General features: G+C 70.4%; 48 protein-coding genes. 32 read left to right on the forward strand and 16 right to left on the reverse strand.

What is annotated here, in order from left to right; translation table 11 throughout:
* Both WH85_RS47655 and WH85_RS50925 read left to right on the forward strand, forming a co-directional pair.
* On the forward strand, positions 1 to 664 hold a 664-nt coding region (locus WH85_RS47655), incomplete at its 5' end, for a hypothetical protein (protein WP_211275536.1).
* A gap of 49 nt (positions 665 to 713) precedes the next feature.
* Positions 714 to 887, forward strand: coding sequence for a hypothetical protein (locus WH85_RS50925; RefSeq protein WP_157411389.1), 174 nt, complete (start codon positions 714 to 716; stop codon positions 885 to 887).
* 73 nt (positions 888 to 960) lie between these two features.
* Here WH85_RS50925 and WH85_RS34310 read toward each other — a convergent pair whose 3' ends face one another.
* Positions 961 to 1,590 (reverse strand): DUF4360 domain-containing protein, encoded by a 630-nt coding sequence (locus WH85_RS34310; protein WP_045746257.1) that lies wholly within the window; start codon positions 1,588 to 1,590, stop codon positions 961 to 963.
* Positions 1,591 to 1,851: 261 nt separating this feature from the next.
* On the opposite strand from WH85_RS34310, the gene WH85_RS34315 reads away from it, so the two are divergent.
* The 4 genes from WH85_RS34315 to WH85_RS34330 all read left to right on the forward strand — a co-directional run bounded on the left by WH85_RS34315 (position 1,852) and on the right by WH85_RS34330 (position 6,639).
* The gene (locus tag WH85_RS34315) at positions 1,852 to 2,196 is read left to right on the forward strand and encodes a nuclear transport factor 2 family protein (protein ID WP_052721007.1); all 345 of its coding nucleotides are present in this window, start codon (positions 1,852 to 1,854) and stop codon (positions 2,194 to 2,196) included.
* Between the two features lie 87 nt (positions 2,197 to 2,283).
* Entirely contained in the window at positions 2,284 to 4,494 is a 2,211-nt protein-coding gene (locus tag WH85_RS34320; protein ID WP_045746258.1) for a family 43 glycosylhydrolase, read from the forward strand.
* Between the two features lie 335 nt (positions 4,495 to 4,829).
* Positions 4,830 to 5,402: a redoxin domain-containing protein gene (locus WH85_RS34325; RefSeq protein WP_045746259.1), complete on the forward strand. Its 573-nt coding sequence runs from the start codon at positions 4,830 to 4,832 to the stop codon at positions 5,400 to 5,402.
* Positions 5,403 to 5,472: 70 nt separating this feature from the next.
* Positions 5,473 to 6,639, forward strand: a complete 1,167-nt coding sequence (locus WH85_RS34330; RefSeq protein ID WP_045746260.1) for a beta-1,3-glucanase family protein — start codon at positions 5,473 to 5,475, stop codon at positions 6,637 to 6,639.
* On the opposite strand, the gene WH85_RS34335 is transcribed toward WH85_RS34330, so the two are convergent.
* A complete protein-coding gene (locus WH85_RS34335) occupies positions 6,620 to 7,207 on the reverse strand; it encodes a 3'-5' exoribonuclease domain-containing protein (RefSeq protein WP_045746261.1) in 588 nt (195 codons plus the stop codon). The genes WH85_RS34330 and WH85_RS34335 overlap by 20 nt on opposite strands.
* Here WH85_RS34335 and WH85_RS50930 point away from each other — a divergent pair.
* The 3 genes from WH85_RS50930 (at position 7,206) to WH85_RS34345 (ending at position 9,706) form a co-directional block, all read left to right on the forward strand.
* Entirely contained in the window at positions 7,206 to 7,364 is a 159-nt protein-coding gene (locus tag WH85_RS50930; RefSeq protein ID WP_157411390.1) for a hypothetical protein, read from the forward strand. The two genes, WH85_RS34335 and WH85_RS50930, sit on opposite strands and share 2 nt — an antisense overlap.
* A 255-nt stretch (positions 7,365 to 7,619) precedes the next feature.
* Entirely contained in the window at positions 7,620 to 8,810 is a 1,191-nt protein-coding gene (gene tuf, locus WH85_RS34340) for an elongation factor Tu (RefSeq protein ID WP_045746262.1), read from the forward strand.
* Positions 8,811 to 8,953: 143 nt separating this feature from the next.
* The gene (locus WH85_RS34345; RefSeq protein ID WP_045746263.1) at positions 8,954 to 9,706 is read left to right on the forward strand and encodes a DUF2382 domain-containing protein; all 753 of its coding nucleotides are present in this window, start codon (positions 8,954 to 8,956) and stop codon (positions 9,704 to 9,706) included.
* A gap of 171 nt (positions 9,707 to 9,877) precedes the next feature.
* On the opposite strand, the gene WH85_RS34350 is transcribed toward WH85_RS34345, so the two are convergent.
* Genes WH85_RS34350 through WH85_RS34360 form a run of 3 tightly spaced genes read right to left on the reverse strand, consistent with a single transcriptional unit; the run spans position 9,878 to position 13,216 of the window.
* Positions 9,878 to 12,082 carry a heavy metal translocating P-type ATPase gene (locus WH85_RS34350; protein ID WP_045746264.1) on the reverse strand — a complete coding sequence of 735 codons (2,205 nt, stop codon included), beginning with the start codon at positions 12,080 to 12,082 and terminating at the stop codon, positions 9,878 to 9,880.
* A gap of 10 nt (positions 12,083 to 12,092) precedes the next feature.
* Positions 12,093 to 13,007: a hypothetical protein gene (locus WH85_RS34355; RefSeq protein WP_045746265.1), complete on the reverse strand. Its 915-nt coding sequence runs from the start codon at positions 13,005 to 13,007 to the stop codon at positions 12,093 to 12,095.
* The gene (locus tag WH85_RS34360) at positions 13,004 to 13,216 is read right to left on the reverse strand and encodes a heavy-metal-associated domain-containing protein (RefSeq protein ID WP_045746266.1); all 213 of its coding nucleotides are present in this window, start codon (positions 13,214 to 13,216) and stop codon (positions 13,004 to 13,006) included. The genes WH85_RS34355 and WH85_RS34360 overlap by 4 nt, the downstream gene beginning before the upstream one ends.
* An 88-nt stretch (positions 13,217 to 13,304) precedes the next feature.
* Here WH85_RS34360 and WH85_RS34365 point away from each other — a divergent pair, with 88 nt between their 5' ends.
* Positions 13,305 to 13,601 (forward strand): metal-sensitive transcriptional regulator, encoded by a 297-nt coding sequence (locus WH85_RS34365; RefSeq protein WP_045746267.1) that lies wholly within the window; start codon positions 13,305 to 13,307, stop codon positions 13,599 to 13,601.
* A gap of 1 nt (position 13,602) precedes the next feature.
* Here the strand turns inward: WH85_RS34365 and WH85_RS34370 are convergent, their stop codons facing one another.
* Positions 13,603 to 14,655, reverse strand: a complete 1,053-nt coding sequence (locus WH85_RS34370) for an XdhC family protein (RefSeq protein ID WP_045746268.1) — start codon at positions 14,653 to 14,655, stop codon at positions 13,603 to 13,605.
* Between the two features lie 76 nt (positions 14,656 to 14,731).
* On the opposite strand from WH85_RS34370, the gene WH85_RS34375 reads away from it, so the two are divergent.
* Genes WH85_RS34375 through WH85_RS34410 form a run of 8 tightly spaced genes read left to right on the forward strand, consistent with a single transcriptional unit; the run spans position 14,732 to position 22,892 of the window.
* A complete protein-coding gene (locus WH85_RS34375; protein ID WP_281179114.1) occupies positions 14,732 to 15,652 on the forward strand; it encodes an FAD binding domain-containing protein in 921 nt (306 codons plus the stop codon).
* 4 nt (positions 15,653 to 15,656) lie between these two features.
* Positions 15,657 to 16,133 carry a (2Fe-2S)-binding protein gene (locus WH85_RS34380; RefSeq protein WP_045746270.1) on the forward strand — a complete coding sequence of 159 codons (477 nt, stop codon included), beginning with the start codon at positions 15,657 to 15,659 and terminating at the stop codon, positions 16,131 to 16,133.
* Positions 16,130 to 18,502, forward strand: a complete 2,373-nt coding sequence (locus tag WH85_RS34385; protein WP_045746271.1) for an aerobic carbon-monoxide dehydrogenase large subunit — start codon at positions 16,130 to 16,132, stop codon at positions 18,500 to 18,502. The genes WH85_RS34380 and WH85_RS34385 overlap by 4 nt, the downstream gene beginning before the upstream one ends.
* The gene (locus WH85_RS34390; RefSeq protein WP_083449468.1) at positions 18,502 to 19,410 is read left to right on the forward strand and encodes an XdhC family protein; all 909 of its coding nucleotides are present in this window, start codon (positions 18,502 to 18,504) and stop codon (positions 19,408 to 19,410) included. The genes WH85_RS34385 and WH85_RS34390 overlap by 1 nt, the downstream gene beginning before the upstream one ends.
* 3 nt (positions 19,411 to 19,413) lie before the next feature.
* On the forward strand, positions 19,414 to 19,992 hold the full coding sequence (locus WH85_RS34395) for a nucleotidyltransferase family protein (RefSeq protein WP_045746272.1): 579 nt from the start codon (positions 19,414 to 19,416) through the stop codon (positions 19,990 to 19,992).
* Positions 19,989 to 20,852, forward strand: coding sequence for an AAA family ATPase (locus WH85_RS34400; RefSeq protein WP_045746273.1), 864 nt, complete (start codon positions 19,989 to 19,991; stop codon positions 20,850 to 20,852). The genes WH85_RS34395 and WH85_RS34400 overlap by 4 nt, the downstream gene beginning before the upstream one ends.
* A complete protein-coding gene (locus tag WH85_RS34405; RefSeq protein ID WP_045746274.1) occupies positions 20,849 to 21,634 on the forward strand; it encodes an SRPBCC domain-containing protein in 786 nt (261 codons plus the stop codon). The genes WH85_RS34400 and WH85_RS34405 overlap by 4 nt, the downstream gene beginning before the upstream one ends.
* A complete protein-coding gene (locus WH85_RS34410; protein ID WP_245674216.1) occupies positions 21,621 to 22,892 on the forward strand; it encodes a vWA domain-containing protein in 1,272 nt (423 codons plus the stop codon). The genes WH85_RS34405 and WH85_RS34410 overlap by 14 nt, the downstream gene beginning before the upstream one ends.
* A gap of 22 nt (positions 22,893 to 22,914) precedes the next feature.
* On the opposite strand, the gene WH85_RS34415 is transcribed toward WH85_RS34410, so the two are convergent.
* Entirely contained in the window at positions 22,915 to 23,871 is a 957-nt protein-coding gene (locus WH85_RS34415) for a LysR family transcriptional regulator (RefSeq protein ID WP_045746276.1), read from the reverse strand.
* A 150-nt stretch (positions 23,872 to 24,021) separates the two neighbouring features.
* On the opposite strand from WH85_RS34415, the gene WH85_RS34420 reads away from it, so the two are divergent.
* Together WH85_RS34420 and WH85_RS34425 are read left to right on the forward strand one after the other, a co-directional pair.
* Positions 24,022 to 24,789 carry an alpha/beta fold hydrolase gene (locus WH85_RS34420; protein WP_045746277.1) on the forward strand — a complete coding sequence of 256 codons (768 nt, stop codon included), beginning with the start codon at positions 24,022 to 24,024 and terminating at the stop codon, positions 24,787 to 24,789.
* Between the two features lie 250 nt (positions 24,790 to 25,039).
* Complete coding sequence (locus WH85_RS34425) at positions 25,040 to 25,747, forward strand: GntR family transcriptional regulator (RefSeq protein ID WP_083449471.1); 708 nt, start codon at positions 25,040 to 25,042, stop codon at positions 25,745 to 25,747.
* Positions 25,748 to 25,825: 78 nt separating this feature from the next.
* On the opposite strand, the gene WH85_RS34430 is transcribed toward WH85_RS34425, so the two are convergent.
* Genes WH85_RS34430 through WH85_RS34445 form a run of 4 tightly spaced genes read right to left on the reverse strand, consistent with a single transcriptional unit; the run spans position 25,826 to position 29,229 of the window.
* Entirely contained in the window at positions 25,826 to 26,776 is a 951-nt protein-coding gene (locus WH85_RS34430) for a VOC family protein (RefSeq protein WP_045746278.1), read from the reverse strand.
* Entirely contained in the window at positions 26,769 to 27,821 is a 1,053-nt protein-coding gene (locus WH85_RS34435; protein ID WP_045746279.1) for a 4-oxalomesaconate tautomerase, read from the reverse strand. The genes WH85_RS34430 and WH85_RS34435 overlap by 8 nt, the downstream gene beginning before the upstream one ends.
* Positions 27,818 to 28,510 carry a 4-carboxy-4-hydroxy-2-oxoadipate aldolase/oxaloacetate decarboxylase gene (locus tag WH85_RS34440; protein ID WP_083449469.1) on the reverse strand — a complete coding sequence of 231 codons (693 nt, stop codon included), beginning with the start codon at positions 28,508 to 28,510 and terminating at the stop codon, positions 27,818 to 27,820. The genes WH85_RS34435 and WH85_RS34440 overlap by 4 nt, the downstream gene beginning before the upstream one ends.
* Positions 28,507 to 29,229: a PIG-L deacetylase family protein gene (locus tag WH85_RS34445; protein ID WP_045746280.1), complete on the reverse strand. Its 723-nt coding sequence runs from the start codon at positions 29,227 to 29,229 to the stop codon at positions 28,507 to 28,509. The genes WH85_RS34440 and WH85_RS34445 overlap by 4 nt, the downstream gene beginning before the upstream one ends.
* Before the next feature lie 175 nt (positions 29,230 to 29,404).
* Here WH85_RS34445 and WH85_RS34450 point away from each other — a divergent pair, with 175 nt between their 5' ends.
* From WH85_RS34450 to WH85_RS34470, 5 genes are all read left to right on the forward strand, one after another.
* Positions 29,405 to 30,208, forward strand: a complete 804-nt coding sequence (locus tag WH85_RS34450) for a DUF1932 domain-containing protein (RefSeq protein WP_045746281.1) — start codon at positions 29,405 to 29,407, stop codon at positions 30,206 to 30,208.
* Positions 30,205 to 31,182 (forward strand): arabinan endo-1,5-alpha-L-arabinosidase, encoded by a 978-nt coding sequence (locus tag WH85_RS34455; protein WP_045746299.1) that lies wholly within the window; start codon positions 30,205 to 30,207, stop codon positions 31,180 to 31,182. The genes WH85_RS34450 and WH85_RS34455 overlap by 4 nt, the downstream gene beginning before the upstream one ends.
* A gap of 111 nt (positions 31,183 to 31,293) precedes the next feature.
* Positions 31,294 to 31,812: a SigE family RNA polymerase sigma factor gene (locus tag WH85_RS34460; protein WP_045746300.1), complete on the forward strand. Its 519-nt coding sequence runs from the start codon at positions 31,294 to 31,296 to the stop codon at positions 31,810 to 31,812.
* Positions 31,809 to 32,666: a hypothetical protein gene (locus WH85_RS34465; RefSeq protein WP_045746282.1), complete on the forward strand. Its 858-nt coding sequence runs from the start codon at positions 31,809 to 31,811 to the stop codon at positions 32,664 to 32,666. Before WH85_RS34460 ends, WH85_RS34465 begins: the two co-directional genes overlap by 4 nt.
* Positions 32,663 to 33,730 (forward strand): amidoligase family protein, encoded by a 1,068-nt coding sequence (locus tag WH85_RS34470; protein ID WP_045746283.1) that lies wholly within the window; start codon positions 32,663 to 32,665, stop codon positions 33,728 to 33,730. The genes WH85_RS34465 and WH85_RS34470 overlap by 4 nt, the downstream gene beginning before the upstream one ends.
* Positions 33,731 to 34,034: 304 nt before the next feature.
* Here the strand turns inward: WH85_RS34470 and WH85_RS34475 are convergent, their stop codons facing one another.
* Both WH85_RS34475 and WH85_RS34480 read right to left on the reverse strand, forming a co-directional pair.
* Positions 34,035 to 34,430 (reverse strand): spore germination protein GerW family protein, encoded by a 396-nt coding sequence (locus WH85_RS34475; RefSeq protein WP_045746284.1) that lies wholly within the window; start codon positions 34,428 to 34,430, stop codon positions 34,035 to 34,037.
* Positions 34,431 to 34,490: 60 nt separating this feature from the next.
* Positions 34,491 to 35,477 carry a LacI family DNA-binding transcriptional regulator gene (locus tag WH85_RS34480; protein ID WP_045746285.1) on the reverse strand — a complete coding sequence of 329 codons (987 nt, stop codon included), beginning with the start codon at positions 35,475 to 35,477 and terminating at the stop codon, positions 34,491 to 34,493.
* A 212-nt stretch (positions 35,478 to 35,689) separates the two neighbouring features.
* On the opposite strand from WH85_RS34480, the gene WH85_RS34485 reads away from it, so the two are divergent.
* Genes WH85_RS34485 through WH85_RS34500 form a run of 4 tightly spaced genes read left to right on the forward strand, consistent with a single transcriptional unit; the run spans position 35,690 to position 40,822 of the window.
* A complete protein-coding gene (locus tag WH85_RS34485; RefSeq protein ID WP_045746286.1) occupies positions 35,690 to 36,559 on the forward strand; it encodes a carbohydrate ABC transporter permease in 870 nt (289 codons plus the stop codon).
* Positions 36,556 to 37,452 carry a carbohydrate ABC transporter permease gene (locus WH85_RS34490; protein WP_045746287.1) on the forward strand — a complete coding sequence of 299 codons (897 nt, stop codon included), beginning with the start codon at positions 36,556 to 36,558 and terminating at the stop codon, positions 37,450 to 37,452. Before WH85_RS34485 ends, WH85_RS34490 begins: the two co-directional genes overlap by 4 nt.
* Positions 37,453 to 37,478: 26 nt before the next feature.
* A complete protein-coding gene (locus tag WH85_RS34495; protein ID WP_045746288.1) occupies positions 37,479 to 38,825 on the forward strand; it encodes an ABC transporter substrate-binding protein in 1,347 nt (448 codons plus the stop codon).
* A complete protein-coding gene (locus WH85_RS34500; RefSeq protein WP_045746289.1) occupies positions 38,822 to 40,822 on the forward strand; it encodes a beta-galactosidase in 2,001 nt (666 codons plus the stop codon). The genes WH85_RS34495 and WH85_RS34500 overlap by 4 nt, the downstream gene beginning before the upstream one ends.
* Before the next feature lie 51 nt (positions 40,823 to 40,873).
* Here the strand turns inward: WH85_RS34500 and WH85_RS47660 are convergent, their stop codons facing one another.
* Complete coding sequence (locus WH85_RS47660; RefSeq protein WP_052721008.1) at positions 40,874 to 41,671, reverse strand: AbfB domain-containing protein; 798 nt, start codon at positions 41,669 to 41,671, stop codon at positions 40,874 to 40,876.
* Between the two features lie 510 nt (positions 41,672 to 42,181).
* Between WH85_RS47660 and WH85_RS47665 the strand changes: the two genes are divergently transcribed.
* The 3 genes from WH85_RS47665 (at position 42,182) to WH85_RS34520 (ending at position 45,083) form a co-directional block, all read left to right on the forward strand.
* A complete protein-coding gene (locus WH85_RS47665; protein WP_052721009.1) occupies positions 42,182 to 43,210 on the forward strand; it encodes a hypothetical protein in 1,029 nt (342 codons plus the stop codon).
* A 44-nt stretch (positions 43,211 to 43,254) separates the two neighbouring features.
* Positions 43,255 to 43,857: a class I SAM-dependent methyltransferase gene (locus WH85_RS34515; protein ID WP_045746290.1), complete on the forward strand. Its 603-nt coding sequence runs from the start codon at positions 43,255 to 43,257 to the stop codon at positions 43,855 to 43,857.
* A gap of 203 nt (positions 43,858 to 44,060) precedes the next feature.
* Positions 44,061 to 45,083 carry a glycoside hydrolase family 6 protein gene (locus WH85_RS34520; RefSeq protein ID WP_045746291.1) on the forward strand — a complete coding sequence of 341 codons (1,023 nt, stop codon included), beginning with the start codon at positions 44,061 to 44,063 and terminating at the stop codon, positions 45,081 to 45,083.
* A gap of 955 nt (positions 45,084 to 46,038) precedes the next feature.
* Here the strand turns inward: WH85_RS34520 and glxA are convergent.
* Positions 46,039 to 47,988: a radical copper oxidase GlxA gene (gene glxA / locus WH85_RS34525; protein WP_045746292.1), complete on the reverse strand. Its 1,950-nt coding sequence runs from the start codon at positions 47,986 to 47,988 to the stop codon at positions 46,039 to 46,041.
* A partial coding sequence (locus tag WH85_RS34530) for a glycosyltransferase family 2 protein (protein ID WP_045746293.1) occupies positions 47,985 to 49,002 on the reverse strand: 1,018 nt, incomplete at its 5' end. The genes WH85_RS34530 and glxA, both read right to left, overlap by 4 nt.

Genomic DNA, 49,002 nt, shown 5'->3' on the forward strand with positions numbered 1-49,002 from the left:
TGAGGGCGGGGCGCATGAGAACGCGACGCCTGAGGGCGCGACGCCTGAGAACGCGACGCATGAAAGCCGCGGGGAAGACATGATCGCCCGCTGGACCCGCGCCGAGGTGATCAAACTGAGCACCCTGCCGTCGCTGCGCCTGACCGCCCTGCTCACCGTCGCCGCCACCCTGTTGCTGACCACCGCCGACGTGCCGGGGCCGGTGCTGGTGCACACCCAGGCCGGGTTCCTGGTCCTGGGGGCGCTGGCCGGCGCTCACGAGCATCAGGGCGGCCGGCAGATCGATGCGACCCTGCTGGCGATGCCGCGCCGAACGGTGCTGCCGGCGGCCCGGTCGGCGGCGCTCGCGGTGGTGACAGTGCCGGTGGCGCTGCTCGCCGCGACCGGTGACGGCCGGCCGGGTGCGTGGCTGTACCTGACCGCCACGACACTCACGGCGGCCGGCGTGGGCGCGCTGCTGCGCAATCCGGTGGCGGCGGTGGGCGCGCTGCTCACCGCGTACCACATCGGGTTTCCGATTCTGATCGCCCGCCTGCCCGCCGCCGGGGCGTGGAGCCCGGGCACCGCCCTGCTCGAACCGGGCCGGGGCGCCGCCGCGATGATCGCCGGGACGGTGCTGGCGCTGCTGGCCGCGACGGTGAGCCTGGCGCGGCGCGACGCCTAGAAGGTCACGAAAGGCTCAGGTCGCGACGGCTGCGGCCGATGTCGGCGTCGTGACCGATGTGACCGAGCCCGTGGACATCCGGCGGCTTGCGGAGCAGTTCAGCTCCCGGCACGGCTATCGGGTGCTGTGCGACGGGCCGCATCAGGTCCTGACCACCGAGCGGGTGCCCGCCCTGGCGGACGACGCGCAGACGGGCGCCGAGACACGCCCACGGGCGGCCTGAGGCCGCGGACGGACCCACCTGAGGACGCGGACGGCCCCCACCCGAGGGCGGAGGCCGTCCGGAGCCGGAACCGTCAGCACTTCAGCCAGGTGACGTGGTAGACCGTCTCCAGGCTGCCGTCCGAGGAGTCCATGGTCAGGAAACTGACCGCGTTCTTCGACGAGTTGTTCTGGTTGACGCGCAACTCGGTGTTCACGTTGAGATAGCGCTTCTCGCCGCACGGCAGATAGGACGTCGAGGTGATGGCGACCCGGTCGCTGCGCTGCCAGGACTCCTCCATCCAGCCCTTGAAATCGTATTTGCTGACGGTGGTGTGCGGTTCGCCCTGGAAGTAGTAGAACGCCGTCTCGGAACCGGTCGCGCCGGCCTCCAGGCGTGCGAAACCGCGGTAGTCGGCGCCGGCGATCGCGTAGGTGAAACCTGACGGGACCTTGACGTCGAGGGCCATCTGACAGTTCTTGCGGAAGTCGGTGGGTTTGGCGCCGGGCCCCACCTGGGCGGTGAACTGGCTGTAGGTCACGGTGAACGCCTTGTTGTCCGGGGACACCGTCACCTCGGCGGTGCCTTTGGGGCAGCCCGAGCCGTTCGCCGCCACCACCGCGATGGTCATTTCGCCGGTGGGTGGTGGGTCGGACGGCCCGCCTGGGACCGGTGCTCCCAGCGTCGCGGCGAGTAGTGCCCCGGCGGTGATCGTGGTCAGCATCTTCTGCCTCCGGATTCGGTCGTGGGAAATGCGCCGTGAATCGCGCCGCTGGAAAACGTACGTTTCGCCGGTCGGGCGGCGCAGCGGATAGCGCGAGCGCAACGCCTCCCGGTGGTGGTCCGGGGCGGTTTATGACCGTCCGGGCGCATCGCGAACGGCCGTCCGGGCAGATATTCCGGAAATGCCGGACGGGTCGGTTCGATCAATGGTAGGCAGGGGCGCCGGTCGACATGCGGGCCCGCCGATGCGACGGTGGAGGGCATGACTGATTTCGATGTCGCGGAGGAGAACAAGGCGAAGTTCCTGGATGCCTTCGGCCGGTTCGCGGCCGGTGACACCAGCGTCCTCGTGGAGATCGTCCGGGAGGACTTCGTCTCGCACACCCCGGGCGCGCCTCCCGGACGGGACGCCTGGATCGAGTTCATCAAGGCGTCGCCGATCGCCACCGCCGAACTCGAACTGCTGCACGTGATCGCCGACGCCGAGTTCGTGGTCGCCCATTACCAACTGACCCCGCAGACCGGGCCGGCCGAGGTGGTCGTCGACATCTGGCGCTTCGAGGCCGGCCTCATCGTCGAACACTGGGATGTTTCGAGACCTCTTTAAAAGCCGGAAAAATGCCGGGGCGTTGCCGGAAGAATTCGGTCAACCCTACGGTCCTGATGACAAAACGGCCGTCATCAGGAGTGCGACATGAGAGTTCGACCCCTTCTGGCCGTGGCGCTGCTGATCGTGACGGGCTTGATCCCGGTGCCCGCGCGCGCCGCGCCGACGGCCACGACCTACACCAATCCGGTCAGTGCCGGGACCGTCGACACGTTCCCCGATCCGGCGGTGATCAAGGCCAAGGACGGTCTCTGGTACGCGTACGGCACCACCAACCCCATCCACCAGAGCGCGGGCGAGACCGGCGAGCACATCCTGCCGGTCCTGTCCTCCGCCGACCTGGTTCACTGGACCCACCGTGGTGACGTCTACGCCCTGGACGCGAAACCGTCCTGGTGGCCGGCCGGCACCCGGGCGTGGGCCCCGGACATCCGGTACATCGACGGGTCGTACCACCTGACGTACTCGCTCTCGGTCGGCGGTGTCGCCCTGCTCACCGGGCCGACGCCGCTCGGGCCGTGGACCGACCACGGGCTGATCGTGCCGTCGGCCGGCAGCGGCTGCCCGACCGGCAACATCGACCAGGCGCTGTTCACCGACACCGACGGCACCCACTACCTCTACTGGGGCAGCTACGACACGATCTGCGTGCAGCGGATGAACGCGTCCGCCACCGCGCGGGTCGGCGAGATCGTCCAGGTCGGGCGGGGACGCCGGGCCGAGGGGTCGTTCGTGGTGCACCGGTACGGCTTCTACTACCTGTTCTTCTCGGATGCGGGCTGCTGCGACGGTGCGTTCAGCGGATACACCGTGAAGGTGGGCCGGTCCACCAGCCCGCTCGGCCCGTTCGTCACCCCGACCGGTGTCGACCTGATGGACCTGACCAGCAAGGACGGCATCGTCCTGACCGCGAACGGCGACCGCTGGATCGGGCCGGGTCACAACTCCGTCGCCACCGACCTGGCCGGCCAGGACTGGCTGGTCTACCACGCTATCTCCTCGGCCGACCCGGACTTCCCGCCGGTCACCGGCGCGAACGGGGCCACGCTGCGACTCACCAAGCGGCCCCTGATGATCGACCGGCTGGACTGGATCGACGGCTGGCCGGTGGTCCGCGCCGGGGCCGGGCCGTCGAACTCGCCGCAGGCCGCGCCGGTCACCGCGCCGGTGGTGAGCGTCTCCGGCGGGCCGGGTGCGTGGCCGGTGGTGGACGGCGCGCTGGTGGCGGAGGGTCCCGGGACGTCGTTGAGCCGCCGGACGGTCTCCGGGGACGTCCGGGTCGAGGCCGACCTGCGGGACGGGGCCGGGCTGGTGATCGCCTACCGGGACAGCGCCGACAACGTGACCGCGTGGCTGGACGAGAGCGCCGATCGCCTCGTGGTGGAAACGGCGGCTCACGGACGGCGTACCCGGAAAGAGGTTGATCTGCCTGATGGTTTCTCGCACCGGAACTGGCACACGGTCGCGGCGGAACGGCGCGGCCGGACCCTGACCGTCGAGGTCTCCGCGGACCGTCTGCGGGATGCGGTCGCCACGGTCACCGTCACCACAGCGCTGACCGATGGGCGTATCGGTGCCGCCGCCCGTGGGAAGGGCGCCGCGGCGGACAACATCAGCGCCGCCCCGCTCGCGGAACCGGTCACCCGCCGCGTTCCGGATCCGGAGATCGGGGCCCTTCTGCCCGGCTATTCCGACGAATTCGACGGCACCGCCGACCCGGCGTGGCAGTGGGTGCGCGGCGACGCCGCCACCGCGACGGTGCGCGGTGGCGCCCTGGTCTGGCCGACGCGGGCGGGCGAGTTGTATCTGGGCGACAACACCGCGCCGGTGCTGACCCGGCCCGCTCCCACCGGCGATTTCACCGTCGAGACGAAACTGACCTTCGACGGTACGCGGGGCAACCAGCAGGCCGGTCTGCTGCTCTATCAGAACGACGATCGCTATTTCAAACTCGTCCATTCGGTCCTGCCGCTGAGCGGGTCGAACGAGGTCTTGCACCAGACCGAGTTCGGCAAGGAGGGCGAACGGCCCACCTACAGCCCGCCGGTCGCGGTGGCGAACGCGCCGATGTTCGCCGGTCCGGCGCGGGCGACGACGTGGTTGCGGCTGCGCTACACCTTCGACGCGGTGCACGGCGAGGACGAGGTGCGGGCGGCCTCCAGCGTCGACGGGGTGACGTGGACGTGGGCCGGGGTGTGGACGCTGCCGCACACCGGTGACTACCGCATCGGGTTGATTTCGATGAATGCCACCGGGGCCACCGGAACGTTCGATTACGTTCGCAGTCACCAGATGTGACCGCCGTCGCGGGCCCGCCGGATGTCCGTCGTGAGTTCGGTCTCATCGGCGGCGTGATTTTCCCACGATCTGGCGGGCCGCGATCGAACACGGAGTGAACGGCGCCGATCCGAAAAGGAAAGATCATCGTGGCGGTCGCGGTGACGTGCCGTTTCGCGCACTCCCTGTGCCGGTAAGCGAAAGATCTTGCGATAGCGATCCCGGTCACTGATCCGACGGAGATTCGAAGGTTACGGCGAGTTCGCCGTAAGCTCTCCTCGACACAGTGCCGTACTCTAGAATTCCTATAAGTCTAGTGGGTATTATGTGGACACCCCTGACGACGGGAGACCGGGATGACGACCGTGCACGATCTGCGACGTGTCGATGATGAGGCGTTCCAACAGCTTCTCGACCGCAACGCCGTATGGCAGCGGATGGTGGCCGTCGGGGACCGGCTGCCGGACCTGCCGTTGCTCGAGGCGGACCTCGGGCCGATCCACCTCGACCGGCTGCTCGACACCGGGCCGGTGGTGCTGATGTTCGTCCGGTTCGCCGGGTCCGCCGACTGCGAGGCCGCGCTGCGCGCGTACCGGAAGAGCCTGCTGCCCGAACTGACCCGTCTCGACGCGCACCTGGTCGCGGTCAGCCCGCAGGCGCCGGCCCGGCTCGCCGCCGTCAAGCACCGCGAGGAGCTCGACTTCTTCGTCGCCTCCGACCCGCGGCACGTGCTGATCGACGCGCTCAACATCGGTTTCAGCAGCCCCGGGGCCGACCGCGTGCTCGGCACCCGCCGTTCGGTGCTGCCGTTCGCCTCGGTCGTGGTGGCCGACCGGGCGGGTGTGGTGCGGTTCGCGGACATCCGGGCCAACTGGTCCGATCCGGTGCCCGCCGCCGAGATCGTGCAGACGGTGGCATCGATGAGTTGACATTAGTTAACAATCCATACGACTCTTTGAGAGCGCTCTCCCCGCGCGCTCCTGAAGGGAGTCGTTCCCCATGTTCAAAAAAGCCGCCCTTCTCCTGCTCACCCTGCTGAGCGGCCTGCTGGTCGCACCCACCCCCGCCCAAGCCGTCGGCCCGGCCCTGCTCCCGGTGACCCTCACCAACACCACCGGACGATCCGAAGCCGTCTACCTGTACGTCCTCGGCACCAACCTGAGCACCGGCCGCCTCGGCTACGTCAACGCCGCCGGCACGTTCACCGCCTGGACCGGCGGCTCGGTGCCCCCGTCGGCGGCACCCGACGTGTCCATCGCCGGCCCGGCCAACGGCCAGAGCAAGACCATCCAGGTACCGCGCGGCATCTCCGGACGGATCTACTTCTCCGTCGGCAAGAAGATCGACTTCTACCTGGTCACCGGCGGCGCCCTCGTGCAACCGGCACCCTGGGCCGCCGGCGACACCAACCGGGACACGCTCTTCGACTGGAGCGAATTCACCTACAACGACGCCGGGCTGTGGCTCAACAGCTCCCAGGTCGACATGGTGAGCATCCTGCACAAGGTCCAGGTGACCGGCGCCAACGGCGTCACCACCAGCACCGGCACCCCGGTCTCCGGCGGCCGGAACAACATCATCAACGGCATCAAGGCGCAGCCCGACTTCGCGGGCTCGGTCTACACCCGATCCTCGGACGGCCTGGTGCTGCGCGTCCTCGCCCCCGGCAAAGCCGGCATCAGCGGGACGTTCTTCGAGCCGTACATCACCAGCGCCTGGAACGCGTACGCGAGCAAGACCCTGACCGTGGTGCCGTTCGCCGACCAGCCCGCCGTCAAATACTTCGGGCGCACCAGCGGCAGCGTCATGACGTTCACGAACACGTCCGGCGCCACCGTCGCCAGCTTCACCAAGCCGTCGGTCGCCAACGTGTGGAACTGCGACGGCAACCTGTTCGCCCCCAACGACCTGGTGGTCGGGCCGATCGCACGGACCCTCTGCGCGGCGCTCAACCGCACGACGCTCGGGACCATCGACACCCAGCCGAGCACGAACGCCGCCCAGTTCTACACCGCCACACCCACCAACCAGTACGCCAAGCTCGCCCACCAGAACCACGTGGACGGCCGCGCCTACGCCTTCGCGTTCGACGACGTCGGCGGATTCGAATCGCTGGTCTCCAGCAACGACCCGCGCGCCGCCGGAATCACGCTGAGCCCGCTCTGAGCCGATTGGTTTCCCCGGCTCTTTCGGCGAGCATCGCGCAGAACAGTTCGCCCTGCTCGATCGCGTCGTCAAGCGCCACATGAGTGTGCCGTGCCGCGCCGAACCACCGGCGCGGCATGGCCCTTTTCACGGTCGCCCGGTAATCGGTGCCGAGAAGCGCCATCGCGTACGTCTTGAGATCGAGTGCCGAATGCGCGAACGGACTCGAACCCGCGAACCGGATCAGATACCAGTACACGAACATGAAGTCGAAGGCCGCCGGATAGCCGACGAAGACCGGCCTGCCCGGAAGCTCCTCCAACCACGAGCGATAGCGGACCATCACCGATTCCGGGTGCTCGGTGTCCGCGCGGCAGGCCGCCCACGCCTCCGGCTGGGTCTCCCACCAGGCCATCGTGTCCGGGTGCCCAGCCGCGTCCGGCAGCGTCTGCAGGTTCGCCGAGAAGGTGGCGGCGAGCCTGCCGTCGGCGGTGAACGCGGCGGACCCGAAACTCAGCATCGAGTGCGGCCCGGGAATCGGGCCGTCGGTCTCGACGTCGGTGCTCACGTAGATCTCCGGTCGCCCCATGCCGCGAATCCTAAGGGGCACCGGTTCGTCCCCACGCCGCTATCGGCCGACCGCGTCGGTGGAGGAGGCCACGGTGGATCGCCGCGACATCGCCGGGGAGCAGGGCGTTTCTCCTGCGCTCTTCTCGGGGTACGCGCACAGCGCGGTCCCGCCGTAAACCGGTGGCAGGTCGGCCGTCCGGCGAGCTACTGTCCTCGGCATGTCTCTCGTACACGGTCTGCAGCTGCCCTCAGTGGTGGCTCCCGTGTGCGTGCTCAGCCTGCGCAACGGCGCTGATACCCGAGTCTGACCCTTCCCCGCCAGCAGCAGAACCCAGGGGAAGGGTGGCTGCTCCGTGCGCGGTTCTGGCGCGTCCCGTCTGGCAGCGGGACGCGTTCCGTCCATGCCTCGCATCCAGTGAGGGTGATCAATAATGGCCAAGAGCCAGTTCGTACGCAACAAGCCGCACGTCAACATCGGCACGATGGGGCACGTCGACCACGGGAAGACGACCCTGACCGCCGCGATCACCAAGGTCCTCGCCGACCGGGACCCGGCCTCCAACCGGTATGTCGCGTTCGAGGGGATCGACCGGGCGCCGGAGGAGGCGGCCCGCGGCATCACCATCACCATCGCGCACGTGGAGTACGAGACGGCGGCGCGGCACTACGCGCACGTCGACATGCCCGGCCACGCCGACTACGTGAAGAACATGATCACTGGGGCGGCGCAGGTGGACGGGGCGATCCTCGTCGTGTCGGCGCAGGACGGGTCGATGCCGCAGACACGGGAGCACGTCCTGTTGGCGCAGCGGGTCGGCGTACCCCATCTGGTCGTCGCCTTGAACAAGAGCGACATGGTGGACGACCCGGAGCTGCTCGACCTGGTCGAGTTGGAGGTTCGTGAGCTGCTGAGCGAGTACGGGTTCCCGGGCGACGAGGTGCCGGTGGTGCGGGTGTCCGCGCTGAAGGCGATCGAGGGTGACCCGCGCTGGGTGGGTTCGATCGTGGCGTTGCTCGATGCGGTCGACGACTATGTGCCGGTTCCGCCGCGGGAGTTGGCGGAGCCGTTCCTGATGCCGATCGAGAACGTGTTGTCGATCAGCGGGCGGGGGACCGTGGTCACCGGCAAGGTGGAGCGCGGCGAGTTGCGTGCCGGTGAGGCCGTGGAGGTGGTCGGTCTCGGGCCGACGATCGCCAGTGTGGCCACCGGTCTGGAGACGTTCGGCCGGGTCCTCGAGTCGGCGCAGGCGGGGGACAACGCCGCCGTGCTGCTGCGCGGGGTCAAGCGTGAGCAGGTGCAGCGTGGCCAGGTGCTCGCGGCGCCGGGTTCGGTGCGCCCGCACCGGGTCTTCCGGGCCCGGATGTACGCGTTGACGAAGGAGGAGGGCGGACGGCACACCCCGTTCGCGGCGGACTACCGGCCGCAGTTCTACTTCCACACCACCGACGTGTCCGGTGGCATGGACCTCGGCGACCGTGACCTGGTCATGCCGGGGGACACCCTGGAGGAGGTCACGGTGACCCTGGGGAAGGAGATCGCCCTGGAGGCCGGTCTCGGCTTCGCGGTCCGGGAGGGCAACCGGACGGTGGCCGCCGGGACGGTGACCGCGGTCCTGGACTGATCACCTGAGGGGCCTGGCGTGACGCGTCAGGCCCCTCAGTGATCGACAAACCCTGTTCATGAGTATCGAAATGGTGAATCTCCCTTCGCATAGGCACAAATCCGGCGGGGTATCGGAGTGGCATCCGACGAAAGGAGACCCTCATGATCACGAACGAGCAGGTGGGAGCCCTCTACGGAAGCGACGTCTACGACCGGGACGGCGATCGGATCGGTGAGATCGGCGCGGTCTGGGGCGACGCCACCGGCACGCCGACCTGGGCGAGCGTCCGCACCGGACTGTTCGGACTGGGCGAGTCGCTCTTCCCCCTGCGGGGCGCGGACCTGCGGGCCGGGCGGGTGACGGTGCCCTACGAGAAACGCCAGGTCAAGGACGCTCCGAACGTCGACGCCGACCACGACGAGCCACTGGAGGAAGACGAGGTGGAGCGCCTGTACGCGCACTACGGACTCAACAGTGGCACCGCCGGGCGTACCGACCACGACTGGGATCACGTCAACCGCGCCGACGACGCCATGACCCGTTCCGAGGAACGGCTGGAGGTCGGCACCGAACGGGAGGCGGTCGGCCGGGCCCGGCTGCGCAAATACGTGACCACCGAACAGCAGCAGGTCCGGGTGCCGGTGGCCCGGGAGGAGGTGCGGCTCGAACGTGAGCCGATCACCGCGGCCAACCGGGACCGGGCGTACTCCGGACCGGAACTCTCCGAGAGCGAACACGAGGTGACCCTGCACGCCGAACGCCCGGTCGTCGACCGGGAGACCGTGCCGGTCGAGAGGGTCCGCCTCGGCACCGAGACCGTCACCGACGAACGCACCGTCGACGGCGAGATCCGCAAGGAACACATCGAGGCCGACATCCCCGGCGACCGCCGGGGCCGGCACGCCGTCGACTGACCCCCGACCCGACCGCCCCCGGCCGTCACAGCCGGGGGCGACCCACGTCAGCGCAGGTCCGGGACGTCGACGACGATCAGTTCGGTGTCGCCGGCACGGCCCGGTCACACGGGCCGGCGACGCGGGCCGGCGAGCACCGGTACTGGCTGGACTCGCCGGACGGTGTGCCGGTCAGGTGACCGGCCGGAAGCGGCGCAGGCGCAGGCTGTTGGCGACCACGAAGACCGAGCTGAAGGCCATCGCCGCGCCCGCGATCATCGGGTTGAGCAGGCCCGCGGCGGCCAGGGGCAGGGCGGCCACGTTGTACGCGAACGCCCAGAACAGGTTGCCCTTGATCACTCGTAGGGTGCTGCGGGAGAGGCGGATCGCGTCCACCGCGGCGGTCAGGTCGCCGCGGACCAGTGTCAGGTCGGACGCCTCGATGGCCACGTCGGTGCCGGTGCCCATGGCCAGGCCCAGGTCGGCCTGGGCGAGGGCGGCCGCGTCGTTCACGCCGTCGCCGGCCATCGCCACGACCCTGCCCTCGGACTGGAGGCGCCGGACGACGGCCACCTTGTCGGCCGGCAGCACCTCGGCGATCACGTCGTCGATGCCCACGTCGGCGGCGACCGCGCGGGCGACCGTCTCGTTGTCGCCGGTCAGTAGTACCGGGTGCAGGCCGAGGCGTTTGAGGCCGGTGACGGCGTCACGGCTGGACGGTTTGACCGTGTCGGCGACGGCCAGCACACCCCGGGCCGCGCCGTCCCAGCCGGCGACGACCGCCGTCTGACCGGCCGCTTCGGCGTCGGCTACGGCCTTCTCGACCTCGGCCGGGATGGCGAGGTCTTCGCGCCGCAGCAGGGCGATCCGTCCCACGAGGACGGCCCGGTCGCCGACTCTTCCGCGTACCCCGAGGCCTTCGATGTTCTGGAAATCGGTCACCGGGGACTTGTCGGCATCAGAGAGCGCGACGGCGATGGGATGTTCCGAGCCGGCTTCGACCGAGGCGACCAGGGTGACCAGTTCGTCACGGGAGACGCCCGGGGCGGGGACGACGGCGGCGAGCGACATCGTGCCGGTGGTGACCGTGCCGGTCTTGTCAAGGACGATCGTGTCGATGCGCCGGGTCGATTCCAGCGCCTCCGGGCCCTTGATCAGGATGCCGAGCTGGGCGCCCCGGCCGGTACCGACCAGCAGGGCGGTCGGGGTGGCCAGGCCCAGGGCGCACGGGCAGGCGATGATCAGGACGGCGACCGCCGCGGTGAACGCCGTCGTCCAGCCGGCACCGGCGCCGAACCACCAGCCCTGGGTGGCCACGGCCAGGGCGATCACGATCGGGACGAAGACGCCGGAGATCCGGTCGGCGAGCCGCTGCACCTCGGCCTTGCCGGCCTGGGCGTCCTCGACGAGGCGGGCCATCTGCGACAGCTGGGTGTCGGCGCCGATCCGGGTGGCCCGGACGATCAGCCGGCCGCCGGCGTTGACGGTGCCGCCGGTGACGTCGCCGCCGGGGCCGACCTCCACCGGCACGCTCTCGCCGGTGAGTAGTGATCGGTCGATCGCCGAGGAACCCTCGTCGACGACGCCGTCGGTGGCGATCTTCTCGCCGGGGCGGACCACGAACCGGTCGCCGACCGCGAGCTGTTCGACCGGGATCCGGACCTCGGTGCCGTTGCTGAGCACCGCCACGTCCTTGGCGCCCAGTTCGAGCAGGGCGCGCAGCGCGTCACCGGCCCGCCGCTTGGAACGGGCCTCGAACCAGCGCCCGGTCAGCAGGAACATCGTCACGCCGGCGGCGGTCTCCAGGTAGATGTTGCCGGTGCCGTCACCGCGTTCGATGGTGAGGCGGAACGCGTGGGTCATGCCGGGTTCGCCGGCCGTGCCGAGGAACAGCGCCCACAGGGACCAGCCGAACGCGGCGATCGTGCCCAGCGAGATGAGGGTGTCCATGGTCGCGGCGCCGTGCCGCAGGTTGATCGCGGCGGCCCGGTGGAAGGGCCACCCGCCGTAGACGACGACCGGCGCGGCCAGCACCAGGGACGCCCACTGCCAGTAGGTGAACTGCCAGGACGGGACCATGGCGAGAGCGATCACGGGTACGGTCAGCGCGATCGTGACGAGCAGCCGGGTGAGCAACGGGTCGGATCGTTCCGGCGGCTCGGGCGTGTCGGCGACGGGGAGCGCGGCGGTGTAGCCGGTCTTCTCCACCGTCGCGATCAGGTCGGCGGCGGTGATCGCCCCGTCGACCGTGACGGTGGCCTTCTCGGTGGCGTAGTTGACCGACGCGGTCACGCCGTCCATCCGGTTGAGCTTCTTCTCGATCCGGGACGCGCAGGAGGCGCAGGTCATCCCGCCGATCGCCAGTTCGATCCGCTGGGGGGCGAATTGCAGGGCCATCGCTTGCCTCCTATTCGTGGGTGTGGCCGTCGGCGTCGTGGCCCGTGGGATCCGCGGGCGGGGCGACGCCGGAGGTGGTCGCCGTGAATGCGGCCGTGTGCACCTTGTCGCCGTGCTGGAAGTCCAGGTAGAGACGGTAGACCCCGGCGGACGGGACCTCGGCGGAGAAGGTGACGGCCGGGCCGTCGGACGGGTGCACGTGGAGGTACGCGAGATCGCCGTCCCGGAGCACGACCAGATGTCCGAGCGCTCCCAGGTAGGGCTGCAGGTCGGTGACCGGCTGCCCGTCGCGGCTCACCGTCAGGGTGAGCGGGGAGGAGGTTCCGGCGACCAGGTCGCCGGTGAGCGTCACGGTGTAGCCGTCGACCTCGGCGGTGCGGGCCGGCGCCGGGAGCGGAACCGGTTGGTAGTCGCCCGGGGCCGGCACGTCCACGCCGAGGGTGAGCGCCTCGTGGCCGCTGGGCTGGAAGTCGGCGAACACCCGGTACTGACCCGGATCGGTCACGGCGAGCGGGACACTCCAGGTGCCGTCGCCGTCGAGGGCGGGGTGCACGTGCTGGAAGCCGGTGAGGTCACGGCGGACCACGATGAGGTGCAGGTCCTTCTCGTGGTTCGGGGTGTAGGCGGTGACCGGCGCGCCGTCGGGTCCGAGGATCCGGAAGCGGAACGGCTGAGCCGCATCGAGGCCCAGGCGGGTGGTCAACGGCTCGAGACGGTAGCCGTCCTCGACGACCTGAAGGCCGCCGGGAAGAGCGGCCTGAAGGCCGCCAGGAAGAGCCGGAACGGGACTTTCGGTAGGGGCGTGACCATGCGACACCGGGGCAGGATCAGTGGAAGGCCCGACCACCCGGCCCGCGCCGGCTGCCGCACCGAAGACCATGACCAGCCCGATCGCGTACGCGGTCAGCCGGACCGGTGTGTTCACGAGGCGCTGCCCAGCTCGTATCCGGCCTCGTCGACGGCCGCCCGCACGGTCTCGAGGTCGAGGACGTCCTGCGAGGTGACGGTGACGGCGCCGGTGGGCAGGTCGACGTCGACGCCGGTGACGCCGGGGATGCCGCTGATCTCGGTGGTCACCGATCCGGCACAGTGCCCGCAGGTCATGCCGAGGACTGAATAGGTGGTGGTCTGCATGGCGGACTCCTCTTCGTCGGTGGTTCGTCTCCCACGTTACACATACCGGGTAGGGGTATCAACGTCGGCTCACGGTAGGATGACACCCATGACCAACCCGGCGCCGACCCGCGGATACACGGCCAGCAAGGACAACCTGCAGTCGCGGCTGCGCCGGATCGAGGGGCAGGTCCGGGGCATCGACCGCATGGTCGAGGACGACCGCTACTGCATCGACATCCTCACCCAGATCTCGGCGATCCAGGCCGCCCTCGACAAGGTCGCACTGGGGCTGCTCGACGGGCACGCCCGGCACTGCATGCACGAGGGCGCGCAGGAGGGCCGGGCCGACGAGATGGCCTCCGAGCTGATGGCCGCCGTCGGCCGCCTGATGAAACGCGGCTGAGCTACGACGCGTGGATCGGGTCGGACAGGTCCCGCAGGGGAGTTCCGGAGCCGCCCCAGGTCGACGCGACGATCTCGGCGGCGATGGCCACGGCGGTCTCCTCGGGAGTGCGCGCGCCCAGGTCCAGCCCGATCGGGGCGCGCAGGCGGGACAGCGCCTCCTCGGTGACGCCGAGTTCCCGGAGCCGGGCGAGACGGTCCTCGCAGGTGCGCCGGCTGCCCATCGCCCCGATGTACCGGGCGGGGGTATGCAACGCGACCTGCAGCAGCGGCACGTCGAACTTCGGGTCGTGGGTGAGCACGCACAGCACCGTGCGCTCGTCGACCACGGTCCGTTCGAGATAACGGTGCGGCCACTCGACGACGACCTCGTCGGCCTCCGGGAAACGGGCCGGGGTGGCGAACACGGCACGGGCGTCGCAGACCGTCACGTGGTAACCGAGGAACGTGCCGATCCGGGCCACCGCGGCGGCGAAGTCGATCGCCCCGAACACGATCATGCGGGGTGGAGTGGCCCAGGACTGCACGAACACCTCACGACCACAGGACTGGACCATGCCGGTACGCCCCTGGGCGAGCATTCCGGCGGCCTGCTGAGCGGCCGAACGATCCAGCTCGGCGTCACCGAGCGTGCCGGTCACGTCGCCGTCCGGGCGGATCACCAGGTGGGCGCCGGGGACCGACGCGACGGCCACCGGGCGGCCCTCGGCGAGATCGGACAGCCACGCGTCGAGACCGGGCATGGCGGTGTCCGGCTGGACCGTGATCTCGATGGTCCCGCCGCAGGTCAGCCCGGCCTCCAGGGCATCGCCGTCGCTCACCCCGTACACCTGTGTCTGCGCCTTGCGGGTTTGGATGACCTCTTGGGCGGCGGCGTAGACGGCCCCCTCGACACACCCTCCGGAGACGCTGCCGAGCACCTCGCCGTGCTCGTTGACGGCCATCGCGGCACCCGGCCGGCGGGGTGCGGAACGCCAGGTGTGCACCACCGTGGCCACCGCGAACGCGGTTCCGGCGGCGCGCCAGGCGAGGAGGCCGGGGGCGATGTCGCGCATTCCCCGCACGATCCGTGATCTTCGCGGCGGAGTCAACGACCGGTTAAGCGAACGCTTAGGTCACTGTTGACATTGGATGCCCGCGGCGGGAGGGTCGGCGCGACTTCGCGGGAGGTGCAGGGTGCAGGTGCCGGCTCCGTTCGAATACGAACGTGCCACGAGTGTGGATCACGCCATCGGTCTGCTGGAACGGCTGGGAGGCACGGCCCGTCTGGTGGCCGGCGGGCACAGCCTGCTGCCGATGATGAAGCTGCGGCTGGCGAACTTCGAGTATCTGATCGACATCAACGATCTGCACGGCGAACTGGGCTACATCCGGCTCGGCGCGGGTGAGGTGCGGATCGGGGCGATGACCCGGCACCGGGAGCTGCTGGAGTCGGACGGCCTGGCCACCGTCCTGCCGATCTTCCGGGACGCCGAGCGGGTGATCGCCGACCCGATCGTGCGCAACCGGGGCACGCTGGGCGGTTCGCTGTGCCAGGCGGATCCGTCCGAGGACCTGTCCGCGGTGTGCACGACGCTGGACGCGAGCTGTGTGATCCGCGGTCCGGGCGGCGCCGAGCGGGTGGTGTCGATGGAGGAGTTCCACGTCGGGCCGTACGAGACGGCGGTGGCGGAGAACGAGATGCTCACCGAGGTGCGGATTCCTCTCAAAGCGGGCCGGACCGGGAGCGCCTACGCCAAAGTCGAGCGGCGGGCCGGTGACTGGGCCGTCGTCTCGGCCGGCTCCGCGGTCGTCCTCGAGGACGGCAGGATCGTCGACGCGCGCGTCGGGCTGGCCGCGGTCGGGCCCAACACCACCGGCATCCCGGAGATCTCCGCGGCGCTGCGCGGCCACGAGCCCGGCGAGGACATGTACGAGCTGGCCGGCGCGATCGCGGCCCGCAGCTGCGACCCGTCGACCGACAGCCGCGGGAGCGCCGACTACAAGCGGCACCTGGCGGACGAGCTGACCCGGCGCACCCTGCGCACGGCCGTGGAACGGGCGAGGAGCTGAGCTGATGCAGGTCACCATGACCGTCAACGGGGACGAGTACACCCGGGAGATCGAGGGCCGGCTGCTGCTCGTGCACTTCCTGCGCGACGTGCTGAGCCTGACCGGTACGCACTGGGGCTGCGACACCAGCAACTGCGGCACCTGCGTGGTGTGGATGGACGGCGAGCCGGTGAAGTCGTGCACCGTGCTCGCGGCGATGGCCGGCGGGCGCGAGGTGCGCACCGTCGAGGGCCTCGCGAACGGCGCCGAGCTGGACCCGATCCAGGAGGGTTTCCGGCAGTGCCACGGCCTGCAGTGCGGGTTCTGCACGCCGGGGATGCTGATGACCTGCCGGGCGCTGCTCGACAAGAACCCGGACCCGTCCGAGGCGGAGATCCGCGAGGCGATCTCGGGGCAGATCTGCCGGTGTACGGGCTACGCATCCATTGTCCGGTCGGTGAAATGGGCGGCTTCTCAGGAGAACCAGGCGGTGACGAAGTGACTGCGGTTTTCGAGAACAACGACCTCAAACCGATCGGCTACGGCCGGATGCTGCGCAAGGAGGACCCCCGTCTGCTGCGCGGGCGCGGGAAGTTCACCGACGACGTGCAGCTGCCCGGCATGCTGCACCTGGCGATCCTGCGCTCGCCGTTCGCCCACGCGAAGATCGTCAGTATCGACACCAGTGCCGCCGAGGCCTCGCCCGGGGTCAAGGCGGTCGTCACCGGCGAGACCCTCAAAGGTCTGGGCCTGGCCTGGATGCCGACACTCTCCAACGACGTGCAGGCCGTGCTCGCCACCGACAAGGTGCGCTTCCAGGGCCAGGAGGTGGCGTTCGTCGTCGCCGAGGACCGCTACCAGGCCCGGGACGCCCTGGAGCTGATCGACGTCGAGTACGACGTGCTCGACCCGGTGATCGACGTGCGCAAGGCGCTCGCACCGGACGCCCCGCTCATCCGCGACGACCTCACCGACAAGACGGACAACCACGTCTTCGACTGGGAGACCGGCGACGAGGCCGAGACGAACCGGGTCTTCGAGCGCGCCGACGTGATCGTCAAGGAGGACATCGTCTATCCCCGGGTGCACCCGGCGCCGATGGAGACCTGCGGTTCGGTCGCCGACTTCGACCCGGTCGAGGGCCGGCTGAAGCTCTGGTCGACGACCCAGGCCCCGCACGCGCACCGCACCCTCTACGCGATCGTGGCCGGCCTGCCGGAACACAAGATCCAGGTGATCGCGCCGGACATCGGCGGCGGCTTCGGCAACAAGGTGCCGATCTATCCCGGGTACGTGTTGAGCATCGTCGGCTCCATCGTCACCGGCAAACCGGTGAAGTGGATGGAGGACCGGTCGGAGAACCTGATCAGCACCGGTTTCGCCCGCGACTACATCATGCGGGCGGAGATCGCCGCGACCCGCGAGGGCAGGATCCTGGCCATCCGTACGAACGTGCTCGCCGACCACGGCGCGTTCAACGGCACGGCAGCCCCGGTGAAATACCCGGCCGGCTTCTTCGGGGTGTTCACCGGCAGTTACGACATCGAGGCCGCGCACTGCAAGATGACCGCGGTCTACACCAACAAGGCGCCGGGCGGGGTCGCGTACGCCTGCTCGTTCCGGATCACCGAGGCGGTCTACCTGGTCGAGCGGATCGTCGACTGTCTCGCCCACGAGCTGGCGATGGACCCGGCCGAGCTGCGGCTGAAGAACTTCATCCAGCCGGAGCAGTTCCCGTACACCACCAAGACCGGCTGGGTGTACGACTCCGGCGACTACGAGCCGACCATGCGGCTGGCCATGGAGATGGCCGGCTACCAGGAGCTGCGCAAGGAGCAGGAGCTCAAGCGGGCCCGCGGCGAGCTGATGGGCATCGGCATCTCGTTCTTCACCGAGGCGGTCGGCGCCGGCCCCCGCAAGAACATGGACATCCTCGGACTGGGCATGGCCGACGGCTGCGAACTGCGGGTCCACCCGACCGGCAAGGCCGTGGTGCGACTCTCGGTGAAGACCCAGGGCCAGGGCCACGAGACGACCTTCGCGCAGATCATCGCCGAGGAACTGGGCATCCCGCCGGACGACATCGACGTGGTGCACGGCGACACCGACAACACGCCGTTCGGGCTCGGCACGTACGGCAGCCGGTCGACGCCGGTCTCCGGGGCGGCCGCCGCGCTGGTGGCCCGCAAGGTCCGCGACAAGGCGCAGCTGATCGCCTCGGCGATGCTCGAGGTGTCGGTCGCCGACCTGGACTGGGTCAAGGGCGGCTTCCAGGTCAAGGGCGACCCGGGCAAGTCCGTGACGATCCAGGACATCGCGATGCGCGCGCACGGCGCGGGCGACCTGCCGGACGGCATGGAGGGCGCGCTCGAGGCGCAGATCTGCTACAACCCGTCGAACCTGACGTACCCGCACGGGGCGTACATCTGCGTGGTCGACATCGACCCGGGCACCGCCGAGGTGAAGGTGCGCCGGTTCATCGCGGTCGACGACTGCGGCACCCGGATCAACCCGATGATCATCGAGGGGCAGGTGCACGGCGGCCTCACCGACGGCGTCGGCATGGCACTGATGGAGATGATCTCCTTCGACGAGGACGGCAACTGCCTGGGCGCCTCCCTGATGGACTACCTGATCCCGACCGCGCTCGAGGTGCCCGACTGGGAGACCGGCTACACCGTCACCCCGTCGCCGCACCACCCGATCGGCGCGAAGGGCGTGGGGGAGTCCGCCACCGTCGGCTCGCCGCCGGCGATCGTCAACGCCGTCGTCGACGCGCTCAAACCGTTCGGGGTCCGGCACGCGGACATGCCGCTCACCCCGTCCCGGGTCTGGGACGCGATGCGCGGCCGGGCCACCCCGCCGATCTGATGCTCACCGAACGCGTATCCCAGTTGACGGCGGCCCGCCGGCCGTTCGTGCACGCCACCGTGGTCCGGGCCCAGCAACCCACCTCCGCCCGGGCCGGCGACGACGCGGTGATCCTCGCCGACGGGTCCATCGAGGGCTTCGTCGGCGGGGTCTGCGCGGAGACCTCCGTGCGGGCCGCCGCACTGGACACGCTGCGCGACGGCGACTCGGTCCTGCTGCGGGTCCTGCCCGAGGACGCCGAGACCTTCCCGGATACGCCGGGCGCCCTCGTCGTGGTCAACCCCTGCCATTCCGGCGGAGCGATCGAGATCTTCCTGCAGCCGGTCCTTCCCCGGCCCCTGGTCGCGGTCGTCGGACACACCCCGATGGGTACGGCGGTCGCCGAGCTCGCCGGATACCTGGACTTCGAGGTCGCCCCGCCCGGGGAGTACTCCGGGGTGACCGCGGTCGTGGTCGCCGGACTGGGCAGGGAGGAGGAACCGGCGATCCGGGCGGCACTGGACGCCGGCGCCGGATACATCGCGCTGGTCGCCAGCCACCGGCGCGCCCAGGCGATGCTGGACGCGATGAACCTCGACCACGGCGAGCGGGCGCGGATCCGGCCGCATCCCGGGATCGACATCGGTGCCCGTACCCCCAAGGAGATCGCCCTGTCCGTCCTGGCCGAGGTCGTCCGGGAGATCCGGGTCGGTGGCCTCGCCGCCCCGGCGTCCACAGCCCGCAGCGGAGGCACCCACGCCGAGGCGATGGCCCTGACCATCGTGCCGCTGGGCAGGGCCGAGACCGCGGTCGACCCGGTCTGCGGGATGACCGTGGTGATCGGCCCGGACACGCCACACGCGACGGTCGGCGGCGAACAGCACTGGTTCTGTTGCCCCGGCTGCCGGACGAAGTTCACGGCGGCCTGATCCATGGGAGTGACCGGACTGGTGCTCGCCGCCGGGGGATCACGGCGTCTCGGCGAGGCGAAACAGCTTCTGCCGTTCCGCGGGCGCACGCTCCTGGACGCCACCCTGGGCATGGCCCGAACCTGCGGCTTCGACGAGATCCTGGTAACCCTGGGCGGTTCGGCCGAGGCCGTGCGGGCCCGGGTGGATCTCTCCGGGGTACGCGTGATCGAGAACGCCGACTTCGCCTCCGGCTGCGGATCGTCGATCAGTTCCGTGGTGCCGCACCTGAGTGACGTCGCCGACCGGCTGGTGCTCCTGCTCGGCGACCAGCCCGGCGTCCGTCCCAGCGACGTCCGCCGTCTCGCCGAGACGGACACGCCGCTGGGGGTCCTCCGGTACGCCGACGGGCTCGGCCACCCGTTCCTGTTCCGCCGTGAGGTGTTCGGCGACCTGTCCCGCCTGCACGGCGACAAGGCGGTCTGGAAACTGCTGCACTCCGGCCGCTATCCGGTGACCGAGGTGGACGCGGGCGGGACGGTGCCGATCGACGTGGACACCCGCGACGACTACGAGCGTCTGCTGGCGGGCGAGGCACAGTGAAGGATCCCGCCGACGTCGCCGGCCGGCTCGACGCCGTCGACTACCTCGTCGACGACGGCCTGGCGATGGCGTTGTTCCTGGCGTTGCGCCTGGGCAAACCGCTGCTGCTCGAGGGCGAACCGGGCGTCGGCAAGACCGCGGCCGCGAAAGCCCTGGCCCGCGCGCTGGACACCCCGTTCATCCGGCTGCAGTGCTACGAGGGCCTGACCGCCGGGGAAGCCCTGTACGAGTGGAACTACCAGCGGCAGCTGCTGCACATCCGGCTGGCCGAGGCCCGCGGGGCGACCGTCGGCGACGCCGACCTGTTCACCGCCGACTTCCTGCAGGAACGGCCGATCCTGCGTGCGGTACGGCACGACGGCCCGACCCCGCCGGTGCTGCTCATCGACGAGATCGACCGGGCCGACGACGAGTTCGAGGCGCTGCTCTTCGAATTCCTCGGCGAAGCCGCGATCACCGTCCCGGAACTGGGCACGTTCGCCGCGACCCGGCCGCCGGTCGTGGTGCTCACCTCCAACCGCAGCCGCGACCTGCACGACGCCCTGCGCCGCCGGTGCCTGTACCACTGGATCGAGTTCCCCGCGCCGGACCGGGCCGCGGCGATCGTCCGGCGGGCCGTCCCCGGCGCGGGCGAACCACTGATCCAGGACGTCACCGTGTTCATCGGCAAGGTCCGCCGGCTCGACCTGGACAAGGCGCCCGGACTCGCCGAGACCATCGACTGGGTGTCGGCGCTCGCCGCGCTCGGGGCCACCACGCTCGCCCACGAGGACGTCCTGCGCACCATCGGGACCATCGCCAAGACCCCCGACGACCGGATCCTGGTCGCCGAGGCCGTACACCGGGAGACCCGACCATGAAGATCACCAACGAGTTCGTCGTGCACACCCCGATCGACAAGGCCTGGGAGGTCCTGACCGACCTGGAGGGCATCGCGCCGTGCATGCCGGGAGCACAGCTCACCGGGGTGGAGGGCGAGGTGTACAAGGGCAAGGTGAAGGTCAAGGTCGGGCCGGTGATCTCGGACTTCGCCGGGACGGCGCAGTTCACCGCCAAGGACGACGCGGAGTACCGGGCGGTGATCGACGCCAAGGGGCGGGACGCGCGGTCGGCGGGCAACGCGGCGGCGGTCGTGACGGCGTGGCTGACGGCGGAGGGCCCGGACAGCACCAAGGTCAGCGTCGACACCGACCTGAAGATCAGCGGGAAGCTGGCCCAGTTCGGCAGCGGCATGATCAAGGAGGTGTCGGGGAAGCTGCTGACGCAGTTCGTCGCCAACCTCGAGGCGAAGCTGGCGTCCGACACGGCTGAGCCGGTTTCGCCTGCGCCGGTTTCGCCTGCGCCGGTTTCGTCCGTGCCGGACCCCTCCGCGGGAGAGGTCGACGAAGCCGCCGGGCGGGTCGCGACCGCGGCGGGCACCCCCGATCCGATCGCCCCGCTCAACGCCACCGACGGCGACGTCCAGAAAGCCGCCGACATTCCGCAGGCCGCCCCCCGGACCACCTTCACCGTCCGGGACGAGCCCGCGCCGATCGACCTGCTCGACGTGGCCGGCTCGTCCGTCTACAAGCGGGCCCTCCCGGTGATCGCCGGCGCGGCTGTGGTCGTCGCCGCGGTCGTCTGGTTCGTTGCCCGTCGCTGACCCCGCACCCGGAGGCGGCAAGGCTCTGGCACCGTCCGCGCCTTTGATGCTCCGGGGCGTCGACCGGGCCGCGTTCGCCGTCGCGTTCGCGGCCCGGCTCCGCCGCGCGGGACTCCCCGCCGGCCTGTCCGAGACCGGCGACCTGATCCGGGCGCTGGACGCCGGCCCGCCGGACTCCCGCACGACGCTGTACTGGACGGCGCGGGTCACGCTGGCCCGCCGCCACGCCGACCTGGCCGTCTTCGACCGGGTCTTCGCGGCCGTCTTCGACGACACCCCACCGTTGCCGCTGACCCGCCCGGCCGCCCCGCCGAACCGCCGCGACGACACGGTGCACGTCCCGGTCCCGGCGGGCGGCGACGACACCATCGACGGAGGCGGCCTGCCCTGGGCCACACTGCCCCCGCCGGTGGCCGCCGACGACACCGGTGCCGACTCCGGCCTCGCCGTCCCCGACCTGCGCCCCAGCGAACTGGCAGCCCTGGCGGAACGACCGTTCGAGGAACTCGACGAGACGCAGACCGCGGCGCTCGGGGCGATGCTGGCCGAGGCGCTGACCCGGTGGCCGCGACGGCGTACCCGAAAACACGCTGTCGACCCACGCGGCCGGCGCGTGTCGTTGCGCGCCACCATCGCCCGCGCCCGCCGGACCGGATGGGAAGCCGTCGACGTGGTCCGGGAGCGTCCGGTCCGCCGCCCCCGCCGGGTCGTGCTGCTCTGCGACCTCAGCGCGTCGATGAGCGCGCAGGCGGCCGCCTGTCTGCAACTCATGCGGGCGTTCGCCAGGGTCGCCGACGCGGAGGCGTTCGGGTTCGCCACGACGCTGACCCGGCTCACCCCGGCACTGCGGCACGTGTCGGCGACCGAGGCGGTGGCGCAGGCGTCCGCGGCGGTGGGGGACCGGTTCGGCGGAACACGGATCGCCGCGAACCTCGGGGCTGTTCTCGACTCCCACCACGGGAACGCCCTCCGCGGCGGCGTGGTGATCATCGCCTCGGACGGGTGGGACAGCGCGCCACCGGAGGCCATGACGGCGGTGATGCGGCGGTTGCGGCGGCGCGCGTACACCGTGATCTGGTTGAATCCCCGCGCCGGAACACCCGGCTTCGCCCCGCGGGTGGCCGCGATGGCCGCCGCCCTGCCCTTCTGCGACCTGCTCCTGCCGGCCGCGACCTTCCAAGACCTGCTGGACCTGGCCGGGCACCTGCGGGATCTCAGCTCCAGAGGGTCACGTGGCCGGGTGGTGCCCAGTTCCTGAGGGTCACGTGGCTGGGCGGTGCTCAGCTCCAGAGGGTCACGTGGACGGACGGTTTGAAGCGGGCCACGTTGACGCCGGTGCCGCGCATCATCGCCTGGATGGCGCGCGGCGTGGACGCGAACCGGGCCAGTTCGGCGGCAGCCGACGGATTCCCGGGCTCGGTCAGGATCTGCGAGTGCCAGACGTCCTCCAGGGTCGCGTGCGGGCACCCGAACTGCACCAGATGTCCCTTGCGGACGTCCTGCGCCACGGTGAACGCCAGGGCGGCGGCCACCCCGCGTCCCCGTTTCGCCTCCTCGAGCGCCGCCGTATGACTCTGGAAGATCTGTTGACGGTCGTCCGGGACACCGAGCCGGCGCAGCAGCGTGCGGATCGCCCCGGCGTCGGCCACCGCCGACGGTCCGAGCAGCCAGGTCTGGTCGCGCAACTGTCTCGCCGACGGTGACGCCCCCGCCAGCGGATGATCCGGGCCGGTCACCGTCACGATCTTGTAGTACATCACCGGTCGGCAGGTCACAGCCGGGTCCGGCACCACCGGCGGCGGTCCGATGGCGATGTCGACGGTCCGGTCCAGCAGGCCCGCCGCGAACGTCCCCGGGTTGCGGACACTCAGCTCCAGGTCGAGGTCGGCGGCCCGGCCGGCGAACAGCTCGATCAGCCCCGGCGCCGCGTGCTCGGCGAACAGGCTGGACGCGCCGACCCGCAGCAGCCGGCGCCCCTGACCGGCCGAACTGACCTCCAGCACGGTGATGTCCTGCAGCCCGAGCAGTTCGGTGGCCCGGCTGGCCAGGCGCAACCCGCCCGGTGTGAAGCTGAGACCGGCCCCGGTCCGGGAGAACAGCTGGTCGCCGAGCTCCTTACGCAACTGTCCGATGTGCAGCGACACGGCGGACTCGGAGACCTCCAGCTGGGCCGCGGCCCGCTTGACCGAGCCGCAGCGGACCACCGCGGAATAGGCGCGTAATTGGGTGGGGGTCACAGCCCGGCTCGTCCCCTCGGCAGTGATGGGAATCTCCCTGGAAATGTATCGCGATCGTGGTCCCCCGGAGGTCCTCGACGGTCGCTGATTCGGCGGGGCCGGTGATTTCGCCGATCCGTGACGTTCGATCAGGGGCTACCCTCCGCGGTTATGCCCACCTTCCAGGCCACCGACGGCGTAGAGATCTCCTACCGGAGCTGGGACGGCGACCCCGGTCTGCCGCTCGTCCTGCTGCATCACGGCTTCATCGCGAACGGACACACCAACTGGGTGCAACCCGGCGTGGTGGACGCGCTCACCGCGGCCGGCCGGCGGGTGGTCGCCGTCGACGCCCGCGGCCACGGCGAGTCCGGCAAGCCGCACGATCCGGCGTTCTACGGCGAGTCGCGGATGGCGCAGGACGTGATCACCCTGCTCGACCTGCTCGGCGAACCGGCCGTCGACCTGGCGGGATACTCGATGGGGGCGATCGTCGCCCTGCTGTCCGCGACCTGGGACACCCGGATCCGCCGCCTGGTCGTCGGCGGCGTCGGCGCGGGAGTGGTCGAACTCGGGGGTCTCGACACCCGGGTGATCGGCGGCGACGCGCTGCGCCAGGCCCTGACGGCCGAGGACCCGGCGACGATCACCGATCCGCGGGCGGTGGGTTTCCGGACGTTCATCGACGCGGTCGGCGGCGATCGGGTGGCGCTGGCGGCCCAGGCGGCGTCGGTGCACGCCGAGCCGATCCCGCTCGATGCGATCACCGTGCCGTCGCTGGTGCTGGCGGGCCGGTCCGATCCGCTGGCGACCCGTCCCGAGCTGCTGGCGAAGGCGATCCCCGGCGCCCGGCTGGCACTGATCCCGGGAGATCACCTGGGTGCCGTACGCCGGCCCGAGTTCATCACCGAGCTGGTGACGTTCTTCTCCGCCCGGTAGTTCCCCTCCGCCCGCCCGGTCCTGTCCTCTCTGCCCGGCGGCAGGCTTCTTCCCCGTCCGCCGACCGGCTCCTCCTCGTCCGGCGGCAGGCTTCTCCCCGGTCCGGCGACGGGCTCCTCTCCGGCCGGTGACCGGCCGTATCAGCCCGGCGCCGGACGGATCCGGGGGAGGGGGCGGTATCGTACCGGCACCCGGTGTGCGGCAGCCGCCGGTGGGACCGCTCGCGACGGCGCAGGCGAACAGGAAGCACATGGCTGCGGACAAGAACCTCACCGGCGTACGCCGGAGCCGCCCGCGTCGCGACGACAGGACGGCCGACAAGGGCACGACCCGCGACGCGATCCGTGCGGCGATCCTCGCCGGCGAGTTCACGCCCGGTGAACGCCTGGTCGAGGCGCTGCTGATCGAGCGGTTCGACGCGAGCCGCTTCAACGTCCGCCTCGCCCTGCAGGACCTGGCCGGTGAGGGCCTGGTCGAGATCCAGCGCAACCGCGGGGCCCAGGTCCGCAAGATCTCGCTGAGCGAGACCATCGAGATCACCCAGGTTCGGATGGTGTTGGAGGGCCTGGTCGCCGCGCAGGCCGCCGAGCGGGTCACCGACGACGGCGCCAGCGAGCTCGACGAGATCGGCCTGCTGATGCGCCGCGCCGTCGAGGCGGGGGAGTATCGCCGCTACAGCGACCTCAACCAGCGCCTGCACGGCCTGATTCGCCGGATCGCCGAGCACCACACCGCCGACCGCCTGATCAGCACGCTGCACGCCCAACTGGCCCGGCACCAGTTCATGCTGTCGCTGCTGCCCGGCCGGCCGCAGGCGTCGCTGCCGCAGCACGAGCGGATCATCGACGCGATCCGCCGCCGTGACCCGGTCGCCGCCGAACTGGCCATGCGCGAGCACATAGCCAGTGTCGTCGAGGTGCTGCGCACCCTGGACGACCAGGCCGTGCCGCACCTCTGACCCCCGGCCTCCGGTGCTCGGCCTCCGGTGCTCGGCCCCGGCCCCCGGCGCTCGGCGCCGGCCGAGGGCTCCGGTGCCCTACTCGACCGGCGGGGTGCCGTGGGTGTGGAACGACTCGATGGTCTTCAGACCCCAGGCCTGGCCCTTGGCGCGTTCCGTCTCGGTCCAGGTGACCACCTCGTGGTCCGGGGCGAGCAGCAACCGGGCCCCGGCGTTGCAGAGCTCGATGCGGTTGCCACCGGGCTCCCAGACGTACAGGAAGAAGGTCTGCTGGATGGCGTGCTTGTGCGGGCCGGTCTCGATGTGCGTGCCCGCCTCCAGGAACACGTCGGCGGCGCGCAGGATGTCCTCCCGGGTGTCCGTCGCGAACGCCACGTGGTGCAGCCGTCCCGTCGTGCCGGTCCAGTCGCGGGTGTAGACCAGGTCGTACGACTTGTCGGTGAACGTGTACCAGACGGCGGCCTTGGTGCCGTCGTTCAGCACGATCTGTTCGCTGGCCCGGCCGGTCAGCGTGCCCGCCAGGAAGTCCTCGTTCGCCGGCACGTCGCGGGCCAGGAAGTTGACGTGGTCGAGCCGCCGGACGTTGGCGCCGCGACCGGGGAAACGGGCGGCCTGGTTCTTCAGTGACGGCCGGCTCGCCGCCGTGGCGCGGTATCGCTGCGTCTCGTAGTAGATGCCGAACGGGTGCCCGTCCGGGTCGGTGAAGTGGAAGACCGGGCCGTACCCCGGCTCGTCCTTGCTCCACCCCGCGCCGAGGCCGGCCGCCTCGATGTCGCGGACCCGGCGTTCCAGCGCCTCCGGACTGCGGGCCCGTAGCCAGGTCCGGCCGATGCCGGAGGTGCCGCCGCCGGTGACCTTCACCGTGAAGCTCTCGTAGTCGTCCCACGCGTGCAGATAGGCGCTGTCGCCGCGCCGTTCGACGACCTCCATGGCCATCTGGTCGGTGAAGAACCGGACCGTGTCGTCGAGGACCGGCGTCAGCAGCTCGACCGCGGACACGTGCGCGATGTCGCGGATCTTCTCAGCCATGGGTGACGACTCCTTCCAGGGTCTGCCGGGGGAAGACCCGCCCCTGCAGGAGCAGGCGTGCGGTGCTGACGACCGCCGAGCGCCCGGCCGCGAGGTCCACGACCACGTCGGAGAACCCGCCGGGATGTTCCAGCCGGATGGTGCCGGAGGTTGCTGTGAAGGCGACGCTGCCGGGCATCGCGACCGCGGTGCCGACCGTGACCGCGGCCAGCACGCCGATCGACGTGTGCACCCGGTGTGGGATGAACATCCGGGTGCTCAGGGTGCCGCCGTGCGCGGGCGGGGCGATCAGGCACATCTTGGGGACGGTCGTGCGGCTCACGTCGCCGAGCCCCATCAGTTCGCCGGCTTTCAGGCGCAGCGTCTCGATCCGGGCGCGCAGCCGTTCGTCGTACTCCAGACGGGTGGGGGTCTCGTAGCCGGTGACCCCGACCGAGCTCGCGGCGATCAGCACCACGGGCATCCCGTTGTCGATGAGGGTGGCCGGAACGCCGTCCAGGTCGTCGGATTCCCGGCCGGTCGGCAGTAGTCCCGAGGCGACCGACCCGGCGGTGTCCCGGAACTCGACCTCGATGCGGGCCGCGGTGCCGGGCACCCCGCTGAGGGCGGTGTCGCCGGAGTATTCCGGGCGGCCGTCCGGTGTGGGCACCGAGACCACGGCGAGCGCGCCGGTGTTGACCATGCGGACCCGGACCGGTGTGACCGGGCCGGACGCGGTGACCAGCCCACTCTCCAGGGCGAACGGCCCGACACCGGCGAGGATGTTGCCGCACGGCTGCTCCGCGCTGACCCGGGCCTGCTCCACCTGCACCTGCAGGAAGAGGTAGTCGACGTCGGCCGCCGGGTCCGCCGACCGGCTCACCACGGCGACCTTGCTGGTCAGCGGATGCCCACCGCCGATGCCGTCGATCTGCCGCGGATCCGGCGATCCCATGATCGAAAGCAGCAGCCGGTCGCGGACGCCCGGCTCGGACGGCAGGTCGTCGCGCAGGAAGTAGGCGCCCTTGGAGGTGCCGCCGCGCAGGATCATGACGGGTACGCTCATGCCGGACCGTCGTCGACATAGGTGACGCCCAGCGACTCCAGCAGCGGCCGGAGCCGATAGATGTCGAGTCCCAGCTCTCCGGCGGCCAGCCGCTCCCGTTTGGCGGTCTCGGCGTCGATCCGCTTGCGGGACGCCTCCAGCACCGCAGCCGCCCGGTCGAACGGGATCACGACCACCCCGTCGTCGTCGGCGACCACGGCGTCCCCTGGCCGGACGATCGCACCGCCGAGCACGACCGGCACGTTCACCGACCCGGGGCTGGCCTTGACCGTGCCCTGGGTGCTGACCGCCCGGGACCAGACCGGGAATCCCATCTCCCGCAGCTCGGCCACGTCGCGGACCCCGGCGTCGAGCACCACCCCGATCGCGCCGTGGGCCCGCAGCGAGGTGGCGAGCAGGTCGCCCAGCATCCCGTCGGTCGACGGCGACGTGGTCGTCACCACCAGGACGTCGCCGGGCCGGACCTGCTCCACCGCCGCGTGGATCATCAGGTTGTCGCCGGGGTGGCAGGAGACGGTCACCGCCGACCCGGCGATCCGGGCGCCGGGCCAGATCGGCCGCAGGTCCGGCCCGATCGCCCCGCGGCGCCCGTCGGCCTCGTGGGCGGTCGCCGCGCCCGCCTCGGCGAGTCCGGCCAGCACGTCGCCGGGCAGCCGGCGGGTGCTGCGGACCACCACGTGCCGGGTCACGACAGCTCCCGGGTGACCTGCGGGTAGATCCGCATGTAGGCCTCCGCGAACACCTCCGACGCCAGGCCGAGGTTGGGCCCGGAGTTGCGCGACGCCTGCAGGCCACGGCGCCGGCCCAGGTCGGTGTAGTAGCCGTGCAGGTGTGCCTGGGCCGCGAGGATCTGCATGGCCTCGCGTTTGCGGTCCCACACCTCGGTGATGTCGAGCAGCACGTTCGGCAGGAAACCGCACTGTTCGGGCTGGTGCGGCTCGAAGCAGAACACCGGGGGAGCGCCGATCACCTCGCCCGGGCCCTCGACCCCGGGCGCCTGCGCGAGGATCCGCGACTTGAGCGCGATGGCGTGCGCGAACGCATGGTCGCCGTTGTAGGGGTCGGCCGCCGCGTGGGTGAGCACCACGGCAGGCTGCACCTCGCGGTAGAGGTCGATCAGGCCGTGCAGCAGCTCGCGGGTCTCGACCAGCGGGTAGTCGTCGGCGTCGAAGAAGCGGATCTCGGCGCCCAGCACCTCGGCCGCCTGCTCGGCCTCGCCCCGGCGGTGTGCCTTGACCTGGTCGAGGGAGTAGCCCTTGCGCCACAGCGAGGCCGACTCGCCGCGCTCGCCGAAACTCATGCAGCCGATCACCACCCGGCCGCCGCGCGCCGCGGCCAGGGCGATCGCGCCGCCGGCCCGCCAGACGAAGTCACCGGGATGGGCGGTGAGCACCAGGGTGTCCGTCATGGCACCCTCCCCTCAGGATCAGCGATAGCACCCTCATGATTGACGACAGGATTGTCGACAATCATCGAGACGGCCGTCTCCAGCGCTCACAGCCTAGGCTCCAGGGGTGGCCGAGGCAATTGTTGACAATCGAGAAGCGGGCCGGGAAGACTCGGCGTCAGCGAAGGGAGGCACCATGTCCGAGGTCATCGCGGTGCTCGGGTTCGGCGAGGCCGGCGGGCTGATCGCCCGCGATCTGGTGGCCGCCGGGGCGACCGTCCACGGCTACGATCCGGCGGTGCCCGCCCCGCCCGGCGTGATCGGCGCGAGCGACGAGGCGGCCGCCTGTGCGCCGGCGTCCGTGGTGCTCAGCGTCAACAGCGCCGCCGACGCCGAGCAGGCGCTGCGGTCCGCGCTGCCGGCCTGCCGGCCCGGCACCATCTGGGCCGACCTCAACACCGCGACGCCCAAGCTCAAGCAGCACCTCGTCACGGCCGCCACCGAGGGGGTCCGCGTGACCGACGTGGCCCTGATGTCCCCGGTCCCCGGCCGCGGGTTGCGCACGCCGATGGCCGCCAGCGGGCCGGCCGCCGCCGAGTTCGCCGCCGTGCTGGGTGCCCTCGGCGCGAGTGTGGAGGTGCTGGACGGCCCGGTCGGCACGGCCGCCACCCGCAAACTGCTGCGCAGCGTCTTCTACAAGGGGATGGCCGCCGCCGTCCTCGAGGCGCTGGCCGCGGCGGAGGCGGCCGGGCTCGAGGAGTGGCTGCGCGGCAACATCCGCGACGAGCTGATCCGCAGCGACGCCGCCACACTCGACCGGCTGGTCGACGGCTCGCGCAAGCACGCGGTCCGCCGCCGCGAGGAGATGGCCGCGGCCGCCGAGTTGCTGACCGACCTCGGTCTCGAGCCGCGCATCGCGACCGCCGCCCGCGACGTGCTCGACGACCTGATCCGATCCGCGGGCAACCTTTCCGGCGCCCCGGCACACAGGTGGGGGTGACCATTCGCAAACTTCTGCTGACCGCGGTGACCGGTCTCGTCGCGATCTCGGCGAGCGTCTACGGCTTCACCAGGGCGGACGCCGCGACCTACCCGAATCCGGGCGTGGTGGCCGGCTCGACCTTCGCGCACGACCCCACCATGATCAAGAAGCCGACAGGGGGCTACCTGCTGGCCTACACGGCACCCGGGATCGGGCTGAAGACGTCCACCGACCGGACCACCTTCACCGATGCGGGCAAGGCCTTCCCGAACGGGACACCGTGGGCCGACGCCTACACCGGTGGGGACACCAACCTGTGGGCGCCGGACATCTCGTACCAGGGCGGGAAGTACCTGATGTACTACTCCGCCTCCACGTTCGGCTCCAGCAAGTCCGCGATCTTCCTGGCCGGCAGCACCACCGGCGCGGCCGGCACCTGGACCGACTACGGCAAGGTGGTCGAGAGCAGCGCGACCAGTGGGTACAACGCGATCGACCCGAACCTGACCGTCACCTCCTCCGGCGAGTGGTGGCTGAGCTTCGGCTCCTTCTGGAGCGGCATCAAGATGGTCAAGCTGAACCCGTCGACCGGCAAGACCGCGAACAGCACGATCGTCGCGGTGGCGGAACGGTTCACCAACAGCAAGTCGATCGAGGCGCCGGTCATCGTCCAGCGGGGCGGCTACTACTACCTGTTCGTCGCGTTCGACCTGTGCTGCAAGGGGGCTTCCAGTACGTACCGGATCATGGTGGGCCGGGCGAAGTCGGTCACCGGGCCCTACCTCGACCGGGCCGGCACCGCGATGACCGCGGGCGGCGGCACCGAGATCCTGGCGAGCCACGACGCGATCCACGGGCCGGGACATCCGGCGGTCTTCCAGGACGGTGACCAGACCGTCCTGGCGTATCACTTCTACACCGCCGCGGGGGATGCGAAACTCGGCATCAACCTTCTCGGCTGGGACTCCTCGGCCTGGCCGTACGTGTACTGAGACCCGGGGACGAGCCACGACGGGAGCCCGGTGCGGACACTCGGTGGGATCTGTCGAAAATTTCTCGGAGTCGCAGTGCACAACGAGCGGACCGCGCGCATTCAAGAGGGTGTGACCTTCGAGCAATTCGCGATGGCCCGCCTGCCGAGCCTCCTGCGCTATGCCGTAGTCCTGACCGGGGATCGCGACCTCGCTCAAGACGTGGTGCAGGAGGTTCTGGCACGGACGCAGGTCAAATGGCGACGGATCAGCGAAACGGACTCCCCCGAGGCGTACGTTCGCCGGATGGTACTCAACGAGTACCTCTCCTGGCGGCGTAGCTGGGCGGCGCGCAACGTGCACGCCGCCGGCGAGCGTCTGGTGGAGATCGACGACGCACGAGGCGGGGTTCGTGACCACGCCGAGGGTGTGGTCGAGGCCGATGCGCTGTGGCACCGTCTGGCACTGCTGGGACGTAAACAGCGGGCGGTCCTCGTTCTGCGGTATTACGAGCAGATGGAGGACGAGGCCATCGCCGATCTGCTGGGGTGCGCCCCGGCGACGGTGCGCAGCCATGCATCGAGGGCGCTGAAGACGCTCCGGCTCAACTCCGAGCAGGAGCAGAGAGTCCATGCCGAGGAGAGGTCGTGACGGAGCACCAGGACCGGCTGCGCGAAGCCTTTGATTCGCACGAGAACCAGGTTCCCGACCCGGCGGTCGTCTACGCCAAGATCGAGGAGCTTTCCAACAAGTACCGGTGGCGGCGTCGTGGTGCCCAGGTCGCGGGTGGCGCGGCTCTGAGCATCGGGCTCATCGCCGGCGTCGCGAACCTGCCCGCGCTCTTCCCCGGCAACACCACCCCGGGCGTGTCCCAGGGCATCCCGGCAGCGGGCGAGGGGGCCCCGGCCGTCACCCCCTCCGCGGGTGTGTCGACTCCGCCGACCGAGGAGGAGACGGAGCGTTACCTGGCCGCCTACTTCAAGGCCGGTTACGACTACGACGCCGCGGTCGAGCTCGCCGAGCTGTGGAACAGCAAGGACGAGATCGGCACGGTCAAGGCCGAGGCGGGACGCCGGCTGCTGGCCGGCGAGAACCTGCCGGTCAACCCGGCGACGCCCGGTGGCGAGACCGAGGAGCCGTCGGCCGACCCGGTCGACCCGGAACTCGACAAGAAGTACGAGGCGTTCTTCTCGGCGGGTTACACCTACGACTCCGCGGTGGCCCTCGCCGAGCTCTGGAAGCTCGACGACGCGTCCGACGCCAAGATCATGGCCGGCGAGAAGCTGCTCGCGGGCGAGAAGCTGCCGGCGTCGGTCAAGCCCGACCCGGAGGCGAAGAAGGAGTACGAGGAGTCGCAGGACGCTGTCGCGTTCTGGGACGCCGGCTACGACGCCGACGACGCCGAGAAGCTCGCCGAGCTGTGGAAGCTCGACGACACGTACGAGGCCAAGGTCATGGCGGGCAAGAAGCTCCGGGCCGGCGAAACGCTGCCGATCCAGCCGTGACGCACCGACTGCGCCGGCGTATCGGCTTCGAGATCGAGCTGATGGCACCCCCGGGTGCCAGCCGGCGCACGCTGGCCGAGGATCTCGCCGGACGCTGTGGGGGCAGCGTCCGGCCGGTCTGGCACCACGACAGTGAACCGTCGCTGGTGCCGGGCCTCGGCCGGTTCCTCACCCTGACGCAGGGGTTCGAGGTGCTGCGGGCCGACGGCTCCCCGCTCTGCACCCTGGTCGACGACGTCACCCTGGTCGACGGCCTGGACCCGCGTCAGCCCCCGCCGCCCGGCTGGTTCCGCGTCCTCACCGACGACGCCCGGCTGCTCAACCTGCTCGCGGTGCACTGCGATCCGGGCGGGGAACTCGGCGAGGTCCTCGACGTGGCGGCCCGCCTCTGGGGTACCGAGGTCGGCAGGCACGGCGTGATCCGCCGGCTCGACGACCGGTCCGGCGCCACGATCGCGCTGGCCGCACCGCAGGGCAGCGGGCGGGAACGCCCCTGCGAGATCATCACCCCGCCGCTGGCCACCGGGCACCACGACGCTCTCGAGGAGCTGCTGGCGCCGGCCCGCGAACTGGGGTTCACCGTGCCGCACGAGGCCGCCGTGCACCTGCACCTCGACGGCGCGCCGTTCCGGGCGCCGGAGGCGCTGGCCAACGTGGTGCGGTTGTTCGCCTGGTGGCGGGAGCCGCTGCGGCTGCTGCTGGCCACCAACCCGGCCTGCCGCCGATTGGCACCGTTGCCGGAGCAGCTGGTCACCGCGGTGACCGGTCGGCCGACGACGGCGGATCTGCGCAAGGCCGCCGCGGCCGGTGGCCTCGGCAAGTACTTCGACGTCAACCTGACCCAGGTGCTGACCGACACCCCGCGCCGCGACACCGTCGAGATCCGGATCCTGCCGGGGGCGGTCGAGGCCGGCCCGATCGTGGACCGGGCCGCCCTGGTCGAACTGCTGCTCGAACGCTGCCTGGACCCGGAACCGGTGCCCGTGGCGCCGGCCGGCCCCGACGCCGCGATCTCCGGACTGATGGAGCTCGCCGCGGACGCGCTCGCGCGCCGTTCCTCCTGAGCCTCTTCTGCGGTACGCGGTGAGCACGCTCGACGCCGCGGCCGCCCGTAGCCGAGCAGCCGGGCACGGCCGGCCTCCTCCGCCTCGGCGCGCGGGCCGGGTCCGGCACGCTCGGGTCCGGTGGTTCTCCGGGCCGGCTTGTTGCCGGGTCCGGCACGCTCGGGTCCGGTGGTTCTCCGGGCCGGCTTGTTGCCGGGTGCGGTTCGCCCGGATCCGGCCGCTCTCCGGGTTCGCGTCGTTTCGGCGTACCCGGAGAAGGTGGTGAAGGCCGGGCTCGCCGCACGAAGCAGGCGGACCGCGGGGATCAGCGTCGGCGCCGCCGGCGCAGGACGGACCGGGCGACCAGGAACGCGACCACGGCGACCAGCTGGCCGCCCAGGACGATGCGGTTGACGTCGACCGCCGGTTTCCAGGTCGCCTCGCCGTTGCGCAGGACGTAGACGCCGGCCGGCCGGGCGGAGAAGCCGAAACCGCCGCCACCGCCCTCGCCCTCGGTGTCCGGTTTTCCGCCGTCGTCGGTGGCGTGGGCGCCGGTGCCGCTGCCACTGCCGCCGCCTCCGCCGCCGCTCACGACGGCGACCGGGATGACGAGGGCGCCGTCGCGCTCGACGGGGGTGCCGAAGACCCGGCTGACGGTGGCGTGGTCGGTGGCCTCACGAGCCTGCGCGAGGATGTCGCTGCTGTGCGTCACGGTAGCCATGCCGACAGCATCCTCCGGGACGGCCGACGGCGCTGTCCCGTGGACGACTGGACGTGGGGCTCAGGAGGCGGGCGGGGCGGTGCTGTCCCGGACCACGAGCATGGTCGGGACCAGGTCGGTGCCCGGTCCGGCCGGCTCGTCGTGGATCTGGCGCAGCAGCGACTCGACGCAGCGTTTCCCTATCCCGGCGAAGTCCTGGTGCACCGTGGTCAGCGGCGGCAGGTAGGACGCGGCGTCGGCGATGTCGTCGAAACCGACCACGCTGACGTCCTGCGGCACCCGGCGGCCGCGTTCCTGCAGGGCGCGCAGCACGCCCAGGGCCATCTGGTCGTTGGCCACGAAGATCGCGGTGCACTCCGGGCGGTCGGCCAGGCGCAGGCCGGCGTGGTAGCCGGAGTCGGCCGACCAGTCGCCGCGTTCGATCGCCGGGACGTCGCGGCCGGCCTGTTCGAGGGCGGTACGCCAGGCGCGGGCCCGGCGTTCGGCGGAGAACGACTCGGCCGGGCCGGACACGTGCCAGACGGTGCGGTGGCCGAGGTCGAGCAGGTGCTGGACGGCTTGGCGGGCGCCGTCCGCCTGGTCGGTGTCGACCACCGGGTAGCGGTCGCCGGCGTCCGAGTCGACCACCACGACGTGTACGCCGGGCGGCAGGTGCACGGTGCTGGAGTCGAGCAGCTGCACCTCGAGGATGACGACGATGCCGTCGACGGCGAGCTCGCCCATCCTGGTGAAGGCGCCGAGCACGTTGTCCTGGGTGGGGGCGCCGACCGGGATCAGCGTGATCGCGTAGCCCTCGGTGGCGGCGTGCACGGCGATGGCCTCGACGGTGCGGCTGTTGCCGGTGGAGGCGAGGCTGAACAGGATCACGCCGAGCGTGTTGAATCGGCCGTATCGCAGCGAGCGGGCCGCGCTGTTGGGACGATAACCGAGTTCGCGCATGGCCGCGAGCACGTGTTCCCGGGTGGACTCGACCACGCCGGGTTGGCCGTTGGCGACGCGGGACACGGTCTGTGACGAGACGCCGGCCAGTTTGGCGACGTCGGCCATCGAAACACGTTGTTTGCGACGACCGCCCGGCACATCCGAACCGGCACGTAACCGCTGGATCTCGATGTTTGACACCCCCGCTGGAGTCCCTTGACCGCTCTGGTGACGCGTGCCACTATACGCGAACACGTTTACGTAAACACCGTGTCATGTACCTGAAATTGTTAACGTAAACATCGGATCTTTCGGAAACATCGGACGGAGGGGGCGCATTGACTCGGCGTTCCTGGATCGGCTGGCAGTTCACCGGCCCATTCCTCGCGGTGTTCGCGCTGGTATTCCTCGCGCCGATCGGTTACTCGGCGTACCTCAGCGTGTATCGCACCCAGCTCGTCGGAGGCACCGCCTTCGTCGGAATCGACAACTACACCAAGGCCCTGAGCGATCCGCAGTTCTGGGAGGCGATCACCAGAGTCGCCCTCTTCCTGCTGGTCCAGGTTCCGGTGATGCTGATCCTGGCCCTGCTGATCGCGCTGGCGATCGACAGCGGCCGGCTCTACGGGGCGTCGTTCTTCCGCATCTCGGTCTTCCTGCCCTACGCGGTGCCCTCCGTCGTGGCCGCCCTCATGTGGGGCTTCATGTACGGCACCAACTTCGGCCTGATCGGCAACATCAACGAGGCGCTGGGGACGGCCATCCCGAACCCGTTGGCGCCCGAATGGATTCTCACGGCCATCGGCAACATCGTGACCTGGGAGTTCATCGGCTATAACATGATCATTCTGTACTCCGGCCTCAAGGTCGTGGACACCTCGCTCTACGAGGCGGCCGCGATCGACGGTGCCGGGGAGTGGCGGATCATCCGGGCGATCAAGCTGCCCGCGCTGCGCGGCCCGATCGTGGTGGCGACGATCTTCTCGATCGTGGGCAGCTTCCAGCTGTTCAACGAGCCGCAGATCCTCGACAGCCTCGCGCCGAACTCGATCACCACGTACTTCACGCCCAACATCTACGCGTATCAGCTGTCCTTCGCCGGCCAGCAGGTCAACTACTCGGCGACGATCGCCCTGATCATGGGCGTCACGACGATGGTCATCGCGTACCTCTTCCAGCGTCGCAGCATGAAGGGAGCGGGTTCATGACCGCGCCCACGATCCGCCCGGCCGCCCGTGCGCCGAAGGCCGGCAAGAAGAAGAACAGCCGCAGCCTGTCCCTGACAGCGGTCACCGCGATTGCGGTGGTCTACACGCTGCTGCCGCTGTTCTGGCTGGTGGTCAGCGCGACGAAGTCGCAGGAGAAGCTGTTCGACTCGTTCGGCCTCTGGTTCGCGAACGACTTCTCGCTCTTCGACAACATCGCCGACACCTTCGCCTACCAGGACGGCATCTTCGGCCGCTGGCTGCTGAACACCCTGGTCTACGTGGTGATCGGCGCCGGCGGGGCGACCCTGCTGGCCTCGCTGGCCGGGTACGGCCTGGCGAAGTTCGACTTCATCGGGCGCAAGGCGGTCTTCGCGATCGTCCTCGGCGGCATCGCGGTCCCCCCGACCGTGCTGGCGGTGCCGACCTTCCTGATGTTCGCCAAGCTGGGCCTCACCGACACCGCCTGGGCGATCATCATTCCCTCGCTGGTCTCGCCGTTCGGCCTGTACCTGATGTGGACCTACGCCACCGAGGCGGTGCCGAAGGAGATCCTGGAGTCGGCCCGTGTCGACGGCTCCGGCGAGTTCCGCACCTTCTTCTCGCTGGCCCTGCCGCTGCTGGCCCCCGGCGCGGTGACGGTCCTGCTCTTCAACATCGTGGCGACCTGGAACAACTTCTTCCTGCCGCTGATCATGCTGAAGGACTCGGAGCTCTACCCCCTGACGCTCGGCCTCTACACGTGGAGCCGGCAGGCGAACACCGTCGGCGGCGAGGTCGTCTTCAACCTCGTGGTCACCGGCGCGCTCATCACGATCATCCCGCTGATCACCGCGTTCCTTCTCCTCCAGCGCTACTGGCAGTCGGGTCTGTCTGCCGGCAGCGTCAAACAGTGATAATTCCGTCCTCGAAGGGAAATTCCATGGGAATCACCCGCCGGCGTGCGCTCATCGGCGCCGCCCTGTCCGTGACCCTGATGGCCGCTGGTTGCAGCTCGTCGGACTCCGACTCCGAGGGAACCGAGGCGGCAGCCACCACTGTCACCGACGCCGACGTGGAGGCCGCCCTGCAGAAGGGTGGCAGCCTCACCGTCTGGGCGTGGGACACCACCATCAAGCCGGTGTCCGAGGCGTTCATGAAGAAGTACCCGAACGTCAAGATCAACGTGGTGAACGCCGGTACCGGCAACGACCAGTACACCGCGCTGCAGAACGCGATCACCGCCGGCACCGGCATCCCGGACGTCGCGCAGATCGAGTACTTCGCCCTGCCGCAGTTCGCCCTGGCGAAGTCGGTCGTCGACCTGAACACCTTCGGCGCCAAGTCGCTCGACGGCACGTTCACCCCGGGTACCTGGAACAACGTGCACTCCGGCGAGGCGATCTACGGCTTCCCGATCGACTCGGGCCCGATGGCGCTCTTCTACAACAAGGAGGTCTTCGACAAGCACAAGATCGCTGTGCCGACGACCTGGGAGGAGTACGCCACCGCGGCCGAGACGCTGCACAAGGCGGACGCCAAGTCCTACATCACCTCGGACAGCGGTGACGCCGGCTTCACCACCAGCCTCATCTGGCAGGCCGGTGGCAAGCCGTACACCGTTGACGGCACCAACCTCACCATCAACTTCGCCGACGACGCCGGCTCGCAGAAGTTCGCCACCACCTGGCAGAAGATGATCGACGCCAAGGTGTTCTCGCCCGCCGTCGGCTGGACCGACGAGTGGTTCAAGGGCCTCGCCGACGGCAGCATCGCCTCCCTGGTGACCGGCGCCTGGATGCCCAGCAACCTCGAAGGCAGCGCCGCAGCCGGCAAGGGCAAGTGGCGCGTCGCGCCGATGCCGCAGTGGGAGACCGGCGGCAAGGCGACCGCGGAGAGCGGCGGCAGCTCGCTGGCGATCCCGGAGAAGAGCGAGAACAAGAACATCGCGTACGGCTTCCTGAAGTACGCCGCTGTCACCGAGGGCGTGCAGATGCGCATCGACAACGGCGCCTTCCCGGCCACCACCAAGGAACTGGCGGCTCCCGAGTTCCTGAACAAGGAGTTCGAGTACTTCGGCGGCCAGAAGATCAACGAGATCCTGTCGGCGTCGGCCTCCGAGGTCGTCACCGGCTGGAACTACCTGCCCTTCCAGGTCTACGCCAACAGCATCTACGGCGACACCGTCGGTAAGGCCTACCTCGGCCAGTCGACGCTCGCCGAGGGTCTCAAGGCCTGGCAGGACTCCTCGGTCAAGTACGGAACGGAACAGGGTTTCACCGTCAAATGACGATCAGTAACGGTAAGACGCACCGGCGCTGGCTTCGCCGCGCCGGTGCGGCGCGTCTGGAGTACGGCGCCGACTACAACCCCGACCAGTGGCCCCGTGAGGTGTGGGACGAGGACGTGGCGGCCATGCAGGCCGCCGGCGTCACCGTGGTCTCGCTCGCGATCTTCTCCTGGGCGCGGCTCGAGCCGAGCGAGGGCACGTACGACTTCGCCTGGCTCGACGAGGTGATGGACCTGCTGCACGCCGGTGGGATCTCGGTCGACCTCGCCACCGCGACGGCCTCCCCGCCGCCCTGGCTCACCCGCAAGCACCCGGAGATCCTTCCGGTCACCCGGGAGGGCGAGATCCTCTGGCCGGGCGCCCGGCAACACTGGCGCCCCACCTCGCCGATCTTCCGGGAGCACGCCCTGGGCCTGGTCCGCGAGCTGGCCACCCGGTACGCCGACCACCCGGCCCTGGTTGCCTGGCACGTCAGCAACGAACTGGGCTGTCACAACGTCTACGACTACTCGGACGACGCCGCGGTGGCGTTCCGGGTCTGGCTGCGGGCGCGGTACGGCACGATCGAGGCCCTGAACGACGCCTGGGGCACCGCGTTCTGGTCGCAGCGGTACGCGGACTTCGAGGAGATCCTGCCCCCGCGGCTGGCCGCCTCGCACCCGAACCCGACCCAGCAGGTCGACTTCAAGCGGTTCTCCTCGGACGCGCTGAAGGACTACCTGATCGCCGAGCGGGACCTGCTGCGCGGGATCACGCCCGAGGTGCCGATCACCACGAACTTCATGGTGATGGGCGAGACCCGCGGCATGAACTACGCCGACTGGGCGTCCGAGATCGACTTCGTCTCGAACGACCACTACGTGCTGCCCGGCCCGCAGGCCCGCGACGAGCTGTCGTTCTCGGCCAACCTGACCGGCAACATCGCCGGCGGCCGGCCGTGGTTCCTGATGGAGCACTCCACCAGCGCGGTCAACTGGCAGCCGGTGAACGTGGCGAAGAAGCCGGGCGAACTGGCCCGTGACTCACTGACCCACGTGGCGCACGGTGCCGACGCGGTCTGCTTCTTCCAGTGGCGGCAGTCGAAGGCCGGCGCGGAGAAGTACCACTCGGCGATGCTGCCGCACGCCGGCACCGACAGCGAGGTGTTCCGGGGCGTCGCCGCGCTGGGCGCGCGTCTCAAGGAACTGGCCGTGGTGGCCGGGTCGGAGCGGACGACGGCACCGGTGGGCATCGTCTTCGACTGGGAGTCGTGGTGGGTGTCCGAGCAGGACTCGCACCCGACGGACCGGCTGCGCTACCGCCAGGAGGCGCTGGACTGGTACACCGCCCTGCTCAACGTGGGCGTCCGCGCCGACGTGGTGCCGGTCGGCGGCCCGCTCGAGAACTACCGGTTCCTGATCGCCCCGGTGCTGCACGTGGTCCCGGCGGCGCTCGCCGACCGGCTGCGGGCGTACGTCGCCGACGGCGGTCACCTGGTCACCACGTACTTCTCCGGCATCGTGGACGAGAACGACCACGCGTGGCTGGGCGGGTACCCGGGCGCGTTCCGGGACCTGCTGGGTATCCGGATCGAGGAGTTCGGCCCGCTGCTCGACCACGAGAGCGTCACCCTGGACTCCGGGGCGGTCGGCACCCTCTGGACGGACCGGATCGACGTCACCGGCGACGGGGTCGAGGTGCTGGCCACGTACAAGACCGGCGACCAGGCGGACCGTCCGGCGGTCACGCGGCGTAGCGACGGTACCGGTTCGGCGTCGTACGTCTCGACCCGTCTCGGAGCCGAGGGCCTGACCGCACTGCTGCCCGCTCTCCTCGGCCCGGCCGGGGTGGTCAGCGAGCTGCCGGAGCAGTTGCGGGGCCGGGTGGAGCTCACGATCCGTGGTGAACACCGCTTTCTGATCAACCGGACCGACGAGCCGGTCGAGCTGACCGGGGTCGACGGGGCCTCCGGGATCCTGGAGCCGCGCGGCGTTCTGGTGGTTCACGAGAAGCACTGAGATATGGCTGAGTGGCCCGGCCCGAGGGGGGTGACGGCCGGGCCACTCAGGTCACAGGGGCGACCGCGGAAGGAAAGCGGTCGCCTGTTTGGCGTCGGTGTCCGTGATATAGAGGCTGCCCCGATGGGCCACCACGTGGTAGCTCGGGTAATTGACTGACCTCAGGGCCAGTGCGCTGCCGTCACGAATTGTCACCGTGCAGAAAGTCGCGTCCTTGTCGAACAGTTCAGATCCGTCTATGCGTTCCAGACGGATTTTGTAGTCCCGGTGTCGCAGGAAATAGCCGGGAAAGTTGACTGATTCCAGGGAGACGCAGTTATCGTCGGCCCGTCCCTCACGGACAGTGAAGCGGGTGTCGGCCCGATCGGCCGCACTGCTCGACGCATTGACGCTGTCCAGCCGGCCGAGGTTGTTGCGGTGACGCACCCGGTATCCGGGCTGGTCCACCGACTCCAGACCGACGGTGGCCCCGACCTTCAGTGAAGGGGCGGCCGGCTTGGCCGGTGCGGCGGTGGTGGGTTTGGCGCTCTTGCTGGTGGGAGCGCCGGTCACCGCGGGGGGCGTGGTGGTGTTCTCCTGATTCACCTCTCCGGCGGGGTTCGCAACCGGGTTGAGCGGCGCGGGGACGGTCGTGGGGGTGTAGCTCGGGCGGACCGAGACCGGCACCTGCGGTGTGAACGCTGCGGAGCCCGGCAGACTGGTGGCGGCCGCCACCGGTGCCTGACTCCGAACCTCACCGTTGTCGCGATTGAACATCACGGCGACGGCGGCGCACGCGGCGCAGCCCAGGGCCAGAGCGGCGGCCAGAATGAGCCGTGCACGGGGCGGTTGATCCCCGAGTCGGCGCACTCCGGTCAGTCGGGTACGCGGGGCGGCGTAAAGGCCCGCCCGTTCGTTCGGTCGGGCGGAGCGGTGGGGGCCCTCTCCGTCCGGCGAATACGGCGGAATCCAGCCACCTACGCGAAGCCCGTTACGGGCGTCATCATCCGGCATCAATTTCGCTTCCTGGAGAACCGTCGCATAGTTGTTTAATGATTCGATAAGGATCTACACGCTGCCGGTGCTACTGAGCAAGGGGGTGGACGTGAGCAATTCTTCTGGGAGCGATCCCATTCGAACCGAAGGGCTCGCGCGTGCGTACCCCCGTGCGGAACCACCCCGTCCGCCTCCAGCCGCGGGTGGCGACACCGAGGAGAAACCAGCGTGGACAGTCCTGCCGTTTCCGATGCCGAAGCCCCCGCCGCCTCCGGGCCCGCAGCCGCCTCCGGGCCGTCGCCGGCCGCTGAGCCCGCCGCGCCCGAAGCGCCCGCCGGGCCCGTACCGGCCGCCCCGCCTGTGACTCCCAAACCGACAGTGGTCATGGACACCGAGGGCTCACCCGACCTACCGGACATCTCCGAGTTCTGGCCGGACGCCCCGCATCGGTTCGGTCCGCCGGCCGACCACTACGAACCGCCCGGCGCCGACCCGACCCGGACCGACCCGGCCTGGCACCCCACCCCCGGCCCGAACCGCCCGACGGTCGAGCTGACGGCCGGCGTACGGGCCAACGCCGGCCGGCCCACCGTCGAGCTGCCCCGGCCGCCGAAGCCGTCGGTGGTGCGCAGCGGTGCCATCCTGCTCTCCGTCCTGGCCCTGGGGGTGGCCGCGGCCTGGCTGATCGTGCGGCCGGACGCCACCAGCCCCACCCGGCCGGTCTTCGGCGACGGCACCACCACCCCGGCCCCGCCCGCGGCTGCCCCGGCGAACCCGCCGGTCTCCATCGAACCCCGGCAGCCGAGCGCCGAAGCCGGCACGCTGCTGCCGGTGCCGTCCGGCGACACCGCCACCTTCGAACTGGCCGAGGGCATCACCGACCTGACCGTGACGATCGGCCCCCTGGACCAGGGCTGGTTCTCGGTGGTCACGCCGGACGACGCCAGCGTGGTGGCCCGTACCGACTTCGACGACGACACGGTCCGCCTGCGCTTCGACGACAGCGGCAACAAGGGCGGCCCGGCCCGCGCCGACGTGGTGCTCAGCGACAGCCTCACCTGGGACGTCCGGCTCAGCGGCGGCGTGAGGAACGCCGCCGTCGACCTCACCGGCGGCGCCGTCAGCGGGGTCCAGCTGCTCGGCGGCGCGGCCACGGTCGACCTGCGGCTGCCCGAACACGGCGAACAACTGCCGATCACCATGACCGGCGGCGTCAACCAGTGGCGGATCAGCACCGCCGGGCAGGCCCCGGCCGGCGTCGTGCTGCGCGAAGGCGCCGGAACCGTCGAACTCTACGGCGAGAAGCGCAAGGGCCTCGCCAAGGGCACCCAGCTCAGCGTGGGCGAGGGCGAGGGTGGCATCGCCATCGACGCCGAGGCCGGACTGGGCACCCTGACGGTCACCGCGCGGTAGGCCCTGCTGGCGGCGTCGATCCCGGGGTCCGGCACAATTCGGGCGTGACACGGACCGAGGGCGACGCCGCAGCACCGGAGAGCACCGTCTCTCTGGACCACTTCACCGGGCTCTACGAGGCGAAGGACGACCCCTGGGACGTCGCCACCAAGTGGCACAACCAGCGGAAGTACGCGGTCACCCTGGCGAGCCTGCCACAGGAGCGGTACCACCGCTGTTACGAGCCGGGCGCGTCGATCGGCCTGTTCACCCGGGAACTCGCGGCCCGCTGCGACGAGGTGCTCGCCACCGACAGCGTCGAGGGTGCCGTGCAGCAGGCCCTGGCGAACACCGCCGACCTGCCGAACGTGCGCGTCGTCTGCGAACAGGTCCCGGCCGCGATGCCGGACGGCGTCTTCGACCTGGTGGTGATCGGCGACCTGCTGTACTACCTGTCCGCGGACGACCTGGAGACGTTCCTGACCGGCCTGCTGGAGCGGGTGGAGACCGGCGGGGACATCGTCGCGCTGCACTTCCGCGACCGCGGCAACACCAGCTACGACGGCCACAACGTGCATGCCGCGGTGGCGGCCCGGCCCGGCCTGGAACGGATCGTGCGTCACGAGGACGAATGGTTCCTGCTGGACGTCTTCCGCCGCGTCGCCTGAGATCCCGCGGTGGTCCGGCCAGGCGGTGATCCTCCGCTTCCTCAAGGGGTACGCCTACGCATGCTCGTGGCTCGTCGTTAGGCATCGCGGGCACCCTGGTGAGCGCGGCAGCGCTCGAGCGTGTCGCTCTTTCGGTGCGAAGATCCGGATAACGCCCGTTGAGCTTAGAGTGATAATCCCTGATCAAGTACCGTTGTTCGGCGATGAGACGTCTATCCAGGGCACTGCTGAGCGTCACGACGGTGGCGACGCTCGGTGTCGCGGGCTGCTCCGACGACCCCTCCACCCCGACGACCGCGGACTCCCCACCGGCTGCGGGTTCCCCGTCGGCCGCCGTGGAGAACGCCGGTGAGTTCTACGTCGAGCCGACCGGGCCGGCGGTGGACCAGGTCGCCCAGTGGGAGGCCGCCGGCCGGACCGCCGACGCCACGGCCATCCGCCGGATAGCGGCCGCGCCGATGGCCGTGTGGTTCGCCGACGGCAACCCCGGATACGCCGACCGGGCCCGGGCCCTGGTCACTGCGGCGTCCACGGCGTCGACCACCCCGCTGCTGGTCGCGTACCACGTGCCACAGCGCGACTGCGGCGGCTACTCCGGCGGCGGCGCCTCCGACGCAGCCGCCTACCGCACCTGGATCGCCGCCCTGGCCGACGCGGTACGCGGCTCCGGCGCGATCGTGGTGCTGGAACCCGACGCGATCACCCACGTGCTCGAGGGCTGCGTCACCGGCGCGGCCGTGACCGAACGGTACGCGCTGCTCGCCGAGGCGATCCGCGAACTCAAGAAGGACGGCACGGTCCGCGTCTACCTGGACGCCGGAAACCCGAGCTGGATCAAGGACGTGGATCGGGTCGTCGACGGTCTCCAGCAGGCCGGGGTGGGCGACGCCGACGGCTTCAGCCTCAACGTGGCGAACTTCGAGACCACCGAGGCCAACATCGCGTACGGCGACGAGATCTCGAACCGTCTCGGCGGCAAGAACTACGTGATCGACACCAGCCGCAACGGCAACGGCCCCGCTGAGGTGGGCTCCGGCGACGGCCACTGGTGCAACCCGCCGGGCCGGGCCCTGGGCGCAACCCCGACCACTGCCACCGGCCACGACCGCGTCGACGCCTACCTCTGGATCAAACGCCCCGGCGAGTCCGACGGCGCGTGCGGCGACGGAGCCCCCGAGGCGGGACAGTGGTGGCCCGACTACGCCTTGGGCCTAGCCACCAACTAGACACCTAATCGCAGTCAGGGTCTGCCTGCGTGGTGACTTCGGGCGCGCAGCGCGCCCGTATTCACCACACTCCCGCGGGTGTGGTGATTTGGGGCGTCCAGCGCGCCCGTATTCACCACGCCACCAGGGGTGTGGTGATTTGGGGCGTCCAGCGCGCCCGTATTCACCACACTCCCACGGGTGTGGTGATTTGGGGCGTCCAGCGCGCCTGTAATCACCACACCCCCGCGGGTGTGGTGATTTGGGGCGTCCAGCGCGCCCGTAATCACCACACCCCTACCGGTGTGGTGACTTCGGGCGTCCAGCGCGCCCGAGATCACCACGCGGACGGGCTTCGCACGCTGACCACGAAACGTGTCTTGACGGCTCGGTCACTTTCGCCGTGCTCGAGGGTTCGGTCGTCTCAGCCGTCGGTCGTGGCTGTTCCGTGGGCTGATCTCTACTGTGGGCGGCGGCTGGGAGGTGTGGGCCGTCGTTGGTGGCTGATTTCCGGCTCCTGTACGACCGTGGGTGACGGCTCGGTTGGTTCGGCCGTCGGCCATGGTCGGTTGGTGAGCCGATTTCGGCCGTGGGCGACGGCTGGGTGGGTGCGGGCCGTCGTCGGTGGTTGAGGCTCGGTTCGTGGAGAGCTGTAGGCGACGGCTCGGCGGGCTCAGCCGTGAGCCACGGTCCGTTGCTGATGACCGGCGACTGTTCGAAGGTGTGACCGTGCGGATGGGGACGGTGGTTCGGGGCCGACGGTTTGACGGCGTGACCGTGCGGATGGGGACGGTGGTTCGGGGCCGACGGTTTGACGGCGTGACCGTGCGATGGGGACGGTGGTTCGGGCGGCGGTTTGACGGCGTGACCGAGCGCTCCGAGGCCGGCGTGCGAGGTGCGACCGGTCGGGAAAGGGAACGGCCGGGCAGCTCTGGGCTGACCGGCCGTTCTGGAGGGTGCTGGGGGGAGGGGCGTGTCAGGTGACCTTCACCCAGCGGGCCTCGGACGGGACGCCGCGGTCGTCGGTGACGAAGAGCATGTACCAGCCGGCGGGGACCAGGCCCCGCTCCTTCGGGACGGTGACCGTGACGCCGTGTGGGCCGGTGGTCATGTCCAGGGCCACTGAGCGCTGGTCCACGTCGGTGGCGTGGGTGACGGCGCTCGGGCGGACCAGGCGGGCGGCGCGGACCGTCGTCGGGTCGGCGACGGTGAAGGTGCCGGTGCCGCCGTTCTTGAGCAGCGTCGGGCCGTCGGTGATGGTGGGGCGGTCGCCCTGGAACAGGTACGGCGGGCTGTAGATCTCGATGCGCTGTTCGAACGTGCCGGGGTTCTTGCCCGTCTCGTCGTAGATCGGGTCGCTGCCCATGGTGACCACCCTGCCATCGGGGAGCAGCAGCGCCTCGGAGTGGTAGTTGCGGCCCACGGTCGGTGCGGCGGCGGTGGTGAACGTGTTCGTGTCCGGGTGGTAGATCTGTGCGGTGAGCAGGTCGCTGCGCTTCTTGTCCTGGTACGGCCCGCCACGGTAGCCGGATGATCCGTGGCTGGTGAAGACCGTGTCGTTCGGCAGGACGACCGTGCTCAGGTACCGGGTGGGGTGCGGCAGGTTCGGTCCGGGGCGGTAGGCCGGGTTCTCCTCGTCCAGGTCGGCGATCGCGGTGCGGGCGGTGGAGACCGGCGAGTCGCCGACCGCGCCACCGCCGAGGATCATCACCTTCTGGTCCTGGGCGGGCGGGAGCAGCACCGAGGAGCTGGTCTCGGTCATCGTCGCGTCGGTCAGGCCGGGGATCTCGCGGAAGTCGTTCTTGTGCAGGTCCCACAGGCCGGGGGCGCGGCCTTCGGTGTCCGAACCGTATCCGGCGTTGGAGCCGGAGAAGAAGAGCTTCTCGTCCTTGGTCAGGAACAGCGCCGGGTACGTGGGGAACACCCGGTGCAGTGACGGGGCGGGAACCCAGCGCTTCTCGACGGTGCGGTAGGTCTCGTTGACGCCGGGCAGCATCCGGCCGAACTCGTCGAGGCCGGAGACGGCCAGGATGTCGCCGCCGGGCAGCGGGGCGAGTGTCGGGTACCACCGGTGGTCGACCATGTCGGCGGTTCGGATGTAGCGTTCGGTGGTCGGGTCGAACTCGTACGACGTCTTGTCGCCGCCGTACTCCTGCTTCTCCCGGGTGATCTTCTCGGCGACGCCGTAGAGGTTGTTCGCGTCGTCGCCGGTCAGGCCCGCGACGGAGTATTGCGCGGGGGAGCTGACGATCGCGCCGTCGCCCTCCTCCTCGGCGTCCACCCAGACCTCGACCTCACCGGCGTGCACCATGGTCTTGGCGCCGTGGGTCATCTTGCTGGCGGCGGGCACGGTCACGTCGGCGCGGGTCAGATAAACCTTGCCGTTCTTCCCCAGGAACCGGGTGCCCTTGCCGAAGGTACGGGAGCCGTGATCCGGCGACTCGTTCTTGATCTTCATGACGCCGGCCGGGTGGGTGATGTCCGCTTCCAGCTTTTCGTACGACTTGGTGCCGCCGGCCACCAGCAGGTTGCCGGTGGGCAGGAAGGTGTGCCCGGCGCAGAACAGGTCGGTGGGGGTGGGCACCAGCGAGAACTCGTCGTCGGACGGGTCCCAGAGCACGGTCTGGAAGGTGCCGGCCTCGAAGTTGTCCCGGTTGTTGCCGGAACCCGCGATGATCAGGACCTTGCCGGTGTTGAGCAGCGCCGCGTGGATGGCGTTGACCTTGAAGCCGGCCGGCACGGGAAGCATCGACCAGTGGCCGTAGGTCTTCTTGTAGGAGTCCCGGTTGATGCTGAACTCGTGGTACCGGTCCGCGGCGAACGCCACCATCGGCCGGTTCACCACGATCACACCGGCCGCGATCAGCAGCGCGGCGAGGCTGCTCAGCAGCCGTCTGGCCAGGGTCGGTTTGGGGCGGGGGATCATGCGTACGTCTCCACGGGTGTCGTGTCCACGGTGTGCGCGGATTCGGCGGGTCGGGGGAGGCGTGCCGCGCGACGGCGGGCGTACGCCTGCATCGCGTAGATCGCCGGCGGCACCAGGCAGAGGGCGAGGTTCAGGGAGGGCCAGAGCCACATGAAGCCGTGGGCGTGGCCGGTGAACGCGGCCACCACGAGCAGCGCGGCGTAGAAGCCGGCCCAGCGCAGGTGGGTGCGGAAGGTGAGCAGCCGGTCCGGGCTGGCCGAGTCGCCCTTGGGGGTCACCACGAAACCGGCCGTCCGGCGCAGCAGGGCCTGCAGGAACGAGGTGACGTAGATCGGGGCGCACAGGGTGGACAGCAGCATGCCGGTCAGACCGGAGGATCCGGCGTCCTCGTGCGGGCTGACGTTGTGCCGCCGGTTCCACAGGTAGAGGCCGACCTGGAAGAGCGCCGCGTCCACGTACAGCATCAACCAGACCTCCTGCGGCACCTGTACGCCACGGGCGCCGAGCACGATGTGGCAGACCGCGGTGGTCGCGCCGAGCAGCCAGGAGATCGCGGTGAGCGGGTAGTACGCCATCAGCAGCGCGTAGTGCACGGTGCGGCGGAAGCCCAGCCGGCGGACCGCCTTGGCGAAGCCGGCCACGAACACCTCGTCGGTGCCGCGGGACCAGCGGTGCTGCTGGCTGAAGTAGTCGGTCCAGGATGACGGGCCCTCGCCGACGGCGAGTACGTCCGGGGTGTAGACGGATTTCCAGCGCCGGTTGGTCACCGGGTTCTCGGCGCCGTGCATGGCGAGGCTGGTGGCCATGTCCTCGGTGATCGAGTCCTGCAGGCCGCCGATCGAGCGCAGTGCCGCGATGCGGACCGCGTTGTTCGTGCCGACCAGCATCGGGATGCCCAGGCGGTTGCCGGCCCGTTGCAGCAGTGAGTGGAACAGGTACTGCTGCGACTCGGCCCAGCGGGTGACCACGTTGTCGTAGTTGCCGTAGATCTGCGGGCCGATCACGAACGCCACG

It is taken from the genome of Actinoplanes rectilineatus, from assembly GCF_000962825.1.
GTDB lineage: Bacteria > Actinomycetota > Actinomycetes > Mycobacteriales > Micromonosporaceae > Actinoplanes > Actinoplanes rectilineatus.

What these genes read in the sequence shown, in the direction of transcription:
- WH85_RS34395 (WP_045746272.1), top strand. Translation starts at nt 19,414, where the DNA reads ATGGGAGTGACCGGACTGGTGCTCGCCGCCGGGGGATCACGGCGTCTC.
- WH85_RS34380 (WP_045746270.1), top strand. Translation starts at nt 15,657, where the DNA reads ATGCAGGTCACCATGACCGTCAACGGGGACGAGTACACCCGGGAGATC.
- WH85_RS34310 (WP_045746257.1), bottom strand. Translation starts at nt 1,590, where the DNA reads ATGCTGACCACGATCACCGCCGGGGCACTACTCGCCGCGACGCTGGGA.
- WH85_RS34435 (WP_045746279.1), bottom strand. Translation starts at nt 27,821, where the DNA reads ATGAGCGTACCCGTCATGATCCTGCGCGGCGGCACCTCCAAGGGCGCC.
- WH85_RS34360 (WP_045746266.1), bottom strand. Translation starts at nt 13,216, where the DNA reads ATGCAGACCACCACCTATTCAGTCCTCGGCATGACCTGCGGGCACTGT.
- WH85_RS34330 (WP_045746260.1), top strand. Translation starts at nt 5,473, where the DNA reads ATGTTCAAAAAAGCCGCCCTTCTCCTGCTCACCCTGCTGAGCGGCCTG.
- WH85_RS34375 (WP_281179114.1), top strand. Translation starts at nt 14,732, where the DNA reads ATGCCCGCGGCGGGAGGGTCGGCGCGACTTCGCGGGAGGTGCAGGGTG.
- WH85_RS34480 (WP_045746285.1), bottom strand. Translation starts at nt 35,477, where the DNA reads ATGGCCGACGTCGCCAAACTGGCCGGCGTCTCGTCACAGACCGTGTCC.
- WH85_RS50930 (WP_157411390.1), top strand. Translation starts at nt 7,206, where the DNA reads ATGCCGCGAATCCTAAGGGGCACCGGTTCGTCCCCACGCCGCTATCGG.
- WH85_RS34320 (WP_045746258.1), top strand. Translation starts at nt 2,284, where the DNA reads ATGAGAGTTCGACCCCTTCTGGCCGTGGCGCTGCTGATCGTGACGGGC.
- WH85_RS34350 (WP_045746264.1), bottom strand. Translation starts at nt 12,082, where the DNA reads ATGGCCCTGCAATTCGCCCCCCAGCGGATCGAACTGGCGATCGGCGGG.
- WH85_RS34475 (WP_045746284.1), bottom strand. Translation starts at nt 34,430, where the DNA reads ATGGCTACCGTGACGCACAGCAGCGACATCCTCGCGCAGGCTCGTGAG.
- WH85_RS34370 (WP_045746268.1), bottom strand. Translation starts at nt 14,655, where the DNA reads ATGCGCGACATCGCCCCCGGCCTCCTCGCCTGGCGCGCCGCCGGAACC.
- WH85_RS34430 (WP_045746278.1), bottom strand. Translation starts at nt 26,776, where the DNA reads ATGGCTGAGAAGATCCGCGACATCGCGCACGTGTCCGCGGTCGAGCTG.
- WH85_RS34365 (WP_045746267.1), top strand. Translation starts at nt 13,305, where the DNA reads ATGACCAACCCGGCGCCGACCCGCGGATACACGGCCAGCAAGGACAAC.
- WH85_RS34450 (WP_045746281.1), top strand. Translation starts at nt 29,405, where the DNA reads ATGTCCGAGGTCATCGCGGTGCTCGGGTTCGGCGAGGCCGGCGGGCTG.
- glxA (WP_045746292.1), bottom strand. Translation starts at nt 47,988, where the DNA reads ATGATCCCCCGCCCCAAACCGACCCTGGCCAGACGGCTGCTGAGCAGC.
- WH85_RS34420 (WP_045746277.1), top strand. Translation starts at nt 24,022, where the DNA reads ATGCCCACCTTCCAGGCCACCGACGGCGTAGAGATCTCCTACCGGAGC.
- WH85_RS34405 (WP_045746274.1), top strand. Translation starts at nt 20,849, where the DNA reads ATGAAGATCACCAACGAGTTCGTCGTGCACACCCCGATCGACAAGGCC.
- WH85_RS34345 (WP_045746263.1), top strand. Translation starts at nt 8,954, where the DNA reads ATGATCACGAACGAGCAGGTGGGAGCCCTCTACGGAAGCGACGTCTAC.
- WH85_RS34445 (WP_045746280.1), bottom strand. Translation starts at nt 29,229, where the DNA reads ATGACGGACACCCTGGTGCTCACCGCCCATCCCGGTGACTTCGTCTGG.
- WH85_RS34335 (WP_045746261.1), bottom strand. Translation starts at nt 7,207, where the DNA reads ATGGGGCGACCGGAGATCTACGTGAGCACCGACGTCGAGACCGACGGC.
- WH85_RS34495 (WP_045746288.1), top strand. Translation starts at nt 37,479, where the DNA reads ATGGGAATCACCCGCCGGCGTGCGCTCATCGGCGCCGCCCTGTCCGTG.
- WH85_RS34500 (WP_045746289.1), top strand. Translation starts at nt 38,822, where the DNA reads ATGACGATCAGTAACGGTAAGACGCACCGGCGCTGGCTTCGCCGCGCC.
- WH85_RS34315 (WP_052721007.1), top strand. Translation starts at nt 1,852, where the DNA reads ATGACTGATTTCGATGTCGCGGAGGAGAACAAGGCGAAGTTCCTGGAT.
- WH85_RS34520 (WP_045746291.1), top strand. Translation starts at nt 44,061, where the DNA reads ATGAGACGTCTATCCAGGGCACTGCTGAGCGTCACGACGGTGGCGACG.
- WH85_RS34490 (WP_045746287.1), top strand. Translation starts at nt 36,556, where the DNA reads ATGACCGCGCCCACGATCCGCCCGGCCGCCCGTGCGCCGAAGGCCGGC.
- WH85_RS34325 (WP_045746259.1), top strand. Translation starts at nt 4,830, where the DNA reads ATGACGACCGTGCACGATCTGCGACGTGTCGATGATGAGGCGTTCCAA.
- tuf (WP_045746262.1), top strand. Translation starts at nt 7,620, where the DNA reads ATGGCCAAGAGCCAGTTCGTACGCAACAAGCCGCACGTCAACATCGGC.
- WH85_RS34390 (WP_083449468.1), top strand. Translation starts at nt 18,502, where the DNA reads ATGCTCACCGAACGCGTATCCCAGTTGACGGCGGCCCGCCGGCCGTTC.
- WH85_RS47665 (WP_052721009.1), top strand. Translation starts at nt 42,182, where the DNA reads ATGGACACCGAGGGCTCACCCGACCTACCGGACATCTCCGAGTTCTGG.
- WH85_RS34425 (WP_083449471.1), top strand. Translation starts at nt 25,040, where the DNA reads ATGGCTGCGGACAAGAACCTCACCGGCGTACGCCGGAGCCGCCCGCGT.